The organism is Bradyrhizobium sp. Ai1a-2 (assembly GCF_000426245.1).
GTDB lineage: Bacteria > Pseudomonadota > Alphaproteobacteria > Rhizobiales > Xanthobacteraceae > Bradyrhizobium.
The window spans coordinates 1-57,671 of record NZ_AUEZ01000050.1; the positions used below are offsets into that span (position 1 = coordinate 1).

Annotated in this window: 52 protein-coding genes (1 of these 52 running past the window's edge); 31 read left to right on the forward strand and 21 right to left on the reverse strand. The window is 60.1% G+C overall.

Translation table 11 applies throughout. The features are described from left to right. Positions 1-301 (reverse strand): transposase (locus K288_RS46710; protein WP_160169007.1); only part of this gene is annotated, 301 nt, incomplete at its 3' end. 159 nt (positions 302-460) lie between these two features. Between K288_RS46710 and K288_RS50875 the strand changes: the two genes are divergently transcribed. Beyond that, positions 461-736 carry a hypothetical protein gene (locus tag K288_RS50875; RefSeq protein WP_244443272.1) on the forward strand — a complete coding sequence of 92 codons (276 nt, stop codon included), beginning with the start codon at positions 461-463 and terminating at the stop codon, positions 734-736. A gap of 48 nt (positions 737-784) precedes the next feature. Here K288_RS50875 and K288_RS0127340 read toward each other — a convergent pair whose 3' ends face one another. Next, positions 785-970, reverse strand: a complete 186-nt coding sequence (locus K288_RS0127340) for a hypothetical protein (RefSeq protein WP_027582429.1) — start codon at positions 968-970, stop codon at positions 785-787. Here K288_RS0127340 and K288_RS52665 point away from each other — a divergent pair. From K288_RS52665 to K288_RS0127425, 13 genes are all read left to right on the forward strand, one after another. Next, complete coding sequence (locus K288_RS52665) at positions 945-1,178, forward strand: hypothetical protein (RefSeq protein ID WP_152535696.1); 234 nt, start codon at positions 945-947, stop codon at positions 1,176-1,178. The two genes, K288_RS0127340 and K288_RS52665, sit on opposite strands and share 26 nt — an antisense overlap. 537 nt (positions 1,179-1,715) lie before the next feature. Further along, a complete protein-coding gene (locus K288_RS50880; RefSeq protein WP_084799748.1) occupies positions 1,716-1,973 on the forward strand; it encodes a hypothetical protein in 258 nt (85 codons plus the stop codon). After that, positions 1,936-3,219 (forward strand): phage terminase large subunit, encoded by a 1,284-nt coding sequence (locus K288_RS0127360; RefSeq protein WP_027582431.1) that lies wholly within the window; start codon positions 1,936-1,938, stop codon positions 3,217-3,219. Before K288_RS50880 ends, K288_RS0127360 begins: the two co-directional genes overlap by 38 nt. 839 nt (positions 3,220-4,058) lie before the next feature. Further along, positions 4,059-4,385: a hypothetical protein gene (locus K288_RS0127370; RefSeq protein ID WP_152535697.1), complete on the forward strand. Its 327-nt coding sequence runs from the start codon at positions 4,059-4,061 to the stop codon at positions 4,383-4,385. Positions 4,386-4,397: 12 nt separating this feature from the next. Then, positions 4,398-5,075 (forward strand): hypothetical protein, encoded by a 678-nt coding sequence (locus K288_RS0127375; protein ID WP_152535698.1) that lies wholly within the window; start codon positions 4,398-4,400, stop codon positions 5,073-5,075. Between the two features lie 632 nt (positions 5,076-5,707). After that, on the forward strand, positions 5,708-5,875 hold the full coding sequence (locus tag K288_RS53710) for a hypothetical protein (protein ID WP_160169008.1): 168 nt from the start codon (positions 5,708-5,710) through the stop codon (positions 5,873-5,875). Between the two features lie 709 nt (positions 5,876-6,584). Beyond that, a complete protein-coding gene (locus K288_RS55680) occupies positions 6,585-7,373 on the forward strand; it encodes a GNAT family N-acetyltransferase (protein ID WP_343208598.1) in 789 nt (262 codons plus the stop codon). A gap of 304 nt (positions 7,374-7,677) precedes the next feature. Beyond that, entirely contained in the window at positions 7,678-8,835 is a 1,158-nt protein-coding gene (locus K288_RS0127400) for an acyl-CoA dehydrogenase family protein (protein WP_201449733.1), read from the forward strand. A gap of 10 nt (positions 8,836-8,845) precedes the next feature. Further along, the gene (locus K288_RS0127405; protein WP_027582437.1) at positions 8,846-9,394 is read left to right on the forward strand and encodes a flavin reductase family protein; all 549 of its coding nucleotides are present in this window, start codon (positions 8,846-8,848) and stop codon (positions 9,392-9,394) included. Positions 9,395-9,722: 328 nt separating this feature from the next. Further along, entirely contained in the window at positions 9,723-10,457 is a 735-nt protein-coding gene (locus tag K288_RS0127410) for a Crp/Fnr family transcriptional regulator (protein ID WP_027582438.1), read from the forward strand. A 120-nt stretch (positions 10,458-10,577) separates the two neighbouring features. Then, entirely contained in the window at positions 10,578-10,847 is a 270-nt protein-coding gene (locus K288_RS52670) for a hypothetical protein (RefSeq protein WP_152535699.1), read from the forward strand. Between the two features lie 113 nt (positions 10,848-10,960). After that, entirely contained in the window at positions 10,961-13,057 is a 2,097-nt protein-coding gene (locus K288_RS0127420) for a molybdopterin oxidoreductase family protein (protein ID WP_027582439.1), read from the forward strand. A gap of 69 nt (positions 13,058-13,126) precedes the next feature. After that, positions 13,127-13,909, forward strand: a complete 783-nt coding sequence (locus K288_RS0127425) for an enoyl-CoA hydratase/isomerase family protein (RefSeq protein WP_027582440.1) — start codon at positions 13,127-13,129, stop codon at positions 13,907-13,909. A 44-nt stretch (positions 13,910-13,953) separates the two neighbouring features. On the opposite strand, the gene K288_RS0127430 is transcribed toward K288_RS0127425, so the two are convergent. The 3 genes from K288_RS0127430 to K288_RS46725 all read right to left on the reverse strand — a co-directional run bounded on the left by K288_RS0127430 (position 13,954) and on the right by K288_RS46725 (position 18,205). Next, positions 13,954-14,382 carry a heme-binding protein gene (locus tag K288_RS0127430; protein WP_027582441.1) on the reverse strand — a complete coding sequence of 143 codons (429 nt, stop codon included), beginning with the start codon at positions 14,380-14,382 and terminating at the stop codon, positions 13,954-13,956. Continuing rightward, positions 14,375-17,350: an FAD-binding and (Fe-S)-binding domain-containing protein gene (locus K288_RS0127435; RefSeq protein ID WP_027582442.1), complete on the reverse strand. Its 2,976-nt coding sequence runs from the start codon at positions 17,348-17,350 to the stop codon at positions 14,375-14,377. Before K288_RS0127435 ends, K288_RS0127430 begins: the two co-directional genes overlap by 8 nt. Before the next feature lie 105 nt (positions 17,351-17,455). Continuing rightward, positions 17,456-18,205: a GntR family transcriptional regulator gene (locus K288_RS46725; protein WP_084799749.1), complete on the reverse strand. Its 750-nt coding sequence runs from the start codon at positions 18,203-18,205 to the stop codon at positions 17,456-17,458. A gap of 121 nt (positions 18,206-18,326) precedes the next feature. Between K288_RS46725 and K288_RS0127445 the strand changes: the two genes are divergently transcribed. The 5 genes from K288_RS0127445 to K288_RS0127465 all read left to right on the forward strand — a co-directional run bounded on the left by K288_RS0127445 (position 18,327) and on the right by K288_RS0127465 (position 24,360). Then, positions 18,327-19,529 carry an alanine--glyoxylate aminotransferase family protein gene (locus K288_RS0127445; RefSeq protein ID WP_027582443.1) on the forward strand — a complete coding sequence of 401 codons (1,203 nt, stop codon included), beginning with the start codon at positions 18,327-18,329 and terminating at the stop codon, positions 19,527-19,529. 86 nt (positions 19,530-19,615) lie between these two features. Then, positions 19,616-20,899 carry an MFS transporter gene (locus K288_RS0127450; protein ID WP_027582444.1) on the forward strand — a complete coding sequence of 428 codons (1,284 nt, stop codon included), beginning with the start codon at positions 19,616-19,618 and terminating at the stop codon, positions 20,897-20,899. A 213-nt stretch (positions 20,900-21,112) separates the two neighbouring features. After that, positions 21,113-22,315, forward strand: a complete 1,203-nt coding sequence (locus K288_RS0127455; RefSeq protein ID WP_027582445.1) for an aminotransferase class V-fold PLP-dependent enzyme — start codon at positions 21,113-21,115, stop codon at positions 22,313-22,315. A gap of 29 nt (positions 22,316-22,344) precedes the next feature. After that, a complete protein-coding gene (locus K288_RS0127460; RefSeq protein WP_027582446.1) occupies positions 22,345-23,142 on the forward strand; it encodes an enoyl-CoA hydratase/isomerase family protein in 798 nt (265 codons plus the stop codon). Between the two features lie 276 nt (positions 23,143-23,418). Continuing rightward, the gene (locus tag K288_RS0127465; protein WP_051334756.1) at positions 23,419-24,360 is read left to right on the forward strand and encodes a tripartite tricarboxylate transporter substrate-binding protein; all 942 of its coding nucleotides are present in this window, start codon (positions 23,419-23,421) and stop codon (positions 24,358-24,360) included. Between the two features lie 30 nt (positions 24,361-24,390). On the opposite strand, the gene K288_RS0127470 is transcribed toward K288_RS0127465, so the two are convergent. Further along, positions 24,391-25,032 (reverse strand): class II aldolase/adducin family protein, encoded by a 642-nt coding sequence (locus K288_RS0127470; protein ID WP_027582448.1) that lies wholly within the window; start codon positions 25,030-25,032, stop codon positions 24,391-24,393. Between the two features lie 99 nt (positions 25,033-25,131). On the opposite strand from K288_RS0127470, the gene K288_RS0127475 reads away from it, so the two are divergent. The 4 genes from K288_RS0127475 to K288_RS0127490 all read left to right on the forward strand — a co-directional run bounded on the left by K288_RS0127475 (position 25,132) and on the right by K288_RS0127490 (position 29,250). Beyond that, positions 25,132-26,007: an S-methyl-5'-thioadenosine phosphorylase gene (locus tag K288_RS0127475; RefSeq protein WP_027582449.1), complete on the forward strand. Its 876-nt coding sequence runs from the start codon at positions 25,132-25,134 to the stop codon at positions 26,005-26,007. Continuing rightward, positions 26,004-27,104 carry an S-methyl-5-thioribose-1-phosphate isomerase gene (gene mtnA / locus K288_RS0127480; protein WP_027582450.1) on the forward strand — a complete coding sequence of 367 codons (1,101 nt, stop codon included), beginning with the start codon at positions 26,004-26,006 and terminating at the stop codon, positions 27,102-27,104. The genes K288_RS0127475 and mtnA overlap by 4 nt, the downstream gene beginning before the upstream one ends. A gap of 69 nt (positions 27,105-27,173) precedes the next feature. Beyond that, complete coding sequence (locus tag K288_RS0127485; protein ID WP_027582451.1) at positions 27,174-27,716, forward strand: tripartite tricarboxylate transporter TctB family protein; 543 nt, start codon at positions 27,174-27,176, stop codon at positions 27,714-27,716. 22 nt (positions 27,717-27,738) lie between these two features. Beyond that, on the forward strand, positions 27,739-29,250 hold the full coding sequence (locus K288_RS0127490) for a tripartite tricarboxylate transporter permease (protein ID WP_027582452.1): 1,512 nt from the start codon (positions 27,739-27,741) through the stop codon (positions 29,248-29,250). A 4-nt stretch (positions 29,251-29,254) separates the two neighbouring features. Here the strand turns inward: K288_RS0127490 and K288_RS0127495 are convergent, their stop codons facing one another. Then, the gene (locus tag K288_RS0127495; protein WP_027582453.1) at positions 29,255-30,448 is read right to left on the reverse strand and encodes a CoA transferase; all 1,194 of its coding nucleotides are present in this window, start codon (positions 30,446-30,448) and stop codon (positions 29,255-29,257) included. A gap of 409 nt (positions 30,449-30,857) precedes the next feature. Here K288_RS0127495 and K288_RS0127500 point away from each other — a divergent pair, with 409 nt between their 5' ends. Further along, positions 30,858-32,315: a hypothetical protein gene (locus K288_RS0127500; protein ID WP_027582454.1), complete on the forward strand. Its 1,458-nt coding sequence runs from the start codon at positions 30,858-30,860 to the stop codon at positions 32,313-32,315. Between the two features lie 15 nt (positions 32,316-32,330). Here K288_RS0127500 and K288_RS0127505 read toward each other — a convergent pair whose 3' ends face one another. From K288_RS0127505 to K288_RS0127525, 5 genes are read right to left on the reverse strand one after another with little or no spacing between them, the layout of a single operon-like run. Beyond that, a complete protein-coding gene (locus tag K288_RS0127505) occupies positions 32,331-33,548 on the reverse strand; it encodes a glycosyltransferase (RefSeq protein ID WP_027582455.1) in 1,218 nt (405 codons plus the stop codon). Continuing rightward, on the reverse strand, positions 33,545-34,318 hold the full coding sequence (locus tag K288_RS0127510) for a class I SAM-dependent methyltransferase (protein WP_027582456.1): 774 nt from the start codon (positions 34,316-34,318) through the stop codon (positions 33,545-33,547). The genes K288_RS0127505 and K288_RS0127510 overlap by 4 nt, the downstream gene beginning before the upstream one ends. Next, complete coding sequence (locus K288_RS0127515) at positions 34,315-35,436, reverse strand: DegT/DnrJ/EryC1/StrS family aminotransferase (RefSeq protein ID WP_027582457.1); 1,122 nt, start codon at positions 35,434-35,436, stop codon at positions 34,315-34,317. Before K288_RS0127515 ends, K288_RS0127510 begins: the two co-directional genes overlap by 4 nt. Next, a complete protein-coding gene (locus tag K288_RS0127520; protein ID WP_244443273.1) occupies positions 35,433-36,002 on the reverse strand; it encodes a hypothetical protein in 570 nt (189 codons plus the stop codon). The genes K288_RS0127515 and K288_RS0127520 overlap by 4 nt, the downstream gene beginning before the upstream one ends. Further along, positions 35,999-37,177 carry a glycosyltransferase gene (locus K288_RS0127525; protein ID WP_027582459.1) on the reverse strand — a complete coding sequence of 393 codons (1,179 nt, stop codon included), beginning with the start codon at positions 37,175-37,177 and terminating at the stop codon, positions 35,999-36,001. Before K288_RS0127525 ends, K288_RS0127520 begins: the two co-directional genes overlap by 4 nt. A gap of 427 nt (positions 37,178-37,604) precedes the next feature. Here K288_RS0127525 and K288_RS0127530 point away from each other — a divergent pair, with 427 nt between their 5' ends. After that, positions 37,605-37,961 carry a hypothetical protein gene (locus K288_RS0127530; protein WP_027582460.1) on the forward strand — a complete coding sequence of 119 codons (357 nt, stop codon included), beginning with the start codon at positions 37,605-37,607 and terminating at the stop codon, positions 37,959-37,961. Positions 37,962-38,464: 503 nt separating this feature from the next. Further along, positions 38,465-39,424, forward strand: coding sequence for an NAD-dependent epimerase/dehydratase family protein (locus K288_RS0127535; protein WP_043160843.1), 960 nt, complete (start codon positions 38,465-38,467; stop codon positions 39,422-39,424). A gap of 138 nt (positions 39,425-39,562) precedes the next feature. Here K288_RS0127535 and K288_RS0127540 read toward each other — a convergent pair whose 3' ends face one another. From K288_RS0127540 to K288_RS0127570, 7 genes are all read right to left on the reverse strand, one after another. Beyond that, on the reverse strand, positions 39,563-40,864 hold the full coding sequence (locus K288_RS0127540; RefSeq protein WP_051334757.1) for a hypothetical protein: 1,302 nt from the start codon (positions 40,862-40,864) through the stop codon (positions 39,563-39,565). Between the two features lie 115 nt (positions 40,865-40,979). Next, positions 40,980-42,122, reverse strand: coding sequence for a glycosyltransferase family 4 protein (locus K288_RS0127545; protein ID WP_027582463.1), 1,143 nt, complete (start codon positions 42,120-42,122; stop codon positions 40,980-40,982). A gap of 52 nt (positions 42,123-42,174) precedes the next feature. Continuing rightward, positions 42,175-42,966 (reverse strand): ABC transporter ATP-binding protein, encoded by a 792-nt coding sequence (locus K288_RS0127550; protein ID WP_084799750.1) that lies wholly within the window; start codon positions 42,964-42,966, stop codon positions 42,175-42,177. 14 nt (positions 42,967-42,980) lie between these two features. After that, positions 42,981-43,814, reverse strand: a complete 834-nt coding sequence (locus K288_RS0127555) for an ABC transporter permease (protein ID WP_051334758.1) — start codon at positions 43,812-43,814, stop codon at positions 42,981-42,983. Positions 43,815-44,054: 240 nt separating this feature from the next. Then, entirely contained in the window at positions 44,055-44,924 is an 870-nt protein-coding gene (gene rfbA / locus K288_RS0127560; protein ID WP_027582466.1) for a glucose-1-phosphate thymidylyltransferase RfbA, read from the reverse strand. Positions 44,925-45,163: 239 nt separating this feature from the next. Beyond that, complete coding sequence (rfbB, locus tag K288_RS0127565; protein ID WP_027582467.1) at positions 45,164-46,207, reverse strand: dTDP-glucose 4,6-dehydratase; 1,044 nt, start codon at positions 46,205-46,207, stop codon at positions 45,164-45,166. Between the two features lies 1 nt (position 46,208). Next, positions 46,209-46,649 carry a dTDP-4-dehydrorhamnose 3,5-epimerase family protein gene (locus tag K288_RS0127570; RefSeq protein ID WP_027582468.1) on the reverse strand — a complete coding sequence of 147 codons (441 nt, stop codon included), beginning with the start codon at positions 46,647-46,649 and terminating at the stop codon, positions 46,209-46,211. Between the two features lie 681 nt (positions 46,650-47,330). On the opposite strand from K288_RS0127570, the gene K288_RS46730 reads away from it, so the two are divergent. From K288_RS46730 to K288_RS0127595, 5 genes are read left to right on the forward strand one after another with little or no spacing between them, the layout of a single operon-like run. Continuing rightward, entirely contained in the window at positions 47,331-51,830 is a 4,500-nt protein-coding gene (locus tag K288_RS46730) for a glycosyltransferase (RefSeq protein ID WP_084799752.1), read from the forward strand. 12 nt (positions 51,831-51,842) lie between these two features. Further along, the gene (locus tag K288_RS0127580; protein ID WP_027582469.1) at positions 51,843-53,687 is read left to right on the forward strand and encodes a hypothetical protein; all 1,845 of its coding nucleotides are present in this window, start codon (positions 51,843-51,845) and stop codon (positions 53,685-53,687) included. Further along, on the forward strand, positions 53,684-54,631 hold the full coding sequence (locus K288_RS0127585; protein WP_027582470.1) for a glycosyltransferase family 2 protein: 948 nt from the start codon (positions 53,684-53,686) through the stop codon (positions 54,629-54,631). Before K288_RS0127580 ends, K288_RS0127585 begins: the two co-directional genes overlap by 4 nt. An 11-nt stretch (positions 54,632-54,642) precedes the next feature. Continuing rightward, positions 54,643-55,998, forward strand: a complete 1,356-nt coding sequence (locus K288_RS0127590) for an FAD-binding oxidoreductase (RefSeq protein WP_027582471.1) — start codon at positions 54,643-54,645, stop codon at positions 55,996-55,998. Between the two features lie 8 nt (positions 55,999-56,006). Then, positions 56,007-56,729, forward strand: coding sequence for an SDR family NAD(P)-dependent oxidoreductase (locus tag K288_RS0127595; RefSeq protein WP_244443274.1), 723 nt, complete (start codon positions 56,007-56,009; stop codon positions 56,727-56,729). Positions 56,730-56,732: 3 nt separating this feature from the next. Here K288_RS0127595 and K288_RS0127600 read toward each other — a convergent pair whose 3' ends face one another. Together K288_RS0127600 and K288_RS0127605 are read right to left on the reverse strand one after the other, a co-directional pair. Beyond that, positions 56,733-57,584 carry an NAD-dependent epimerase/dehydratase family protein gene (locus K288_RS0127600; RefSeq protein WP_027582473.1) on the reverse strand — a complete coding sequence of 284 codons (852 nt, stop codon included), beginning with the start codon at positions 57,582-57,584 and terminating at the stop codon, positions 56,733-56,735. Then, positions 57,581-57,671, reverse strand: partial view of a class I SAM-dependent methyltransferase gene (locus K288_RS0127605; protein ID WP_027582474.1) — the final stretch only. It continues 1,136 nt past the right edge of the window; 91 of the gene's 1,227 nt are visible here — the last part of the coding sequence; its start codon lies off the right edge, out of view; the stop codon is at positions 57,581-57,583. Before K288_RS0127605 ends, K288_RS0127600 begins: the two co-directional genes overlap by 4 nt.

A 57,671-nucleotide genomic window follows, 5' to 3' on the forward strand; every position in this document is an offset into this window, starting at 1 on the left:
GGGCTGCGATCATCATGAAGTCGGCGCGCTCGATGCACGCCTTGGCGATGCGCCGGGAGGAGTAGATGCCGCTCGCATAGCCGTTGAGCAGCAGCGCCACCATCAGGCGCGGATCGAACGGCGGCTGGCCGAGTGCACTCGTGTAGCTGCTGATAATCTCGGTGAGGTCGAGGCTCTCCCGCACCAGTTCCACGATGAACCGTGACAAGTGGTCCCTCGGTACGAAATCCTGCACGCTGGGCGGCAGAAGCTGCGGCTGATCAATCTTCCAGAGGCGAAAATACTTGCTCATCGCCGCCAATAAAATCAGACTCCCACCCAATTGAACAGGGACTACTCGGACAGGCTCCTAGTCGACCAAATGCATCAACGGGCAATTTGTTCCACTTGCGAGCGCGGAACCTCCGAGCCCGCGAGGATTTGTTCGTTGGGCCAAGTGAACTCGATGGAGAAGAGTCCTTTGATCGGAAATCGTTCGAACCGACACGGCGGGGTACCGCTTTTGGTCGCAGTGGCGGTAGCCGCAGCCGGCGTGCTCGGTATTTTGGTGGTCGATCATGGTCCATGGAGCAAGCCGCGGGTGCAGCCGGCCGCGACGGCCAATTACTCCACAACAGGGGAAGCTGCACGAGCGGCAGGCGCCACGGTGATGCCGACGGAGCCGAAGCCTCCGATCGAGCCTGCTGCGCCCGGCCCGAAGCCCGCGCACCCTGCCAACTCCACAGTGCCGCAATGAGCCTCGAGGCTGGTTTGGTCTTCCGCGGTCACGCGGGATCAGCACGGTTCAGCGGATGCTGACGAACTTGCCCCAAGCGGCTGCGATAATGGCGCCCACCAGCACATAGTGCGGACTGTCGCAGAACATTCCGCCATAGCGACAGACGTCGGAGCTGAATGGGCCGAGCTGATGGTTGCCAGCGGCATAGAACAGCCCCGATAGAATCGTGAGCACGACAGCAGCGAAATACATAGACGGTCTCCCTGCCATACGATCGAAGATCGGCGTACTGGCCAACGCCGGTTCGCTTGTGCCGATCGGCGAACTGCTCGCGCTTGCCGTGGCGCTTCGCCGCGTCGCCCCAACCGAGGAGCAATACCGTCGCAAGGATCGGTTTCATCTTGGCGAAGTTGTTTCTCCGCATTTTGCGTATTTTGTTTACGCACCAGAAAGCGTTTGACGCGTCGGGCAAATCAGGAGCATAAGGACATCGTCGCGGAATACGTGAATGCCCGCAGCGGAAATAACCGCTGCGGGCATTTTGCTGTCGCGGCCTCCGACCACCGATGATGCGCAGCCGGATCGCTGCTTGGCCACGTTTAACTCGGACGTTGACACGTCGGGCAAATCACGGGCATAAGGACATCATCGCAAACATTGTGAAGCCCGCGCGGAGAAATCCGCGGCGGGCTTTTTCTTTTCCGTTTTTCGAATCGGACGACGGCCGCGCGTCACGACGCCACATCTCCGTGCCCGACGCCGCGCGTCGCAAGCGCGCCGTCGTCCGAACCACTTCCACCATCGATCAGCCGGCGCGCGCGAACGCGCCGGCGTGCGGCCTGGCGTGGATGCGCCATGGCCGCAAGCGGCCCCCGACGCTCCAGGGGATAAGGTTCGCGCCGAAATGATCGCTGTCTCCGAGCGATCTGCCGCAAATTCAATACGCCGTCGCACGCAAGCGAAGCGATACGAACCACCCGATCTGCATGAGACTTAAGTGGCAAAAACCCTCACCGAGATACGCTCGCTGGCCCGCAGTCATACCAGGACGGCGTTGAACGTCCTGGTCGGCATCATGCGCAGCAAAGATGCAACCCCGGCCGCACGCGTGTCCGCCGCCAACGCCATTCTCGATCGCGGCTGGGGCAAGGCCCCGCAGGCAATCGAGAACAGCGGTGACGGCCAGCTAGAACTCGTCCACCGAATAGAGCGCGTCATTGTCCATCCTGAAAATTCCGACCGCGAAAGCATTTGAACCGCTGCTGCAACCCGGCCGATACAAGGCAGTATTCGGGGGCAGGGGCTCGGGAAAATCCCATTTCTTTGGAGAGCTTCTGGTCGAGACCTGCCAGGCCGAGCGCGGCACGCTCGCGGTCTGCATCCGCGAGGCGCAGCGGACGCTGGCGCAATCCTCGAAACGCCTGATCGAAGGCAAGATCGCCTCGCTCGGCATCGCCAGCGGCTTCAAGCTGTTTGCCGACAAGATCGAGACGCCGGGCGACGGTATCATCATCTTTCGCGGCATGCAGGATCACACGGCGGACTCGATCAAGTCGCTGGAGGGCTTTCGCATCGCCTGGGTCGACGAGGCGCAGTCACTGAGCGCACGCAGCCTTGCGCTGTTGCGTCCGACCATCCGTGCCGAAGGCTCAGAATTGTGGGCGAGCTGGAATCCACGGCGCAAGACCGACGCAATCGACGACTTCCTGCGCGCGCGAAAGCCGCCGGGCGCGATCGTCGTGCACGCGAACTGGCGCGACAATCCCTGGTTTCCGGCCGTGCTGGAAGAAGAGCGGCGGACCGACCTGTCGCTCTATCCCGATCGCTATGATCACATCTGGGAGGGAGATTACGTGCGAGCGTTCGAAGGCGCCTATTTCGCCGAGATGCTGACGCAGGCGCGGAAAGAGGGACGCATCGGAAAGGTCTCCGCCGATCCGCTCCTGCCCTTGCGCGCCTTCATCGATATCGGCGGCTCCGGCGCGACCGCCGACGCGTTCACGATCTGGGTCACGCAGTGGGCGGGAGCTGAAATTCGCATCCTCGACTATTACGAGAGCGTCGGTCAGGTGTTGGCCTTCCACGTCAATTGGCTGCGCTCGCGCGGCTATCAGAACGCGATCCTCTATTTGCCGCATGACGGCGTCGCCACCAACAACGTCACCGGCAAGCGCTACGAGGACCATTTGCGCGAGGCCGGCTTCACCGTCGAACCGCCGGTCAAGAACCAGGGCCGCGGCGCTGCGATGATGCGGATCGAGGCGCTGCGCCGGCTGGGCCCGCAGATATGGTGGAATGAAGCCACCACCGAAGCCGGCCGCGACGCCATCGGCTTCTACCACGAGCGCAGGGACGAGACGCGGAATGTCGGGCTAGGGCCGGAGCACGACTGGTCCAGCCACGCCGCTGACGGGCTTGGATTGATGGCGATTTGTTACGAACAGCCGGGAAGGGCGGCGTTCAACCGGCCGATCCGGTATACGGAGCAGGGGTGGGTGTAAGATGATCGCGGCGTGCTGAGATGTGGGTGTCCACTTATGGCATCCACGCAGCAGCTTGTCCGGCGCCGCAAACATAGGCGACGACACATGGCGATGCCAATGTTCGCAGGTTGATGTTGTTCCCTATATGTTCTATCGTCCTCAAAGATACTTCAATGGGCCCTGCCTGGAATGAATACCGCACGAAGAACCTGGTTCGCTGCTGTCCTCTCCCTCGGAGTTGTACCCACACTTCTCTATGCATCTCAGATGAAGGAGGCGCGGGGCGACCCGGCTTCGTGTCTCGCGAGAGTAGCATCCTATGTCACGGAGCTGGATCAACTGTTAGCCAAGGAAAGAAACTGGATTACCCCGTTCGTGGAACTTAACCGTCGATACATGCCGTTTGAAGGTTGCGAGGTTGGCTCTTTGTTGAAGGAAGTTGCGCCATCGCGTTTCCTTCAACCGATAGAGTACAGCCCTCGAACAAAAGAATACCTCATTCATTTTTCGAGTGACGATGTTCTGGTTGGTTTCGAATATCTTGTCTCCGAAGGAAGATCGAACGCCGGGACCACCTTGTTTGTTCGCAAGTAGCAATCCGACTGCGTACTCGCGACGTCGCAGAAGCAGGTCGAAAAGGAGATTCGTTTGGTAGCCCGATCGCATCGAGGCATCAGCCTGCCTGGTGCCGCAAACAGTGCGCCCGACACACGCGTGCGGTAATCGACCTTCCATACGTTCTATAGCGCAACGTCATCTTTGAGTGGGGCCTTCTTGGAATGAATACCGCACGAAAAATCTGGTTCAGTCTCATCCTCCCTCTCGCAGTTGTAACCACTCTTCTCTACGGACCTCAGATGAAGCAGGCGCGGGGCGACCCGGCTTCGTGCCTCGCGAGAGTAGCGTCCTATGTCACGGAGCTGGATCAACTGTTAGCCAAGGAAAGAAACGAGATCACTCCGTTCGACGAACTCAACAAGCGATACACGCCGTTTGAAGATTGCGAAGCAGATGCGCTGTTAGTCGAGGCTTTGCGATCACGTTTTGCTCTACCCATAACCTACAATCCGCGATCGAAGACATATCTCGTCGAGTTCTCTAGCAAGGATGTCAGGGTGGGCTTTGCCTATCTCGCTGCCCAAAGAAAATCCGAAACCCACTTTGCGCTATGGACAAATAAGTAATGGAAGTACGACGTGTCTGAAAAAATCTTTCTTACCTATACAAACGCAACGGCTGTTCCTTATCAAGGATCGGTTCTCGGACGCCATGTCGTTGTGAACTACATCGATTCTGACGGCAATCACCATACGCTCGAGGGAGTGCCACAGCATAAGTTTGATCACAACATCGGAAAGCTGGTGGCATTCCTTCGGGAGGAGATGCTGTCGGACGGCATCGACAATGGCGACTCGCCTTTCAAGCGATTGAAAGCACGAGAAGGCCGAGATCGCAATCTCGCGTCGACCCAGCCACATACGATGATTGCCGAAGGTGATGACCTGAGATCTCGGTGGGCTCAGATGCGTCGGTTTGCCGATGAGGTCAATTCGGTCGACTATGAATATCGCCCGTATTCGCAGAACAGCAATTCGTTTGCAGCGGGCGCATTAAGGCGTGCCGGATTTTTCGGACCGGGAACGCAATTTCCAGAGGTCTTCGATCGTCTCCACGTCGTCGATCCGGCTAGCGGCGAAACGCGTGCGGTTCGTATTCCAGGTTTTGATCGGCGCTTGGCAAATCCGATCGATGTGACGGCCGTGCGTTCAGACGGACAAGCAGCGGCGTTGCGAGATCGCGAAAGTTCTCTCGACGATCGCTTCGGAAATTGGCGTTCATCCTCTACGGGGAGCGTCCCACAAGATATGGATTGATCCGCGCGATTACCTGCGGTCGAGGGACCTCCGGGCACGATCAACGATCCGCCAGTCCGATATCTAAGGCGCGTCGCCAGCAGGTCGGATGCATCCGATTTTGATCGAGGTGCACCGGCTATCCAGTTCGCTCCGTCTGATCGCCTCCTCTCAACTGGTCGACCAACCACATTCAACAGCCGATTCGGTGACTGGACCGCGTCGCCTCAAGCCAGCGCTCCGCGCAGTCCGTATCAGCCGACGCCATCCCAAACCGGCAGACCGCTCGGGCTCGTGTCCGGCGAGCCGATGCCGGACTACCCGTTTCCACCGCCGATCTGGGACTTTCCAACTAACTCCGCACCTGGCACCGAAGATCGGGAGGAATGGCTCATGCGGTTGTTTTCGCGTCGTTGATGCTCAGGTCAGGACGGCTGAGAGCTACGAGGCAATTCGGACTGCCTTCGTGGTATATAGATTGCTTCGCTTCCACATTCGTCGAGCTCTCGGTGAAGAACCAGGCCGCGGCGCTGTGGTGATGCGGAAGGCGCAGCGCCGGCGGGGTTGAGCGTTGGGCGCTGGAGCGATTGGGCCTTCTCGTCGGCGCACGAAAATCCCGTCTGGACATGAGACCTGCGTACTCCGGAGAAACAATGGGCGTTTTTCAACTGATCGCCATGGTTGGCTTGCTCGCTGTCGTCGGCGGAGTATTCCTCGTCAACAGGAGCGTCGCGCCTCACGCGCCTTTGGCGGGATTGAGTATCGCGGCGTTTGGGATTGCCATGCTCGTGGTCGTCGCCGTTCGGCAGTTGTTCGTCTAGCCCTGCGGCCCGGCTCATAGATCACCCGGCAAGCGCGATCGGCGCGCTACCGCGATCTGTTGTCGACAGGGTGACGGGAGCGCCACCGCCCAGCGAACTGGCTCCCGCCAACCCCGCGTCGTTCGACGATCGTTTTGGCAACTGGATCTCGTCTCCGGATGTCGGCGCACCACGCGTGCCCTATCAGGGCGTACCGGTGTCGCCAGCCGGTCGGCCGCTCGGGATTGTTCCGGCGAGCCGATGCTCGACTACCCGTTTCCCCCAGTGATCTGGGGCTTTCCGGAAGAAACGGTGAAGCAAGGTGCCGGACGTTGGGCCGGCTGGAATCCAAAGTCCGCGACCTGGAAAAAGACGGCGCGCTAACTCAATTCAGCTTGGAGGTGCCGACCGGATTGGGTTGCGGCTGCTCCAGCATCTTCAGCGGTGTGTCGATGGCGTTGCGCGGCCACGCGCGTGCTCCCGGATCATGAGTTCGAGACAAGAGTCTGGCCGCGCGGCATCTCGCAAGAAGCGACCGGCGGTCGGCTGCTGAACGCGCCGGCGGCACACCCGATTGCGTCCGGCACGCGTTTCCTTTCATTTCAGACCAAGGCAAGTCTCAATGGCAAAAATGTCCACCTCCGATCTCAAGGCGATGCTCGCCTCCGAAAAGGCCGGCGCGCTGGCCGCGATCTCGGCCGCGCGCCTGGCCGAGGAGCGCGCCGACGCCATGGACTATTATCTCGGCGACATGCGCAAGGACATGCCGGCGCAGGATGGCCGCTCGCGCGCGGTCTCGACCGACGTCGCTGACACAATCGAGGGTCTGATGCCGTCCCTGATGGATATCTTCGCGGGCTCCGACGAGGTCGTCCGCTTCGAGCCGGTGGGGCCTGAGGATGAACCTGCCGCGCAGCAGGAGACGGACTACGTCAACCATGTCTTCATGCAGCAGAACCCCGGCTTCATGATCCTCTATTCCTTCATCAAGGATGCGCTGCTCTCGCCACCGGGTTGCTTGGGGCGATCTGGCTCGGCGTCAAGGCGACCCTTGCCAAGTGAACGCCAAGTGATTGGAGGGAATTCACAGATGTATCGAATTCGCGAGGTCGACGGCCAGGATGAAGACGTCGCGGACACGCTTGCCGAGCTGCATCAGCTGACGTTCTTCGACCGGGCGCGCGTTCCGGCGTTCGATCAGGGACACTGGTGGCTGGCCTTCGACGGAGCCGAGCCGGTGGCGTTTGCCGGACTCGTTTCTTCGACGCATGTCGACAACGCCGGTTACTTTTGCCGGGTTGGTGTATTGAGACAGCATTGCGGCCGGTGCCTCCAACTGCGCTTGATGCGCGCCCTGGAGACTCGTGCGCGCCGAAATGGATGGCATTCGATCGTTTCCGATACGACAGACAATATCGCCTCTGCCAACAACTTCATCCGTGCGGGGTATCGGCTGTACGAGCCGGAGGCTCCCTGGGCATGGCCGCACACCCTGTACTGGCGGAAAACCATGGGGTGATCCTCGACGCGATCTGCCACTATGGGCGTCCGCCAGGCCGCACAAGGCCGGCAGGTCCGCCGACAGGTTCCGAATAAGCCCGGTGGCCGTCTGGCCACCGGGCTTATTTTGATTCCAGGCGTCAGTTCGTTCACGTCGGTATGCTGCGAGATGTCTTGATCCGTGTTGTTCAAGCGATAAACTGCTGACGGTCTTGGCCACTTTGGGATCAGAAAGGCCGAGCAGGAAAACGCCAATGGCAACAGAAGGCCGCAGGCCCGGTGGAAGCTCGCCTATCGAGCGGCAAGCAGAAGATTATGTGGCCATGGTTGCCCGTGCCAGGGCCCTCATTCCGGCGCTTCGCGAGCGGGCGGCAAGGACCGAGGAGTTGCGGCGCCTGCCGGCGGAGACCGAGTACGACCTGCATAACGCCGGCCTTTTCCGGATCCTGCAGCCAAGGCGCGTCGGCGGCGCGGAGCTCGACTATGTCGCGCTGATCGATTGTGCCGATGCGCTGGGGCAGGGCGATGCTTCCGTAGCGTGGAATTTCGCCAATCTGGCGAGCCACCACTGGATGCTTGGGATGTTCGATCCGCAGGCGCAGGATGTGGTCTGGAGCAAGGAGCCGAATACTCTGATTGCGTCCTCCTTCATATTCCCTGCCGGCCGGGCGCGGAAAGTCGATGGTGGCCACGTGTTGACTGGAAGCTGGTCATTCTCGTCGGGTGTCGAATCCTGCGAATGGAACATGCTCGGCAGCGTGGTCTCCTCCGATGACGAGGCTGATGGAGTCGAATACCGGATCTTCCTGCTTAACCGGCGAGACTACAGGATCAAGGATATCTGGAATGCGACCGGCCTGCGTGGGACCGGATCGAACGGGGTCGAGGTCGAGGAAGCCTTTGTGGCAAATGCGATGTCGATCGCGGTGAGCGATCTTGCGGGCGGGCCGACGCCTGGCAGTTCGGTCAATCCGAACGCGCTCTACGCGCTGCCGGTGTTCGCGCTGTTTCCTTATGTCCTGTCAGGCGTTGGCCTCGGCAATGCACAGGCCTGTCTTGACGACTATATCGAGATCGCCCGCCACCGCGTTTCGACCTCCAATCGCACCAAGCTTGGCGATATGCAGAGCACACAGATCAAGATCGCGGAAGCTTCCGCCAAGATCGATGCGGCGCGCCTGATCATGCGATCGAACTGCATCGGCGCGATGGCGGACGCACGGAGCGGCCATATCCCCGACATCGCCGCCAAGACCGGGCTGCGGCGCGATGGCGCTTTCTCGGTCAATCTCTGCAGCGAGGCCGTGTCGCTGCTGTTTGCCGCAAGCGGGGCGCGCAGCCTTTTCACCTCGGGTACGCTGCAGCGGCAGTTCCGCGACGCCCATGCGGTCAATTCACACCTTGCCTTCAATTTCGATGCGGCAGGGACCAACTATGGACGTGTGGCGCTGGGCTTGCCGTCCGAAAATCTGACGCTCTGAGGTTCACCGGATGTCTGACGTACCCAAGCATCCGGCCGACCCGGCCAACGAATTTGCCAGCGGCAACTCACCGATCGACCCGCGGGATTTTCGGAATGCGTTGGGCACCTTCGCGACCGGCGTCACGATCGTCACGGCGATGGCCACGGACGGCAGGCCGTATGGCGTCACCTGCAACTCCTTTGCGTCGGTATCGCTAAATCCGCCGCTGGTGTTGTGGAGCCTCGGCCTGTTCTCACAGGGGCTGCCCATCTTCCAGAATGCGAGCCACTTCACGGTCAATGTGCTCGGTGCGTCCCAGCAGGCCTTGGCGTCGCAATTTGCAAAATCCTCAAATGATAAGTTCGTCGGGGTGAGCTGGACGCCTGGACTGGGGAATGCGCCCGTCATCACCGACAGCGTCGCCAACTTTCAATGTCGTGCCGTAAATCGCTATTATGGCGGCGATCACGTCATATTCCTGGGTGCGGTTGAGGCCTATTCCTATAATCGGCGGGAGCCCTTGCTGTTTGCGCGCGGGACGTTCGGTCACTTTCTCGCGGACGAGGGCGGCAAATAGACCCGGATGGCCTCGGGTGACGAGGCCTGATCTGCACGGCAGCGCTCCTCCAAATTGACGCGGTCACTTTGGAGGCTGAAGCTGAAATTAGTTAAGTTTGTCGTAGAGTTGTCGAACGTGTCGCACGTTCCGTCCAGGTGGCAGATGCAGACGAGAGCTACTTGGGCGAGACGGGAAAAGGCCTCCGGACGGCTGGCTTCCCACGTCGGGACCGGAGCGTTACACTCACATCCACGTAGAAAGCTGCTTTCCAGTTGAAAAGCCGGTTTCAGTTGACTACGGAATAACTACATCCCAGGCAGTTTTTGCTTTCGGAGTTGTAACGAGCGTGCCCCAGGATAAAACGGGCGAGACTCGCGGATTTTCGACCAGCAAATTGTCGGTTCTCCGCAAGCATCCGTACTTTGTCGATCTCGAACCCGAGGCGTTCGAGCAGCTGTGTCGTTACGCCAAGCACACGACGCTGAAACGCGGAGCTGCGATCTTCTCGAAGGGTGATCCAGGCACAAGCCTGTTTGCAGTGATATCGGGCACGGTGAAGATCAGCATCTCATCGCCTGATGGCCGCAACGCGATCCTGAACTTGATCGAGGCCGGAGAGATCTTCGGCGAGATCGCAGTGCTCGATTCAGGGTTGCGGACAGCCGACGCTACCGCGAACAGCAATTGCGAACTTTTCATCATTGATAAGCGCGAATTCATTCCCTTCGTCCGAAGCCAGCCGGCGCTAGCGATGAAGTTCATCGAGCTCCTGTGCATACGGCTGCGCTGGACCAGCGATCAAGTCGAACAGGTCATCCTCCAAGACCTTCCAGGCCGGGTCGCCAGCGCCTTGCTTCGCCTTACTGAGAAGCACAAGCCTGAGCCGCAAGGTCGTGTCATTGCCATCACCCAGCAAGAGATCAGTGAGATGGTCGGCATGACCCGCGAAAGCATCAACAAGCAGCTTCGGGTATGGGCCACGCGTGGCTGGGTGCGGCTCGAGCATGGCGCGATCGTGGTGCTGAAGCCCGAAGAACTACAGACACTGGTCGATTCTGGATCGGAAAACGGCAGCGAATAGCTCCGTGACATCTCTCACAAGGCGGTGAGCTCGTCGGACCTGTGACGCCATTCACAGGGCCTCGGCGTGCGTTGCGGTAACCCGGGCATTGCGGACCACATCCGCAATGCGGAGAGATTCATGCACGACTCATTTGGCGAGCCTCCTGATGACGACCAGGACAGTTGTCAAAGCCGGAGCATCAAGCTCATTGCTTTGCCTTTGCTCATCGTCACCGCCCTGACCGGCATCGTGGTTAGTCATCCGTCCGCTATGAAATGGGTTTCGGATACCGCGCAAGTCGCGCCTGCTGGCCCAGACTTCGTCGGCCCAGATATCATCCCGGACACTCCCCGGCCGACACGACTTGCTCAGCCGGCGAATCGAATCCGCACGCTTCCCGGCTATTGATGCTGCTGCTTGGCGGAACCTGACTTGGCCCTTGCACGGCGTATGCTCGTTGGCAGACAAATTCCCCACAAATCCCTCTCGGCGGGACCGGAATTTGGTGTTACCAATTTGAGATGAACGAGCACGCCAAGATCGACATTCGTCATTCGACCTGCCCGCACGATTGCCCATCGGCCTGTGCGCTCGACATCGAGGTGATCGAGGGCCGCTCGATTGGCCGGGTCCGCGGCTCAAAGTTGCAAACCTATACCGCGGGTGTCGTCTGCGCCAAGGTGGCGCGTTATGCCGAACGTATCCATCATCCCGAACGGCTCCTCTACCCGATGAGGCGAACCGGGCCGAAGGGCTCGGGCCAGTTTGCCCGGATTTCCTGGGACGAGGCGCTAGACGAGATTGTCGCGCGCTTCAATGCGGCCGAACACGAATTCGGAGCCGAGTCGATCTGGCCCTATTACTACGCCGGCACCATGGGGCTCGTGATGCGTGATGGCATCAACCGCCTGGCGCATGTCAAGAAATACTCCCGCTTCTATTCCACGATTTGCGCGAACATCGCGCGTGTCGGCTTTTCAGTCGGCACCGGCAAGATCGCCGGCGTTGATCCGCGTGAAATGGGTGTCTCCGACCTCGTCGTGATCTGGGGAACCAACCCGGTGAACACCCAGGTCAACGTCATGACGCACGCGATGCGCGCCCGGAGAGAGCGGGGTGCCAAGATCGCCGCGATCGATATCTACAACAATGACACGGTGAAGCAGGCTGACGTGAAGATCGTCCTGCGGCCCGGCACTGATGCTGCTTTCGCCTGCGGCGTCATGCATGTGCTGTTTCGCGAAGGGTACGCGGATCGGGCCTACATGGATTGCTATACGGACTGCCCGGACGAACTGGAAGCGCATCTCGCCAGCAGGACTCCCGAATGGGCTTCGTCGATATCAGGCGTGCCGGTGGAGGAGATCGAGGCTTTCGCTCGTCTGGTCGGCCGGACCAAACGCTCGTTCTTCCGCCTGGGCTACGGCTTCACGCGAAGCCGAAACGGTGCGGCGCAGATGCACGCGGCGCTCTGCATTCCGGCGGTGACCGGCGCCTGGCAATATGAAGGCGGAGGTGCGTTCTTCAACAATGCCGCGATCTGGAAATTCAACGAATCCATCATCGAGGGACATGACGCGATTGACCGCACCACGCGTTGGCTCGATCAGTCGAGGATTGGACGTATCCTGACCGGCGACGCCGAAGCCTTGAAGGGTGGACCGCCGGTCAAGGCGATGCTGATCCAGAACACCAATCCGGTGACGGTGGCGCCGGAGCAGACTTTGGTGCGCGAAGGGTTTGCCCGGGAGGACCTGTTCGTGGCAGTCCATGAGCAGTTCATGACCGAGACTGCCGCCATGGCCGATATCGTCCTGCCCGCGACGATGTTCATGGAGCATGATGATCTCTATTACGGCGGCGGTCACCAGCACATCTCAGTTGGACCCAAGCTGATCGAGCCTCCGGCCGAATGCCGCAGTAACCATCAAGTGATTCAGGCGCTGGGGCGCCGCCTCAATGCGGTCCATCCGGGCTTTGAGATGTCGCCGCGTGAATTGATCGATGTGACGCTGAAGAAGAGCGGCCATGGCGATATCGAGAAGCTGGAGGCGGATCTGTGGCGTGACATCCAGCCGGATTTCCGCACCTCGCACTACCTCGACGGCTTTGCGCACGCGGACAAGAAGTTCCATTTCAAGGCCGATTGGGCGCATCCGCCTTTCGGGACCGCTGGCCTGGGGCCATGGGACCAGATGCCGTCGCTACCCGACCATTGGACCATTATTGAGGAGGCCGACGCGGAGCATCCGTTCCGGTTGGCAACCTCGCCGTCACGGAGCTATCTGAACACCAGTTTCAATGAGACGCCGGGATCCAGAGCCCGCGAGGGTAAGCCGACGGTGATGATCCATCCGGACGACGCAGCGGCCCTTTCGATTGCCGACGGCGATGCGGTGACGCTCGGCAACACACGCGGCGAAACGACGCTGACGGCGAAACTGTTCGACGGCCTGCGTCGCGGCGTACTGATCGCCGAATCGATCCACCCGAACAAAGCCCATATCGGTGGCCGCGGCATCAATACGCTGACCGGTGCCGAAACGGTCGCTCCTGTCGGTGGTGCCGCGTTTCACGACAACAAGGTTTGGGTTCGGAAGGCCCGGGTCTCGGCCTAAATCGCCCTTGCAGTCGGCCGCGATCCTGCCGCAAATGGTTGCCCGAAACGGCAAGAACAGGCGGGCAAGATGACCGAGAGCAGCAGCGTGATCCTTGAAAAGCGCGGCCAGGCGTTCTGGATCACGATCAACCGGCCGGACAAGCGCAATGCCCTCAATGGTGACGTGATTGCGGGCATCGCAACAGGCTACCGCGCCGCTCATGATGACAGCGACGTCCGCGTCATCGTGTTGACGGGAGCAGGAGACAAGGCCTTCTGCGCCGGGGCTGACCTGCAGAACAGCGGCGCTGCCTTCGCGATGGATCACTCCAAGCCGAACGTCGACTACGCTGATCTGCTACGGCTCTCGCAAAATTCGACCAAGCCAGCGATCGCGCGCGTAGGTGCCGTGTGCATGGCCGGCGGCATGGGCTTGCTATGCATGACCGACATGGCCGTGGCTGCCGACCACGTGATCTTCGGCCTCCCTGAGGTGAAGGTCGGCGTCTTCCCGATGCAGGTGATGAGCCTTTTGCAGTCGATCGCGCCCCGGCGCCTTGTCAACGAATGGGCGCTCACCGGCGAGCCCTTTGACGCCGAGGCGGCGCAGGCCGCAGGACTGCTGAACTATGTGGTGCCGGCCGCAGAGCTTGACGCAAAGGTCGAGTGGTTGATCAACCGCATCGTCGACAAGTCGCCGACTGCAATCCGGCGCGGCAAATATGCCATGCGCGCAATCGCTTCGATGTCGTTCGACGAGAGCATCGCCTATACCGAAAGCCAGATCGCGCTATTGGCGATGACCGAGGATGCCAAGGAAGGCCTCAAAGCGTTCAGCGAGAAGCGCAAACCTTCCTGGCCCGGGCGATAGAGCAGATCCAGGAAGGGAGATGTGCCTCATTGCGCCTGTTGCGACTATCCCGGATTTGCCTTGAGTCCGGCAGCTTCAATGCCGGCAATCGCGCAGATCTCGTCATTATCCGAGGTGTCGCCGCTGACGCCAACGGCACCGAGCAGCGTGGTGCCATTCAGAACGAGTACGCCGCCGGGCACCGGTACCAGGCGGCCTTGGGCCAGCGCGTTCACGGCGCCGACGAAATAGGCCTGCTCCTGTGCGCGCTGAAACAATGCCCGTGACCCCATACCGAGCGCCAGCGCGCCATAAGCTTTGCCATGCGCGATCTCGGCGCGCATCAGGCTCGTCCCGTCCTGCGCTGCAGTCAGTTTGACTGCGCCGCGCGCATCGAGAATGGTGATGACAAGCGGCTTGAGATTCTTCTCGACGGCTTTCGCAAGCGCTGAGTCAAGAATCCTTCGGGCAACATCAAGCGTAAGCTCAGTCATGGAGGGTTTCCTTTTCGGGAGAAGAGAGACTTTCGGATTTCGTACTATCCAGACTCATGGCCAGCACGCGCGCGACGTGGAGCGGGGAACGCGCAGTGCCATCCTTGATCTGGTGTCGGCACGAGGTGCCGTCAGCAACGATCAGCGTTGCATCGTCGGCGCGACGAACGGCGGGAAGGAGAGAGAGTTCGGCCATGTCGATCGAGGCTTGGTAGGTGTCGGCGCCGTAGCCGAATGCGCCGGCCATGCCACAACAGCTGGATTCGATGCTTTCGACAGTCAGGTCCGGGACAAGGCGCAGCACTTTCTCGACAGGCTTGAACGCGCCGAATGACTTCTGGTGGCAATGGCCGTGGACCAGGGCTTTGCTGCCAATGGCGCCAAGCGGCAGTCGCAAGCGGCCGGCCTCCGCTTCGCGTACCAAGAATTCCTCGAAGAGCAGCGCATGGGCACTGACGCCTCTCGCAACCTCGTCGGAACGTAAGGAGAGCAATTCGTCCCGCAGCGTCAAGAGGCAGCTCGGTTCGAGACCGACGATCGGCACCCCGCGCGCCGCGAAAGGCGCGTATGTGGAGACCAGCCGATCCAATTCGACGCGAGCCTGATCGACCATGCCGGCCGAGAGAAAGGTGCGCCCACAGCAAAGCGGCCGGGCGCGATCGATGGGCTTCGGAAGATGGACGCGATAGCCGCCCTCCACGAGCACGCGTAGCGCGGCATCGAGGTTCTCGCGCTCATAGATGCGGTTGAAGGTATCGGCGAACAGAACCACTTCGTGGCCCTCTTCGGGACCAAAGACTTCCGCGTCCGTTTTGAAGACATCACGCCGGAATGCCGGCAGCGATCGCTTCGAACTGATGCCGGCGAACTTCTCGAATAGCGTTCGTAACGAGCCGCTGCTGTTGCGCCAATTGGCAAGCGGCGCGAAGCGCGAGGCAAAGTCCGCATAGCGCGGCAAATAGCCAACCAGCCGGTCGCGTAGCGAGAGCCCTCGCTTGGCCGCTCGCGCAGCCAGTACCTCGATCTTCATCTTGGCCATGTCGACCCCGGTCGGGCATTCGTGCCGACAGGCCTTGCAGGAGACGCAGAGTTTCAGCGTCTCCATCATCTCGTCCGACGAAAGCGCGTCGGGTCCCAACTGCCCGGAGATGGCCAGCCGCAACGTGTTGGCGCGTCCACGCGTGACGTCTTTTTCGTTGCGTGTCGCACGATAGGACGGGCACATCACGCCGCCCTCGAGCTTCCGGCAAGCGCCGTTATTGTTGCACATCTCGACTGCGCCCTGAAGACCCCCGCCGGCGCCGGGATAAGCCGACCAGTCGAGCACGGTCTTCAGCTCGTTGACCTTGTACTGTGGCGAGTAACGGAACAGCGAGCGGTCATCCATCCTTGGTGGATCGACGATCTTGCCGGGGTTCAGCACACCGTTCGGATCGAACCGATGTTTGATCTCCCGGAAGTCGGCGACAATACGCGAGCCGAACATTGTCTCGTGAAATTCCGACCGCACCAGGCCATCGCCATGCTCGCCGGAATGCGAGCCCTTGTATTCGCGCACCAGGGCAAACGCTTCTTCGGCGATGGCGCGCATCGCCTTGACATCCTTGTCGAGCTTGAGGTTGAGCACAGGGCGGACATGCAGACAGCCTTCGGAGGCGTGGGCGTACATCGTGCCACTGGTGCCGTGCTTGGCGAACACGGCATTGAGGCGGTCGGTGTAGTCAGCGAGATGCGGCAACGGCACCGCGCAATCCTCGACGAAGGAGACCGGCTTGCCTTCCTGCTTCATCGACATCATGACGTTGAGGCCGGCGGCGCGGAAGTCGGCGATAGCGCCCTGAAGGGCGGGTTCGACGATCTCGACCACGCCGCCCCACTTGCGCGGTGGCTTATCCCAGCCAAAGCCGAGATCGCCCATCAACTCGCTGAGTTGCTTCAGCCGCGCGAGATTTTCTGCCTGGTCCTCCTCGGCAAACTCCACGACCAGGATGGCATCGGGATCACCTCGCACGGCTGCGGCGATGACCGGTTTGAACATCGCGATATCGCGGCCGAGCGCGATCATGGTGCGGTCGACCAGTTCGACTGCGATCGGCCGCAGCCTGACGAGATGCTGGGCCGCATCCATCGCCTCGTAGAAGCTGCCAAAATGGCAGACGCCCAGCACCTTGTTGCGGATCGTCGGCCACAGCTTGAGCTCGACCTTGGTGGTGAAGGCGAGGGTGCCCTCGGAGCCCACCAACAAATGCGCCAAGTTGCTCGGCGCATTGCGCGGCACCAGCGCATCGAGATTGTAGCCGCCAACCCGGCGCTGCACCTTCGGGAATTTGTCGGCGATTTCGGCCGCTTCGCGCTCGCCGAGATCGAGCATGTCGCGAAACAGTACAAGCCCGCTGTCAGGTGAATTCACCCGCGCGAGATCCCGCGGCACTTCGCCGAAATGCAGGAGCGTGCCGTCGGCGAGCGCAGCATCCATCGAGAGCGTATTGTCGCGCATGGTGCCGTAGCGCAGCGAACGTCCCCCGCAGGAATTGTTGCCCGCCATGCCGCCGATGGTAGCGCGTGAGGCGGTGGAGACGTCGACCGGAAACCACAGCCCATGTTTCCTGAGCTGGCGGTTGAGATCGTCGAGCACGATACCCGGCTCGACCACGCAGGTCCGGTTCTCCGCGTCCAGGGAGAGGATCCTGTTCAGGTGCCGGGAGAAATCGATCACAACGCCGTGGTTAACGGTTTGGCCGCATTGCGAGGTGCCGCCCCCACGGGGAGTCACGATTCGGCCGGCGTCGCGCGCGATCGTCAGCGCCCGGAGCGCCTCCTCCATGGTTCGGGGAACCACCACGCCCTCGGGCACGATCTGGTAGAACGAGGCGTCGGTCGCATAGCGCCCCCGGCTGAAGGCGTCGAAAAGGACATCGCCGGTGATATTTGACCGCAGCTGGCGCTCGAGCGGTGACGCGTTCTTCATCCCAGATTCCGTGGTCGAGGAGGGTGGTTCCGCAAACCTCCAACCGATAGATGCAATTTATTTCCCGTTGGCGTCAATTATGAATTCATAATGTGGCAGGGCAAACTAATCGTCGACAGCCTCGCCGGCCAGACCTCCTGGTGCGCTACCGAGGTGCTCGACCGCCGCGGTCCGCTTGTTGCGCAGATGCCGAAACAGGGTGTCGCTCAGTTCGCTGCCGGCCCGGCGGCGCAGCGCGTCCAGGATCGCCTCGTGCTCGCGCATTGCCTCGGCCCAGCGCTGCCGTTTACGTGCGAAGTTGGCAGAGTAGCGTACGCGGCGGATTCGGCCGGCCAAGTTGGCATAGATGCTGCGCAAGGTCTCATTGCGGGAGGCCGCGACGATCCGTTCGTGGATACGTTGGTTCACCTGAAAATAGTTATGCATGTCACGGTGCAGGTAGTAGCCGTACATCTCGTAGTGTAGCCGCTCAATCTCGGCGATTTCCTCATCGGTGATGGTCTCGCACGCGAGTCGCCCGGCGAGGCTTTCCAGGCCGCCCATCACGTCGAACAGCTCTTCCAGATCGCGCTTGCCAAGCTCGCGCACGCGCGCCCCTCGGTTAGGCAGTAGCTCGATCAGCCCCTCAGCGGCCAGGACCTTGAGCGCCTCGCGAAGGGGGGTGCGGGAAACTCCGAATAGCTCGCAGAGCTGCCGTTCGGGTACCCGGCCGCCGTCCGGGATGTTGCCTTCGACCACATAGTCGCGAAGGCGCGACAGGGTCTCCCCGTGAAGCGAAAGTTCGGGACGGTCGGGGGTGCCGTCGTCGGTAATTTCGGCAATAGGAATCCCTAATTCGGGAATCGTCGATTTCATGGGGGTAACGATAGTTTGCAGGATCATTAGCGTCGATGGTCGGAATTGCATGTAGAATACCATTTACATGGAAAAAAATGAATGCAAAATATGCTCATATGACCGGAACGGGAGGTCCATTATGCGACAAGGACGGCATTTTCTGCAGATTCCGGGCCCCAGCCCCGTTCCGGATCGCATTCTCCGGGCAATGGACATGCCCGTCATCGATCACCGAAGCCCCGAATTCGGTCAACTCGGGCGCGCTGTCCTGGAGGGATCCCAGAAAATCTTCCAAACCGCCGGACCGGTGGTGATCTTCCCGTCATCAGGCACAGGCGCCTGGGAGGCCGCGATCGTCAACACGCTGTCGCCGGGGGATCAGGTGTTGATGGTCGAGACCGGCCATTTCGCTACCCTGTGGCGCCAGATGGCCGCGCGCTGGGGGATTGATGTCGACTTCATACCCGGCGACTGGCGCCGCGGCGCCGACCCGGCCGCTATCGAAGACAGGCTCGCGCGTGACACGTCCCATGCGCTGAAGGCCGTGATGGTCGTCCACAACGAAACCTCAACCGGCGCGACCAGCCGGATCGGAGAGATCCGTGCAGCGTTGGACCGCGTCGGTCATCCGGCCTTGCTGATGGTCGACACCATCTCCTCGCTGGGCTCGGTCGACTACCGGCACGACGAATGGAGAGTCGATGTCAGCGTCAGCTGCTCGCAAAAAGGCTTCATGTTGCCACCGGGCCTCGGATTCAACGCGATGTCGGACAAGGCCCGCGCCGCAGCCAAGAACAACAGAATGCCGCGGTCATACTGGGATTGGGAGGAAATGCTGAAGCCGAATGCAAACGGCTTCTTCCCGTATACGCCGGCGACCAACCTGCTCTACGGCTTGCGCGAGGCGATTGCCATGCTGATGGAGGAGGGGCTCGCCAACGTCTTCGCCCGCCATCAGCGGCTCGCGGCCGCGACACGAGCGGCTGTCAATCATTGGGGGCTGGAAGTACTGTGCCAGGAGCCAAAAGACTTTTCTCCGGTGCTCACCGCCGTGGTGATGCCACCAGGCTATGATGCAGATCAATTCCGCAAGGTGGTCCTCGACAACTACAACATGTCACTGGGGTCCGGATTGTCGAAGGTGGCGGGCAAGGTGTTTCGCATCGGGCATCTCGGCGAATGCAATGAGCTGACTTTGCTTGCGGCGCTGACCGGCGTGGAGATGGGCTTATCGGTCGCGGGTATTCCGCACCGGGCCGGCGGCGTCGACGTCGCGATGAAGCTTCTCGAACAGCGCACAGAGGGCAATTCCGCGACACATCTCAAAGTCGTCGGGACCTAGGGCTTTCTCCTTAAGCTAGCGTATCGCCGCGGGCGCGCGGCGATACGAACAAGCCGAACAAGCCATAAAGCTCAGGGAGGTCGAACTTGAAGTTCCGATTCAAGGCGACACATGTCGTGCTCGCGATGCTGTGCGCGATGTATTTTATCACCTATATCGACCGCGTGAACATCGGCACCGCGGCCAGTGAGATTCAGAAGGAGCTGAGGCTTACCAACACACAGTTAGGCCTCGTATTTTCAGCCTTCGCCTATCCCTACCTGCTGTTCCAGATCATCGGGGGCTGGGTCGGCGACCATTTCGGGCCACGCAAGACGCTGTTCTGGTGCGGCATGATCTGGGCTGCTGCAACGATCATGACCGGCTTCGTCACTGGCATCGTTTCGCTGTTCGTCGCGCGTGTTGCGTTGGGGTTCGGCGAAGGCGCGACCTTTCCGACAGCGACGCGCGCGATGCAGTATTGGACGCCATCGGATAAGCGTGGCTTCGCGCAAGGGCTGACGCACGCCTTCGCGCGATTGGGCAATGCGGCGACTCCGCCCTTGATCGCGTTGCTGATAACGTGGGTGACCTGGCGCGGATCCTTTATCGCCTTGGGGTTCGTAAGCCTGGTCTGGGGAATCGCCTGGGCCTGGTATTTCCGAAACGAGCCGCGGGAGCACGCCGGAATGACCGAGGCCGAGCTTGCGTCATTGCCACCCCGTCCGACCGGCCCCCGGCCTCAGGTGCCGTGGTCTCCGCTCCTGCGGCGGATGTGGCCGGTCACGCTGACCTACTTTTGCTACGGCTGGTCCTTGTGGCTTTATCTCAACTGGCTGCCGCTGTTCTTCAAGAACAACTTTGGCCTAAATATCAAGAGCTCGGCGCTGTTCGCTTCAGGCGTCTTCTTCGCCGGCGTCGTCGGTGACAGCATGGGCGGCATTCTGTCCGACCGCATTCTCAAGCGCACCGGCAGCATCCGCTTCGCCCGCCTCAGCGTGATCATCGCAGGGTTTGCCGGAGCGCTTGCCTCGTTGATTCCGATCTTGTTCATCCATGGGATCACGGTCGTGGCCCTGTGCCTGTCCTCTGGCTTTTTCTTCGCGGAGCTTGTGATTGGTCCGATCTGGTCGGTGCCGATGGACATTGCGCCGCAATATTCAGGCACGGCGTCCGGCATCATGAACACGGGCTCTGCCTTCGCCGCCATCGTCTCGCCGCTTGTCGCCGGCTTTGTCATTGATGCGACGGGCAACTGGTATCTGCCGTTCTTGATGTCGATGGGGCTCCTCAACCTCGGCGGTTTTTCGGCGTTCCTGATGCGTCCCGAGCAACCATTTGATGAGGTCGTGGTCGGAGAAGCGGTCGGAAAGGCGGTGGCCGCGGAATGATGATAGGGCTCGCAATGGGCGTTGCGGATCGTGCCAACGACGGGTCGGCGGTCCTTCGCAGATGCCAAAATCGTCTGTCAGCCGTGGGTGGGCGGGGGGCGCTGAGGCCCTGTGCCTTGATTATGCATTGACGGGTCCCGCCCGGTGAGGGACAAGCCTGCCCGAAGAATGCTATTCGAGCGAAGCGCCGAGACTAGACCGGGAAGGACGGCTATGACCCTGCATACTGGACGGCATTTTCTGCAGATTCCGGGACCGACGAATGTGCCGGACCGCGTGCTGCGCGCTATGGACATGCCGGCCTGGGACCATCGCGGCCCTGAATTCGCCGAGCTCGGTTTTGCGGTCCTGTCCGGCATGCAGCGCCTGTTCCGCACCAAGCAGCCGGTGATCATCTTTCCCTCGTCTGGCACTGGCGCCTGGGAAGCCGCGATCGTCAACACCCTATCGCCGGGCGACAAGGTCCTGATGGCCGAGACCGGGCAGTTCGCGGTGCTCTGGCATGGCATCGCCAGCAAGTTCAAGCTCGACGTCGATTTCATTCCGGGCGATTGGCGTCATGGCGCGGACATCGGGGAGATCGAGGCGCGGCTTGCGGCCGATCGTGCGCACAAGATCAAGGCGGTCATGGTTGTGCATAACGAGACCTCGACCGGTTGCGTCACGCCGCCACTCGAGGTTCGCAGGGCAATCGACCGGGTCAAGCATCCCGCGCTCCTGATGGTCGACACCATCTCCGGCCTCGCTTCCATGGAATATGAGCATGACGTTTGGGGTATCGACGTTTCCGTCGCGGGCTCGCAGAAGGGCATGATGCTGCCGCCGGGCCTCGGCTTCAACGCCGTGTCGGAAAAGGCGCTCGCGGTGGCAAAGGCCAATTCATCGTCGATGCGCTCCTACTGGGACTGGCAGGAGGTGATTGCCATCAACAAGGTCGGCACTTGGCCTTATACGCCGGCGATCAACCTCCTGTTCGGGCTCCGGGAAGCCGTCAAGATGCTCGAGGAAGAAGGCCTCGAAAACGTCTTCGCCCGCCACAAGCGCCACAGCGCTGCGACCCGCGCGGCGATGAAGGTGTGGGGGCTGGAGACCCAGTGCCAGGATCCCCAGGCGCATTCACCGGCCCTGACCGGCGTGGTGATGCCGGAAGGTCATGACGCCGACAATTTCCGCAAGATGGTGCTGGAAAACTTCGACATGTCGCTCGGTACCGGCCTGAACAAGATCAAGGGCAAGGTTTTCCGGATCGGCCATATTGGGCATTTCAACGACCTGATGCTGATGGGGACGCTGTCGGGCGTCGAGATGGGGCTGGATCTGGCCGAGGTGCCACATCGGAGCGGCGGCGTTTTGGCGGCGATGGAGGTGCTCAAGGGGCGCGATGTCTTGCCGATGCCGAAGGCCGCCGTCGCCTGAGCTGGTTCAATAACAACGAAGAGGTCGCCATGAACGCCCCGGTCACTCCCAGCGAAGACCTGATCTATTCCGTCGAGGACGGGATCGCCAAGATCACGTTCAACCGGCCGCAGGCGCGTAACGCCCTGACCTTCGCGATGTACGAGCAGATGGCCTCGATCTGCGAGAGCATCAATGCGGACCGCTCGATCAAGGCGCTGATCCTGACCGGCGCCGGTGATAAGGCCTTTGCCTCCGGTACCGACATCTCGCAATTCCGCGCCTTCAAGACCGCGCAGGACGCGCTTGACTATGAAGCGCAGATCGATCGTGTGCTCGGCGCTCTCGAGCAGTGCCGGGTGCCCGTCATCGCGGCGATCGCCGGTGCCTGCACGGGCGGCGGCGCCGGGATTGCCGCCTGCTGCGACATCCGGATCGGTACCGAAGCGACGCGGATCGGATTTCCTATCGCGCGTACGCTCGGCAATTGCCTGTCGATGTCGAATATCTCGCGCATCGTCGCGCTGATCGGTCCGGCGCGCACCAAGGATATGATTTTCAAGGCCCGCCTGGTCGAGGCACCGGAAGCGCTGGCGCTCGGCTTGCTCAATGAAGTCGTGCCCGACGTCGCGACCTTGCAGCGCCGCGCTGACGAGACCGCGAAGCTCATTGCGAGCCACGCGCCGATCACGCTTGAGGTAACCAAGGAGGCCGTGCGCCGTATCCGCCGCACGCTGTCGCGCGATGAGGGCGAGGATCTGATCTTGCGCGCCTATATGAGCGAGGATTTTCGGGAGGGCATGGACGCGTTCCTGAACAAGCGTACGCCCAACTGGAAGGGCAAGTAGGTAACATCGTCGTTTCTGCGGTCGACGCTGGGCGGCCGCTGCAGCGAGCCGGCGCAGTGCTCGGCGGGCGCGTGGACAGGACCGATTCCGCACGCCGGCTCTTACAATCTCATCCCAAAGTCAGTAGCAATAGGGGCGTTCGCGGCTTGAACTTCGCGTTCCCAGTCCGCAGAATGGCAATGCAGGCACGCCCCTGATGTGCCAATCCAAATAAAGACATAGGGAAGAGACGTGAGACATTTTGCAGGAGCCGCGACCGCATTGGCGGCCGTTCTTATGACTGCGCCGGCACTTGCTGCCTGGGAGCCGACCAAACCGGTCGAGATTGTTGTCGCTGCCGGAGCCGGCGGCGCCTCCGACCAGATGGCGCGCATGATGCAGGCAGCGATCCAGAAGAACAATCTGATGAAGCAGCCGATGGTGGTTTCGCTCAAGGGCGGCGCATCGGGTGCCGAAGCGCTGATGTACATGAAATCGAGCGAGGGTGATCCAAACAAGGTGCTGATCGCCTATTCCCTGATCTACATGCTGCCGCTGTCGGCGAAAATTCCGTTCAACTGGCGTGATCTCACTCCGGTATCGGTGGTCGCAATGGATCAGTTCGTATTGTGGGATAACGCATCGGGTCCAAAGACGGTGAAGGAGTTCATTGCGGCGGCGAAGGCCGCATCTTCACCGTTCAAGATGGGCGGCACCGGTTCCAAGCGTGAGGACCATGTACTCACCGTGTTCATGGAGCAGAAGACCGGCGCGAAATTCTCCTATCTGCCCTACAAGTCCGGCGGAGAGGCGGCGACGCAATTGGTCGGGAATCACACCGAGGCCAACGTCAACAATCCTTCTGAGAATCTGGAAGTCTGGCGCGCTGGTCAGGTGCGCGCGCTTTGCGTGTTCGATAAGGAGCGCATCTCCTACAAGACCAAGGTCACCGAAACGCAATCCTGGAACGACATCCCGACCTGCAAGGAAGAGGGGCTCGACGTCCAATACCTGATGCTGCGGGCGATGTTCCTGCCCGGCAAGGTCACGGCCGAGCAGCAGGCGTTCTATGTCGACCTGTTCCAAAAAGTGACGCAAACGCCGGAATATAAGGACTATATGGAAAAGCAGGCGCTGAAGCCGATCTTCCTCACCGGTAAGGACATGGTGCAGTTCCTCGAGGAAGACGACAAGCTCAACGCTTCGCTGATGAACGAAGCGGGTTTCGTCGCGAAGTAGCGCGTTCCGGCACCGACCGGATTGCCCGCCTCATTTATCCGCATGGCCGTAGCCGGCCATGCGGATACGGACATTTTCGATCTCTTCGGCGGGCAGCAGACGCGGCTTTCCGATCTGCAGGCAGCCATGGTACTGCCGGGCCAGCGTTTCGACCTCGACCGCGAGCCACATGGCCTTCGCAAGCGAGGGCCCGACGGCGATCATGCCGTGATGTTCAAGGAGGCAGGCCAGCCTTCCATCGAGGGCCTTGACGGCATGCGCCGAAAGTTCCTGCGTGCCGAACGTCGCGTATGGCGCGCAGCGGATCGTGTCGCCGCCGGCGCAGGCGACCATGTAATGGATCGGCGGGATCTCCAGACCCATGATGGCGAGGATCGTGCAATAGGCCGGGTGGGCGTGAACAACGGCGTTCACGTCCGGTCGCGCGCGAAGGATGTCCCGGTGGAAGCGCCACTCGCTGGATGGCCGCTGCGCCGGGTCGAATGAACCGTCGAAGCCCATATAGACGATGTGCTCGGGTTGCATTGTCTCATAGGGGACGCTGGTCGGCGTGATCAGGAGGCCGGCCTCATGTCGCAGGCTGATGTTGCCCGATGTGCCCTGGTTGATGCCGAGCGCATTCATGCGCAAGCAGGCATCAATGATGGATTGGCGTTTTTCCCTGTCGTTCATGGTTAACCTATCAAACGCCGTTTACAGTCTCGGAGAATGCTTGATTATTGCGTCGCAGTATAGTCGAACATTGCTTCGAAAGTCTGATCGGGAGAGGCCATGACCGGCGCTGTGCTAGGCATTATCGGCGGATCCGGCATCTACGACTTGCCGGGTCTTGAAAACGTCCGCGAGGAGACGATCAGGAGTCCCTGGGGCGAGCCCTCCGCGCCGCTTCGCCTTGGCACCATGGCGGGCCTGCCGATCGTGTTCCTGCCGCGGCACGACAAGGGGCACCGTCTGTCCCCGTCCGACATCAACTACCGGGCCAATATCGATGTCCTGAAGCGGGCAGGGGTCACCGACCTCGTATCGCTGTCGGCCTGCGGCTCCTTCAAGGAGGAACTGCCGCCCGGCACTTTCGTGATCATCGATCAATTCGTGGACCGCACCTATAAGCGCGAAAGCTCGTTCTTCGGCAAGGGTTGCGTCGCTCATGTCTCGATGGCGCATCCGGTGTCGCCGCGCTTGCGCATTCATCTGGCAGCCGCCGCAGAGGCCGAAGGCATTCCGTTCGCGCGCGGCGGCACCTATCTGTGCATGGAAGGGCCACAATTCTCCAGCCTTGCCGAAAGTCTGACGTATAAGGAACTCGGCTACTCGGTGATCGGCATGACCAACATGCCTGAGGCGAAACTCGCTCGCGAAGCGGAGATTTGCTACGCCAGCGTCGCGATGGTGACCGACTTCGATTGCTGGCATCCGGATCACGACGCGGTGACCGTGCAAGACATCATTCGTGTGCTCAATTCGAATGCCGAGAAGGCCAAGGCGCTGGTGGCGCGCCTGGCAAAGGATTTTCCGCGCGAGCACGAGCCGTGCCCGATCGGCTCCGACCGTGCGCTTGACACCGCGCTGATCACGGCCCCCGAGGCGCGCGATCCGGAACTGCTCAAGAAGCTCGATGCGGTGGCGGGACGGGTCCTACGCTCATGAAAGTCGACGGCCGACATTTTCGCACCATCTGGCTTGAGCCTGACGGCTGGTCTGTCGGTGCCATCGATCAGCGACGACTGCCTCACGAGTTTATCATCGCGCGCTTGGTCAGCGCCGAGGAGGCTGCGGATGCGATCCGAACCATGCTGGTCCGTGGTGCGCCCCTTATCGGTGCTACCGCCGCTTACGGCATGGCGCTGGCCATGCACGCTGATCCGTCTGACGTAGCGCTCGATCGCGCATACGAGCTGCTGTTCGCGACGCGGCCAACGGCCATCAACTTGAAATGGGCGCTCGACGAGATGACGGCTGTGCTTCGTCCGCTGGCGCCTTCCGTGCGCGGCGAGGCAGCGTACAAGCGCGCCAGGGAAATCGCCGATGATGACGTCGGGATCAACCAGGCGATCGGCGGCCACGGCCTTGAAGTGATCGAAGCGATCGCGGCCGGCAAGAAAGCCGGCGACACCATCAACATTTTGACGCACTGCAACGCGGGCTGGCTGGCCACCGTCGATTGGGGAACGGCTACGGCGCCAATCTACCGTGCCCACGATCGCGGGCTTGCGGTTCATGTCTGGGTCGACGAGACGCGTCCGCGCAATCAGGGCGCCTCGCTCACCGCCTGGGAACTGGGCCACCATGGCGTCCCACACACTGTAATCCCTGACAATACCGGCGGCCATCTGATGCAGCACGGCATGGTCGATCTGGCGATCGTTGGAACCGACCGGGTCGCAGCCAATGGCGATGTCTGCAACAAGATTGGGACCTACCTGAAGGCGCTCGCGGCGCGCGATAACGGCGTGCCATTCTATGTTGCACTGCCGTCACCGACCATCGACTTTAGTATCAATGATGGGCGGGAAATTCCGATCGAGCAGCGTGCAGCAAGCGAAGTGACGCATATGAGCGGGCGCACGGCTGATGGGCGAATTGAGAACGTGCGTGTGGTGCCGGAAGGCTCACCGATCGCCAATTACGGCTTTGACGTCACGCCGGCACGGCTGGTGACTGGCTTGATTACCGAACGCGGCGTGCTCCGGCCTGATCATGCTGCACTTGCGAGCGCGTTCCCGAGGCGGACTGGCACGCGTTGAACGCTGCATTGACGCCCGTTGCTTCAGCACGTATCCACGCTGGAGCGCCTGCCCGAACCGTCCGCCTCCATGTCCAATACAGATATCGAAATCGTCGTCGACGATCCGACTGCACCCGAAGCCAATTCGCCTGCGGTCACCAGCAATCGCGTCGTGGACACCGTCGTGTCGCTGGCGTTGCTCGCGCTTGCCATCACGCTTGGATGGGATAATTGGCGCACCGGCGCGGCCTGGGATGCGACCGGCCCTGAGCCGGGCTACTTCCCGTTCTATCTCTCGATCATTCTTGGCGGCGCCAGCCTCTACGGTCTGTTTGCGGCGATCTTCTCGCGCAAGGAAGCTTCCGAGACCTTCGTGACGCAAGCACAGCTTCGCCGGGTCATGGCGGTGTTCGTGCCTACGGTTTTGTTCTGTCTCGCTACGCAATTCCTTGGACTCTATGTTGCGAGCTTCCTCTTGATCTCCGGCTTCATGCGCTTTGTCGGCAAGATCGCGGCGTGGAAATCTCTGCTTACAGCTTTCATCTTCACCGCCGCGATGTTCGTGACGTTTGACATCGCCTTCGACGTCATCATGCCGAAGGGGCCGCTCGAAGCGGCTCTTGGCTACTAATCGATCGGCGGGACCTTCAGTCATGGAAGCTTTTGGCCTGCTCCTTCACGGCTTTGCCGTTCTCCTCACTTGGAAAACGCTGCTGTTGATGATGGTCGGGCTCGTGCTCGGCATTTTCGTCGGCGTATTGCCGGGGCTTGGCGGCCCGAATGGCGTGGCGATCCTCTTGCCGCTGACGTTCACGATGGACCCGACATCCGCCATCGTGATGCTATCCTGCATCTACTGGGGCGCACTGTTCGGCGGCGCCATTACCTCGATCTTGTTCAACATTCCGGGCGAAGCCTGGTCTGTGGCGACCACGTTCGATGGCTATCCGATGGCGCAGCAGGGCAGGGCGGCGGAAGCGCTGACGGCGGCCTTCACCTCGTCCTTCATAGGCTCGCTGGTCGCGGTGCTCCTGATCACATTCCTGGCGCCGATGATCTCGTCATTCGCGCTGAAGTTCGGGCCGCCGGAATTTTTTGCAGTCTACCTGCTGACCTTCTGCTCCTTCGTCGGCCTTGGCCGTGAGGCGAAGCACAAAACCGTCATCTCGATGTCGCTTGGTCTTCTGCTCGCCGGCGTCGGTATGGATACCGTGTCCGGCCAGCTCCGCATGACCTTCGGCTCTACCGAGTTGCTGCGCGGCATCAACTTCTTGGTTGCGGTCATCGGCCTCTTCGGCATCAGCGAAATCCTGCTGACGATGGAAGAGCGGCTGGCGCTGCGTGGTCACGCCGCCGGCATCAGCCTGCGCGTGGTGCTGTCGGTCTGGAGAGACCTGCCGAAATACTGGGTGACGCTGGTGCGTTCCTCCTTCATCGGCTGCTGGCTCGGAATCACGCCGGGCGGTGCGATTGCCGCATCATTCATGGGCTACAACCTCGCCAAACGCTTCGCCAAGGACCAGGACAGCTTTGGCAAAGGGCGCATCGAGGGCGTATTCGCGCCCGAGACTGCGGCGCATGCGTCCGGCACCTCGGCGTTGCTGCCGATGCTCGCACTCGGAATTCCCGGTTCGGGAACTGCCGCGATCCTGCTCGGCGGCTTGATGGTGTGGGGCCTCAATCCGGGACCGCTCTTGTTCGTCGAGCACAAGGATTTCGTCTGGGGCCTGATTGCCTCGATGTATCTCGGCAACGTCGTCGGCCTGGTCCTGGTGCTGACGACGGTACCGATCTTCGCCTCGATCCTGCGCGTGCCGTTTGCGGCAGTTGCGCCGATGATCGTCGTGTCCTGTGCGATCGGCGCTTACGCGATCCAGAATGCGATGTTCGATATCTGGCTGATGCTGGGCTTTGGCGTGGTCGGTTACGTGTTCAAGAAGATCGGCATTCCCCTGGCGCCGTTCACGCTCGCGCTCGTGCTCGGCAACCGTGCGGAGGATGCGTTCCGGCTATCGATGATAGGCTCCGGCGGCGACATGAAGGTGTTCTGGTCGAACGGGCTCGTCGGCTCGATCACGACGCTCGCAATCATCCTGTTGTTCTGGCCCTTGATCGACAAGGCGCTTAGTGGCGCCACCCGCCGGCTGCGGCCGGCGAAGGCTTAAGGCCTTATACAACTTTGCGCTGCCTGAGCTCGGTGATCTCATCCTTGCTGAAGCCGAATTCGGTCAGCACTTCGTCGGTCTGCTCGCCGAATTCCGGCGGGCGCGCCGCCATGGTGCTTGGCGTCCGTGACAGGGTCACTGGCTGGCCCACCAGTCGAATGTGGCGGTTCTCTGCGTTCGGCACGTCCTGGGCCATGCCGAGATGTTTCACTTGCGCATCCTCGAACATCTGGTCGATGGAATAGATCGGGCCACAGGGCACGCCGGCCGCGTTCATCTCGTTCACCCAGGTCTCGGTGGATTTCTTCTGCGTCAGCTCGTTGATCTTCGCATTGAGTGCGTCGCGGTTCTTGGAACGTGCCGGAGCCGTGGCATAGTCGGGATCGCTGATGAGTTCGGGCGCCCCGATTGCCTGCGCGCAGCGCTCCCAGATGCGCCCGCCTGTGGTGGCGATGTTGATATAGCCATCTGACGTCTTGAACACGCCGGTGGGGATCGATGTCGGGTGATTGTTCCCCGCCTGCTGCGCCACTTCCTTTTCCATCAGCCAGCGCGCGGCCTGGAAATCCAGCATGAAGATCTGGGCCTGCAAGAGCGAGGTCTGCACCCATTGGCCCTCACCCGATACGTCCCGTTCCAAGAGCGCGGTGAGGATACCCATCGCGCAGAGCAGGCCGGCGGTAAGGTCAGCAACGGGAATGCCGACGCGCATTGGGCCGCCGCCGGGCGCGCCGGTCACCGACATGAGTCCGCCCATGCCTTGCGCGATCTGATCGAAACCGGGACGTTTATGGTACGGCCCGTCCTGGCCGAAGCCGGAGATGCTGCCATAGACAACGCGCGGATTGATCCGGCGGAGACTCGCGTAGTCGATGCCGAGCTTGGCTTTGACATCAGGACGGAAATTCTCGACCACCACGTCAGCCTGTTCGGCCAGCCGCTTGAATACTTCAAGACCTTTCGGATCCTTGAGGTTGAGCGTCATCGCGCGCTTGTTGCGGTGCAGGTTCTGGAAGTCCGAACCATGCCGTGGGCCGCCCGGTTGCTCGCCGCCGGCATCCTCCGTCAGCGCATCGATCTTGACGACATTGGCGCCCCAGTCCGCGAGCTGGCGCACACAGGTGGGGCCGGAGCGGACGCGGGTGAGGTCGAGAACGGTGAATCGGGACAAGGCTTGCGATGCATGCGGGACGGGCATTATGGGAGCTCCGGATCGAACGGCGCCGTTACAATAGCGCCAGACAACCTCCCGACAAGGTCTGCGCCCTGTCGGCAATGGCATGGCGGACTTGATGTTTTGAGTGGCTTGGAGGGGATCATGCAGGAAGGCCGCCGGGATCCGTTTCAGGGACATCCGCAAGAGTGGCCGCTCTTTCCACATTCGGGTCCCAGGAACCCCATCAGGGCAGCTTGCGGCATGTTTCTGGCACGAGGGCCAAGTATCGACATCCTACTGGGTTGCTGCTAGCCCCCTCTGTACGCCAAAGGGGTCCCTGGACTTGATCGAAGAGCCAAGCGCGCGCGGCAGTGAGAATGTCCCCGCGGGTATTTCGCCCCCGACCCGGGCACGAAGGTTGCTTGCGGGTTGGTCCGCCAGCATTTTCCAGATGGTGCTCGGGATCATCCAGCAGGTCGCGCTGGTTCCCGTCTTCCTGCATTTTTGGGGCGGCGAAGAGTTGGCCGCCTGGTTCGTGATCTATGCGATTGGCAGCCTTGTGCTGGTCGCCGATGGCGGCCTGCAGCTTCGTGCCATCAACCGCTTCTTCTCATTCAAATCCAGCGTAGATTGCGACGGTCGCACCGCGGCATTTTATGCCGCGATACTGCGACTCTACCTCTGGCTCAGCATTGTGCTCGTCGGTTTGGTGGTCGCAGCGGCGCTGGCTGTTTCGCCGTCCACGGTCTTTCGGTTCGAGGCGATCGAAAATTTCGATGCCGCCTTTGTGGCGATGACGGCGGGGATGCTGCTTACGCTTCCGGCGGGTCTCGTGTCGGCGCTCTACCGGGCGCGGGGGCTGTACGGCCGCGCTGTCTGGCTGCAGAGCTTCGGAATGCTGATCGGACAGGTCGCGCAACTGGTTGCGATCGTTGCGACAGCGAGCTTGTTTGCCGTCACGTTCGCCTATGTCGCGATGCAGATATTGATCACAGTCTATCTGATTGCCATCGATGCGCCGCGCTTGCATCCATTTCTGCGCAAGGTGCGGGGCAGGCGTCCCATGCGCTGGATGGTCGGACAGCTGCGTAAGGCGGCGCCGTTCGGAATCGCTGGCGCGACTGAACTGGCACTGATGAACCTCCCGGTTCTGCTGGTCAGCGCGCTGGTGGCCGATCGCGTCGCTGTCGCACAATGGGGATTGATCCGCGTCGCGGCCGGGCTATTGCGGGCGCTCTGCCTGCAGGCCACTCTTCCGCTCGCTGCAGAACTTGGCCACGACTATGCTGTTGGTGCGACCGAACGGTTGCGCGCGCTCTATGCCCGCGGTTCTGTGCTTGTCGCGGTGCTCGCCAGTGCGGTTGTGTCGGGACTGTTGCCGTTCTGGCCTGACTTCTTTGCGCTCTGGACCCATGGCGCCATTCCCTATGATCCGTTGTTGGCGAAGACGATGCTGATCGGCACCTGCGTGGCCGCGCCTGCGATCCTCGCGTTAAGCTATGCCAATTACAGCAATCGTGCCGATCTTCTCGTGCGCAGCAAGGGACTGCAGTTCATTGTCTTTCTCATACTGTCATTGTTGCTGATCCCGCAGCTGGGCCCGCTCGGGGCGGCGGCCGCGATCGTGGCGAGCGATCTCCTGGTCCAGTTCGGCCTGCTGACGCTCGTCATCATGCGTGAGACACTCAAGCACCCGTTCCGTCACCTGGTGTTTCTGGCGGGGGCAATGGCGACGACGATAGTGGCGGGATGGGGGTTGGGAATTATGATCCGCTCCACCATACCCTGGACCGGTACGCAGCGCTTTGTCGCGGAATGTGCGATCTGGCTGGCGGTTGCAGGCGTGGCAGCGATCCCGCTGCTGATCGGAAATACCCGCGCAAAGATAGTCGCTATTATTCCCCGATAGGATCGCGTGCGGTCCTCAATAGATCCGAGGATGGCGGCGGTACCTCAGTCTCAGAAGGTGCTGCGCGAATGCGCGATGTCCGTCGTCAATCTGGTGCGAAAAAAATTCGAGCCGCTGCTTGCCTGCGGTAGCCAGCCGTGCACGTTCCTCGGGTAGACTGGCCTTGACAATGGCTTCCGCCAGCGAGGCCGGACTGTCGTAATCGAACAGAATGGCGGCATCGCCAGCTTGCGTCTTGAAGGCTTCGGGATAGATCACGGGCGTGCCGACCGACCAGGCTTCGAGCGGTGGCAGATTGGTTGGGCCGAAGTAGCTTGCCATCACCAGCGCCGCTGCGTTGCGATAGAGCGGGCCGAGTTCGGTAGAGGGAACAAAACCCAGGATGCGCACGCGGTCGCCGAGGTCGAGTTGTGCGGCCAACGTCTCGATTGCGCTACGCGAACCACGATCCGATCCGCATAGCGCCAGAGTCGTCTGTATCCCCTGATTCCGCAGCAAACTCATTGCCAGCAGGATGGTTGCGTGATTCTTGTGAGACCAGAACTGGGCGGGGTAGAAAAGATAACCGGGCTCGAGCCCGTACTTTCGCAGGATCGCGGTGTCCGCGTCCGCCTGTCCGCCAGCCTCAATCGATCGTGTCACGTAGGGAGATGGTGAAAACGGGATACAAACCGCGCGGTCCTGTTCCATTGCATAGCGACGACATAGCGCATCAATCACTTCCTGCGCGTTGGCGACGACCAATGCTGCCTTGGTGCTGGCACTGCGAAAAACGATTTCGCGGCGTTCGAACTCGGCGAATTCACGCGCCTCGTCGAATTCCGGCGAATCGCGGTGGCAACCGTCGAATATCGTGATGATGAAGGGCAGCTTGTAGAGCACGAGTTGCCAGTTCGATGTCGTCAGGAAATAGACGATGTCGACATGCTCTCGGATCAGCCGCTTCTCAAAGGGCGGGCACAGATGCAGCGCGTACTGCAGGAGATCGAACCACCCGCAATATTTCAGGAACAGGAACAACCGGTCGAACCAGCCGATCCGCAACAGCTTGGCCTCGATGCCGAGTTCGGCCAGGATGGCGATGTTGTCGGGCTGGGTGGTGAACACGGTCACGTCTATACCGACTGTTTTCGCCCAGCCGCGCAGCCATGTGATGTCGCTAAGCCCTTGCTGGAAGCCGCCGCCGACCTCGAGCGGCAACTCCAGCACGACGCCAACGTGAAACTGCTTCACGGTTGAACCGTCTTTTTTCTGGCGATGGAATAGGCCGCCCAGTCCCGCGAGTTCGGCGGGCTGGTCGTCGACAACCACGCATAGTGACCGACCGGCTCGAAGCCGGTCGCGGCGAGCAGCGCCTCGATCTCGAACGGAAACCAGTAACGGAGGTGGTGTGCTTCGTCGATCCGATGGATCGTCGATTGCGCAACGTCCTCGCAGAACAGCGTATAGTTCACCTGAACGGTCGCGCTGGCCTCATTGTGGTTGGATTGCGCGATCCGGGTGACGCGCAGTGGCGGGCGCTCTACGATCTTGACACGGGTTTCAACGCCTTGCGCGAGCACGGCGCCCCCATACCAATAGTCGAACAGGAGAATGCCGCCCGGCTTGAGCGCAATAGCTGCACTCGCCAGCATATTCTGAAGTCTTGCCCGACTGGTCTGGTAGCTCGCCACATGGAACAGGGCGACCGCGGCGTCGAAATCCCGCTCCGGGCCGGATTCGCAAACGTCGCCCTGCCGGAATCGCACGCGGGCCGAGCCGCCGCTCATGCGCGCCTCGGCCCGGCGGATCATGTCTGCGCTGATGTCGACACCGGTGACGGCCCATCCGCTGCGCGCGAACTCATGGGCGTGTACGCCCGTGCCACAACCTAGATCGAGCAACGTGCCGGGCGTCGCGCCATGGTGACGGAGCTGCGCGTCCACAAAGGATGCTTCCGCGGTATAATCCTTGTCCTGGTAAAGGAGGTCGTACCACGGCGCGTAGCGTTCGAAGGCGCTCAAGCAAGGATCTCCTTGAGCGCCTGTGCGGATCGCACGATCTGGTCGTCCGTCAATGCAAGTCCGCTTGGAAGATAGAAGCCGCGGCGCGCGATCCGCTCCGCGTGAGGATGCGAGGCGCTCGCGAACAGGCCGGCCCTGCGCAGGACGGGCTGTTCATGCATGCACCAAAAGAAGGGACGGGTGCCGATACCTTTGCCGGCAAGTCGCCGCATCGCTTCCTTGGCGTCGAACTCGACCTCGTCTTTCAGGACGACGCCATACACCCAATAGACGTTATCAGCGTAATTGGTCCGCGGGACAGGGCGCTGAATCGGATCGACTCCCTCCAGGAGTTCGTCATAGCGCCGGCCGGTCCTGCGCTTGATGTCGATCATCTCGCCGAGCCGCTCGGTCTGGGCGACGCCGAGCGCGGCCTGCAGGTTGGTCATGCGCGCGTTCCATCCAAGCTCATCATGGACAAAGCGCTGCTCGGGCTTGAAACAGAGATTGCGGAGGCTGCGCAGCCGGTCGGCGAGCTGCGCATCATCGGTCAGGATCATGCCGCCTTCGCCCGTCGTGACGTGCTTGTTCGGATAGAAGCTGAACGTGCTCACGTCTCCAAAACTGCCGCAGGACCGGCCGCGATAGGTCTGGCCGTGCATCTCGGCAGCGTCCTCGATCACGCGAAGGTCATGCTTGCGCGCCAGCTCCAGGATCGGATCGAGATCAACCGGCAGGCCGTAGATATGCACCACCATGATCGCGCGGGTCTTTGGCGTGATCGCTGCTTCCACTGCGTCCGCGGTCATATTCCATGTGTTCGGATCACAGTCGACTACGACGGGAACTAGCCCGGCGCGGATCACTGCGGATGCGCAGCTGATGATTGTAAACGTCGGGATGATGACTTCGCTACCCGGCTCGAGCGAAAGCGCGTGAACGGCAATATCGAGCGCAACGGATCCGTTGGTGACGGCAACCCCGTGACGGCGTCCCGCGATCTCGGCCATGGCCGACTCAAAGCGCGGAATGAACGGACCTTCGGAGGATATCCATCCGGTGCGAACGCACTCGGCCAGATATTCAGCTTCGTTTCCGTTGAGGAGCGGCGTGTTGACTGGAACGAAATCCTGCGTCACGCAACCGGACCCTTGATCCGCTTCACCGCAGCCGGAGCCTCGGGGAAGCGTGTCTTGTCGCCATCACCCGCGTATGGGCCCTGCTTGATTTCAATCATCTCGAGCGGTTCCAGCACCTCGAATCCATGGGCGCCGCTGCAAAGAAGAATGACGTCTCCGGCCGAGAGCACGCGGCTCTCCAGATATTCTTCGGCCTCGGTGTAGAAATCGACCTGCAGCTTGCCTTTCTGGATCACCAGCACTTCCTGGGTGTAGTGAACCTCGCGCGTCACCTTGTTATGCCGATGCGGCGCGATGCTCTTGCCCTTGGGGTGGCTCATATAGGCGAGCTGTTGCGACAATTCGGGCGTGGAGAAAAACGTGATCCCCGGTTCCCGAAAGGACGCGCGCACGATGATCGCGTAGAGCTGATCGTTAAAGCGACAGTGTTCGACGCTATCCATCGGTCGGCCGAAAAAGGTGAGTAAATTCAACCGCAAAGCGGCTATTTTGCCGGCAATGTGGCTATTTTGCCCCCCGGCGTCAAGGAAATATTCCGTCCATCCCGTCGCGCCGGGAGGGGTCACGAATTTTCGACGGCCGCCAGGATTCCGCGGGTCCGTTCGCGGTAATTGTGCGTGGCCAGCGTGCGGCGTTGACCGGCGACCGCAATCTCGTTTCGTGCGGCATCGTCGGCGAGATATCGCTTGATCTTTTCAATGCAGTCGTCGATCGAGCGCCATGCCACGACTTCGCGGTCAGGGTCGAACAGCGTGTGCAGATTGTCCTTGAAGTCGGTGAGCAGGAACGCGCCGACGCCGGTCGCTTCGAACAGCCGCACATTTCCGGCCTCGCGGCCGACCATGTCGATGTGGGAGTTCAGCGTGATGCGGGAGCGCCGCAGGGCCTGATACATCTCAGCACCCCAGGCTTCGCCCTGAAAGCAGCGATGCAGGGGGGAGGAGGCGGGGAGGCCCGGCGCGATATTGCCGAACAGCTTGAGGTCGTAGCGTTCGGCAACGGCCTCCAATAGCGCAATCCGTTGCTGGTGATCGGCCGAGACGGTACCGACGAATGAGATGTCGATGTCCATGGCTGGTGCGGGAGGTAACGCCTCGCTCACGTAAGGTTCGAAGGCGAGGTGGCTGACCTCCGCGCGGACGCCGTGGCCTCGAAAAAAAGCGACCGTGGCTGCCAGCTGGGAGATCAGCAGGTCATAGACCCGCCAGTCCTCGCCGCGGGTCGGCGAAATCCCGATCTGGCCGACCAGCACGGGCTTGCCGATTCCCTTGATGCGGCGCACTAGCGCAGTGTCGATGTGAAACGTGTCCTGGTTCAACACCAGATCGGGCCTGAAATCCTCGATCTGGGCGAGCAGGACTTTTTCCGCCTGCGCATCGAGCTTTGGGCTAAGCCCAACCTTCCGGGCGAACGGCCTCAACATCGGCTTGAACGGTGCGACCGCCTGTAGCAGCCACGCAGGAAGTCTGTTACTGGCGCCGATGGCCGGCTCGGTGACGGCCACGACCATGCCATGCTCGCGCGCCCAGGCCCCCTGCAGCCAGGGGTTGTTGACGTGGATTTCTGCAGCGGAATGGCCCCAGGCCTCAAAATTCTTCGAATAGAAGTCTGCGACCCCGAACAGGCTCCTGTTTCGCGCCGTCATCTGCGACGCGTAAGGCGCATTCTCAAGCCCTGGTTGGCCGCGATACAGCCAAGTAAGAAAGCGTGGGTAGTCCGCGTTGAGAACGAGTATCCGCATGGTTTCTCAGCTTCGCGATCTCTAGCTGCAGCTCTGCCAAACTAGATTTCTAAGCGCATGGGCCACTATACGCCAACCCCAAGTGATAACTCTCGATTGGGCCGCGTTCTTGCCTGCTTATAGCAATGACTGCGCCTACGAGCTAATAGCCAACCACGTTTGGCACTTCATTCAGCGCCCGGCAAGACAAGCTGAGAGCTCTGTCCGCATCAGCTCTGCGCGGCACATACCGCTGCGAACTGCCGCCAGCTTTCATTTTCGCGGCCGAGCCTTCGACGGGGCCGCTTCTATAGTTAGAGAATTGACGGCTCAGCGAAACGGCTCACGTTCGGCAGATTCGCGAGAAAGTTGGAGCCGAGTCGGTTGAACAACCTAGCGGCCGCAGGTACCGTGCGCGAAAAAACACTAGGGCGACACTGGGGCGACGATGGACTGGTATTATCTAGCTGTTGGCTTCATTACCGTTCTTGCGGTTGTGATGTTCTGGGAAATTGTGGCACTCATGGCGCTTAGTGTCATGAGCCTTCAGGCGACGAACTGGCTGGACACTGGTAAATGGACTTCGTGGAGCTTGGCTTCCGAACTCGGCATCCCTTTTGACTTCCATTCTGCCCATCAGATGATGCTCCACCGGGCGATCCACTTTGTTCTCTTCGACACCGAGGCCGCGCTAGTGTTATTTATCGCCGCATTGGCAGTCGCTCCGCTCAAACGATGGTTAGAGGGCCCGTCAGAGGTGTCTCCGAAGGTGCCAGGCTCCTCCAGGCCTATCAGCGGGGACTAGCTAGCTGCTGGCCCCACCAGCGGCGTTCATACGCACTCAGGCTACGGCTGCGCCCCACCATTGGTGCGCACCGCCAACCACCAGCTCCCTGTAGGCCCAGCAGTGCCTCAGCCTTTCGTGGCTGCAGGGACGAATTTATGTTCGCCTCCCATCCATCTGGCGCCAAGTCTGGATAGGAAGCGGCGGGCCGGAGCAGCCGCGTGATTCTGTGTTGCACGATCTTGCAATCTACGCGGGACAGGAATTATCGAAGGTTGTTGTGCTTGCGGCAGCTTCGGGATAGTGATCGATAACTAACTCAGGTTGTAGGCCAACTGCTTTGTCTGGTATTTTTGAAATTTCATCAATTTTGCGAATTCTGTCGCTCGCCGGGCAACGCACATTGTTCCGACTAGAGAACGGAACTCAAATGAGGAATAGACGGCGGTTTTCCGAGGTCGTGTTCGAGAAAGTTTGCAGAGTCGGCAAGTAGCGTTCTGCAACCAACTTGATGGTTATGCTTGATGAGAAATCCACACCAGAAAACTGGATCTCGGCCAGTTGTACTGGTAACGGGCGCAAATGGTTTTGTCGGCCGTCACTTAACCCCTGTACTGTTACAAGCAGGCTGGCGAGTTCGGCGCGCTGTTCGAAGTTCCAGGTTATCCAATAATGATGAGGTCGTGGTTGGATCGATCGGGCCTTCGACAGACTGGTCGGAGGCGCTGACCGGGGCGCAGGCCGTGGTTCATCTGGCGGCGCGAGTACACCAGGTCAACGAAGAGAGCGCGATAGACGTTTACCGAACAATCAACGTTGAAGGTACGTTGCAGCTCGCTCGATCTGCTGCAAAGGCAGGCGTCAAGCGGTTTATCTTTGTGAGTACCATGCTGGTCAATGGTAGTTGTACCGACGACCGCGCTCCTTTTCGAGAAACTGATGAACTTGCGCCGCGGGGCGTGTATGGGGTTTCGAAGGCAGAGGCAGAGCTTGGATTGAAGCAATTGTCTTCGGATTTGCCGATGAGCCTCACCGTTATCCGACCGCCGCTAGTCTACGGACCAGGGGCGGTGGGCAATTTCCATCTCTTGGTCAAAGCGGTCCGCTCGGGAACTCCACTGCCGTTCCGTGCGGTTCATAATCGACGCGCTTTCGTGGGCGTGCAGAACTTGGCCTCCTTCATCGCAAACAGGCTTACGCACAACGAAAAGCCTTTCGATGTATTTTTGGTAGCCGACAAAGAGCAAGTCTCAACTCCGGAATTCATTGGTAGGCTGGCGCGAGCGATGGACAGAAAGGCGCGGCTCTTTCCAGTGCCCGTGAAGGCGCTAGAGCTGCTTCTGCACGCGAGTGGTAGGCCTCGAATTCGCGACAGCTTGGTTGGCCGTCTGGAAGTCGATCTAACAAAGCTGTCGTCGACTGGCTGGCAGCAGGAATTCAGCTTGGAAGAGGGCCTTTCGATCGCGATTCGATCGCCAAGTTGACGTTTCCCGCGCAAATCGTCCTTGGCGCTCAGACCGTGTGGGCCATCGACCTGCACGTCTACAGCCGCAGTTGATATCCATTGCGTTGTTGGTGACCCACTCCAAGGTTCTAAGGACGTAAGCCGCGGATGAACGCAGTTACCGGAGGAGCGGTGCCTGCTGGATAAACATCGAGCGCGGTGTCAGATACCATAGCAGGAAAAGAAAAGCGGCGCCGTGCGAAAGCATGGTTGTCGTCAGTGGCACATTCAAGAGAATCTGAGGGAGGATCGAGCCCGAGATCAGGACGAAACGGGGAGGAAGGCCCGCAGAAAGGCGATTGGCAAAGGCGATCACAAGTCCGCAGACCAATACCGGGACCGGTGCCAACAGAGGTCCGACTGAGGCGATCCCTTCAGTCGAGAACAGCGAGGCGTTGAAGTTACCCAGACCATAGGCCTTTTGCATTACTTGGCCCAACTGTTCCTGATAGGGACATGAGACGAAGGGTTTGAGAAAACCGATCTGGCAAAAGTAAGTGTAGGGATGGCTGAAGAAAAAATCGTTGTACACGTCCATCGCATTTGAAGGCGTTGCGATCATCCGCAAATTGACGATTTCAAGATAGCGCGTGTCGTGCACATCGAAAACGGCGTACAAAACGATCCCGGCAAGCAACGGCAGGAAGAGCGAGATCACGACCACAATCCGGCAATCGAACAGGCGGGTTAGCACAGCCACGACCAAAAGCCATGCCGGTGTGAAGAAAGCGATCTTGTTCAGAGCAATCGGGTAAAACAGCAGCAGGAGAGCAAGCGTAAGGCCGGCTCGCCAGTAGTTTCCTCGGACGGCGAAGCAAGCAAACGCGAAAGGCAGCAGCGCGTTCGAAACGATTCCAACCCAATAGATGAGCGCGGTCGGCATATTGGACTTGCCGCGGAAGTCGTACATGTGTTTCAGCGAGACCATCTTGAAGCTATAGCTTGCGCAGATGACAATCGTGACCACGCCAAGTACGAGGATCAGAGTGAGCACGCGATCAAAGGTGGATTCCGAAATCGTGAACCTTTGTTTGATCGGGGATGTGACGAACAACGCCGGGATCAAGAATGCGACCATTGATAGAACGGCAGAGGCCCCACTGAGCCAGTGATTGTACTCGAAGCGGGAAAAGCAGTTCAGCCAGAGATATCCAAGCACCATGGTATAGAAATTGAAGCCGAGAAGGTAACCGAAGCTGAACGGAGCTTTCAGGAAAAGACATGAGAGGGTAGCGAACGCGGCAATCGTCACGATCGCACCGTTAAGCAGTGCCGGATCATAGTAGATGCGATAGAAGCCATAGTTGCGGCTGAGGTAGGCGAGCGAAATGCAGCAGGCGATGATGTGCAAGCCGATGAGCAAACCCAGGCTAACGCGCGTCGAAGTCTTGTCCACTGACACGTTGATATTCGTATGCATTGGGCAATCCTACTGCAGGTTTAAGATCGCGTAGCTGGGCGCGGCTCAGGCAGCTCAAAGATCTGATAGTCGAACAAGCTTTCGGAGGGCGGCATTTGTGCCTGCAAAGTGGTCGTCATGGAGACGCCAAGTCGTTGTAAAGCTCGGCAATCGCGCTTCCGATGATCCTTGCTGAGAACTGCTCGACGACGACTTGTCTTGCTGCTTCGCCATACCGTGCACGCAAATGCGGAGATTCAGCGAGCAGTGCAATCGCTCGCGCTAGTGCCGCTGCATCTTCGATCGGCACGAGTAGACCTGTTTGGTTGTTGCGTACAATCTCTCGGCATCCTGGCGCATCGGTTGCGATCAGGGGACGGCCACAAGCGGCCGCCTCCAGTAAGGCTCCTGGCAGGCCTTCGCGATGCGACGGCAGCACGGCGATATGGCAGGAGCGCCACAGCGAGACGATATTGTCGATGTGCCCAAGCCACGTGATACCCGGACGTCTGGTCCATGCTTCGACCTCCTCACGCGACACAGAAGCCGGATTGGCTGGATCGGGGTTGCCCGCGATAATGAGATTGAATTCGCGGCCTTGGTTGCGCAACAGGTCGTGTGCGGACACCAGTGCGCGGATGCCCTTGTCAACCAGAAGGCGTCCAGCGAAGCCGATGGTGATCGGACCGTCAGGCTCGGGTAGCGGCTTTAGAGCTTCGTCATCGACGCCGGAGCCCGGGATCAGCGTCATCCGGTCCGGCTTGATGCCAAGCGCAAGCAGCGCTTCGCGATCGTCGGGATTTTGCACTAAGATGTTGCTGCGCTTGCGGTTCATAAGCCAAGGCAGCAGCCACATCATGCTCTGCTTCAGAAGGCGCGACCGCCGACTCCCCGAGGTAAAGATGTAGCCAAGCCCAGTGATGGCGTTGACCATCGGAAAATTTTGGCCGAGCGCAGCCAGCGAGCCGAAAACGCAGCACTGCAGGCCGGAGTGGTGCACGATGCTTGGCCTTATCTCTCTTTCGACCTGCCGGACCGCCTTGATCGTTGGGATCGCCGCGAGCGGCGAGAGCCCGCCGCGCCGGAACGGAATCCTATGCAGGACGAAGCCTTCCGCTTCGATGGCGGACGCACCATTATTCACTTTGGTGGCGACATGGACCTCAAAACCAGCATCGCGCGCTGCACGTGCCATCGGCAGCCGGTTGAGAAGGAAAGCGAAATCCTCGTTTACTACGTAGAGGATGCGCCGCGGTCGAGTGGTTTCGCCAAGAATCATCATCTCAAGACAGCGATGCGGGAGGACGGCGCGCCCGGGATCCTCATGGCTGTCACCCGCCCGCTTGGTTGCTCCAGGCCTGATATTCTCGCCATACGTCCGCGGGCAGCCCATCAGCACGAATCGCGCCGTGCTCGAGCCAGATCGCGCGGTTACAGTTATTTTTGACGATGTCTTCCTGATGAGAAGCGATAAACAGGATGCCGGTGCGGCCTAGCAGGCTTTGCAGCCGCGCCTGGGCTTTTTTCACAAAAGATGCATCGCCCGCGCCGATCCATTCATCCATCAACAGGATGTCTGGTGTGATTGAGGTGGAGATCGCGAATGCGAGTCGGAGCACCATGCCACTCGAATAGGTGCGCACCGGCATCGCGAGAAAATCTCCGAGCTCCGTCATGTCGGCGATGTCGTCAAGGTGGGCGTCGATTTCATTGGGTTCCAAGCCAAGCAGCAGGCAACGAATGCGGATATTCTCAAACCCGCTGGCTTCCATATCCATGCCAAGCGTCAGATCGATCAGCGAGGCAACGCGCCCGCATACGGAAATCGTGCCGAGAACAGGCTCATAGACGCCCGCAACGGCGCGCAGCAGTGTGGACTTCCCCGCACCATTATGGCCGATGAGGCCGATATGCTCCCCATGTTCGGCGCCGAACGAAACGTCGTTCAGCGCGGACACCACGACCCTCTGGTTGGAACTGAGCCCGATCTGTCCTCCCGTCGTATACTGCAGGACCGATCGCTTGAAGGAACGTCCGTGAGCCGAATAGATCGGGAATTCGATCCCGACATGATCGAATTTGACCCTAGCGTTCATTCTGCCATTTGCCGTTACTGACGCCATCACGCCTCAATGTTCTACAACCAGTAGGCAATCCGAGCGCGCGTTCGTACAAACAGCCAGAACGCGAGAAGTGATCCGGCAGCCGCAGTAAGAACCACAACTGCGTACATATATCCGGGAGGGGCGGCCCCTAACATGGGGCTCCGTACCACTTCGATCAGATAGTAGAATGGGTTCAGCCTCACGATGAAGCTGAGATTGGCGGGAAGCGCGTCCGGCCGGTACATGATGGGAGTAACGAAAAATAGGATCTGCAGGACGTTGCCGATGATCGGCGGCAAATCCCTAAACCGGGTACAGAGCACGCCGATGATGAGCGAAATCCAGACGAAGTTCACCAGCATCAGCGCAAGGCCGGGAACGAGCAACAGCAGATTCAAATTCAAGAGCGACGGTTGCCAGATATATAGAAGCAGCATCACCACGATGTTATGCGCGTTAATGACGAAGTTGCGGAAAATGGTGCGGAAAATGTGGAGCGAGAGCGGTATCCCGCCTTGCTTGATCAGGCCTTCGGCCACGGTGAAAGCCGTCGCGCTCTCATTTATTGTTGCCGTGCAGAAATTCCAGACGATGAAGCCGCCCGCGAGATAGGGCAGGAATGAGTGAACATCCTGTTTGAAAAGACCAGCATACACGGTGCCCAAGGTCAGCACCAAGAGTGACATGCTGATGGTGATCCAGAAAGGGCCAAGCACCGCCCGGCGATAGCGCTGCTTGACATCGAGCCAGCCGAGCGAAATCCAGAGCCGCCAACGGCGGGAACCCTCAACCAGGTCTCGGATCGTCGCTTCCTTTTTTGAACTCCCCACGCCGAAGTGGACGACCTCGGGGAGGGCGCCATTCATCCTCGGTTTCTCCCGCAACGCGCCGAAATGTTGGTCCAAACCTGCTGCCACCGGTTGCGCGCCCATCCTGAATTTGAATCGGCTCTATAGGCCATCTCACTAGGCTGGGCAACCATCGGAACAGTTAATGCGAATCCTTGCACCGGGGCGCCGTCGGCCCGAAACGCTAGGGTCCGCGCGAAAGTAGTTTGCGGCGGCTTAGGTTGCTCGTCCATCCCATCGTCTTGACCTGTACAGCCTTTAGCTGTCGACGGCGACGCTCATAAGGTATCGAGCGTAGTCGCTCTTTCCTAAAGAATCCGCCAGCTTAGTTAGCTGATTTCGGTCGATGAAGCCCTGCCCAAAAGCAACCTCTTCCGGGCAGGCTATTCGCATTCCTTGCCGCCTTTCGAGAGTAGCTACAAATTCTGCAGCGTCCAACAGGCTGTCCGGTGTTCCGGCGTCCAGCCATGTGAAGCCTCGACCCATACGTTCGACTGCTAGTTGCCCGAGCTCCAGGTACGACTTGTTCAAATCAGTGATTTCCAATTCTCCCCGCGCCGACGGACGGATGTTGGATGCCAAGTGAACGGCTTGAGTATCGTAGAAGTAAAGGCCGGTAATGGCGAAATTTGACTTGGGGTGTTTTGGCTTTTCTTCTATCGAATCAGCATGGCCCTTTCCGTCGAAGCCGACCACTCCATAGCGCTCGGGATCGGCGACCCGGTAGGCAAAAATGGTTGCGCCTGATGCACGTGACGTGGCCTTCGCGAGCAGTTGCGGCAGGCCATGGCCGAAGAAAATGTTGTCACCAAGGATGAGCGCGGAAGGGTGACCTTCCACGAACTTGGCTCCTATGATGAAGGCCTGTGCGAGGCCTTCGGGTTTTGGCTGGGCTGCGTAGGAAAGTGAGATTCCCCATTTCCCTCCGTCGCCCAACAGGGATTGAAACAGCGGCAAGTCGTGGGGCGTTGAGATGATCAGGATGTCGCGGATGCCGGCCAACATAAGCGTCGACAGCGGATAGTAGATCATCGGCTTGTCGTAAACCGGAAGCAATTGTTTCGAGGTGACCAAAGTCATCGGGTACAGCCGCGTCCCGCTGCCGCCCGCTAAGATGATGCCTTTCATGGTTGATCCCTTAACCTTCAAGAAGACGATTTAAATAGTCAGCCAATAGGTGAAAGGCCGACATCGAACAGAGGTTGCAGCTTTTCGTTGGCAACTGCCGCCAGAACTGAACCCGGACGTGCCGAGTCGACGTCCAGGCGCGAGCCGAAGCCCATCACAACATTCGCATGAGCAGCCCGATTTGGCCAACGACCGCGTGACCTGTCCTCAGCGCCTGCAACATAGAGCCGCATCGCGCTTCACGCTTTCAGCAATCCGAGACGCTCGCCATTATAGACCTTCTCTCTCAGAGGGTGCCACCAATCGGCGTTTGCCAGGTACCAGCGGACGGTCTTTTCTATGCCGCTTTCAAAGGTTTCCTGGGCGCGCCAACTCAGATCATTTTCAAGTTTGGATGCATCGATTGCGTAGCGCTGATCGTGTCCGGGCCGATCGGGCACGAACGAAATGAGATCATGATGTGAGCCGGCAACTGGCCGCAATTTGTCCATCCAGCTGCAAACCTGGCGCACCACCTCAATGTTCTTGCGCTCGTTGCGACCGCCTATGTTGTAAGTCTCGCCGGGTTTGCCGTGCGCAAGAACTGCGCCAAGCGCACGCGCATGATCTTCCACATAGAGCCAGTCCCGAACATTGGATCCGTTTCCGTAAACGGGAAGCGGCTCTTGAGCCAACGCATTCAGGATCGTGAGAGGGATGAGCTTTTCGGGGAAATGATAAGGGCCGTAATTGTTTGAGCAATTCGTTACGATGACCGGAAGGCCATAGGTCCGGTACCAGGATTTGGCGAGATGGTCTGAAGCCGCCTTGGTGGCGGAATAGGGCGAGCTCGGGTCGTAGGGTGTCTTTTCCGTGAAAAGCCCTTCATATCCCAATGAGCCGTAGACCTCGTCCGTGGAGATATGGATGAAGCGAAAGCGCGGATTGTCGGCCGTCGAAAAGTAGCGTCGCGCCGCTTCGAGAAGCGTGAACGTCCCGAGCACATTTGTCTTCACAAACACATCGGACCCGGTGATGGACCTATCGACGTGGCTCTCCGCGGCGAGGTGCACGATGGCATCCGGCCGATACTTCTGAAAAATCGAACTGATCGCCTTCTCGTCGCAAATGTCGTGCCTCTCGAACGCATATTTTGGATGAGAGGCCACGGGCGCAAGCGAAGCTAGGTTGCCCGCATAGGTCAGCTTGTCGATGATGACGACCTCATAGTCGAGGTCCAGGATGAAATGGCGGCAAACGGCCGACCCAATGAAGCCGGCTCCCCCCGTGACCAGCACCCGCATCTCAACATCCTTCTACAAAGCGAAACGGTATCGGTATCTCCGCTAGGAGCGACTGCTTGCTATCTTTTTGAGACAGAATGATCTCGCTGTGAGGAAGCGACCAGTCTATTCCAAGGGCCGAGTCATTCGAACATCGGACGCCTCCTACGTGCGCTCCGTAGGTCGGAGAGCCAACCCTGATATCGACGGCGACATCGAAGATCGCCCCGCGGATGCCCCTTACGAGTTTACCTTGGGCTCTGGGGGCCAATGGGAGTTGAAGCCCTCTGAGCACCCCTTTCGAGGCGGAACGGGCATGATTGTCCTGAACGAAGGCCGCGTTCACCGCCTGTGCTGCAAACGTGTCGGCGCGATAGGTTTCCGAATGGAAACCGCGCTGATCGCCGTGCCGGGTGAGGAGGACCACCCCCACATCGAGGATTTGCAACCGTTCGAATTCCACTTGCCAACTCCGCTTGGATTCTATTCTAAAGAGCGTAACCGATCACTGGCGTCAATGGGCGATGGATAGGACTGAAATGCATGGACTCGCAATGAGTTACCTGGGCGCAGCCCTGAACTCGTTGTACGAAGTTCCCTTTCCGGCCCGATCAGAACAAAACGGTGCATGTTCTGACTTGTTGCCCTAGTGCCAGTCATGAGCCGTCTCGTCCACATAAGCCTCGGACCCGTTGCGAAGTAGAAGCTTGCATAGCCTGTTTTTTATTCTATGAGGCCTTTGTGGATATCTTTGGCTGTTGCAGTGAGACCCTTACGCGATTTAGGCCGGATTCCCCTAAAACCGGACGTTGTATCAGGCCGTCGAGCTACGGTCATGTTGTTGACGGTTTTTTAGACGATGGCTTGGGGAAGTGCGCATGGCCTGCGAACAGAATATCAGTGACCGGTTACCAGGAGGAGGGGCCTTCCAGTGCGTTGGGGACGGTCTTTCGAACTTGAGCATGTGGTCAGGACCGTTTAGGTCCTCCCGCGCCTCCTACGCGGGAACTCGCGCGCCGCGAGCAAATATTTGCCGCGGTCTTATCCAGTTCGCTTGCTTCTTCCGGCCCGGTGGTGGGTCGGGCGTCCAATCGGTTGGTGGGACATCATCAAAATTCAGCCGTTTGGCCGGGATTCGCTGCCAATGAAAAGCCGGACAATATCACGCGAATTCCTGGTACGTGAGGGAGTCTCGTTCTATCGCCGTCACCTGAAAGGAACCCGACTAGGGCAGCTGCTTGGCCGGCAGGTTTTGCGGTACGGCTTGGTCAAGGCCGACGAGCTTCGAAATCTCGCGATCTGGGATATGCCCTTGGATGTCGTTTCGTCGGACGACTTAGGGCGGGTCGAGACCGAGTTTTCGCCGCCCGGGTTTCATCTGAGCGCTCCTTTGAATTTCTCCATCTCGGACAAGCTCACGACGCGTCCTGCGATAAACGTGATACTGCCGAGTCTGAACCGTGCGCACATGTCGGGCGGACCAAACACGGCTTTGATTCTGGCGGGGCTGTTGGCCGAGCGAGGTGAGCGCATCCGCCTGATCGCCTGCGATTCCGCGTTCGAAGGCGACGGCGCCGCGCTATTCGGCCATATGGACCAGCTGTTGCGACGTCCGGTTCGACGCGACCTGATCGAGTTTATCGATGGTTTCGATCGAAAGAAACCAGTCGTGATCGGGCCAGAGGATATCTTTCTCGCCACGGCCTGGTGGACCGCGCAAATCGCAAAGTACGCGGTCGCGCGCACGATCCATCGCACGCTTATCTATCTCATCCAGGATTTCGAACCCATCCTGCATGAAGGGTCGACTTTTCATGCGCGCGCCTTGGAGACGTATGACTTTGACCATATTCCGATCGTCAACACGCGCTTGCTGCTTGACTACCTCATAGATCAGCGAGCGGGGCGCTTTGCCGATGATGCGTTTGCGAGGGATGCCCTGTGGTTTGAGCCGGCTTTGGATCGCAAGTTCTACTACCCAGAGCGGACGTCGGAAAATGGCGGAAGCAAAAAGAAAGTTCTCCTGTTTTATGCGCGCCCTTCCGTAGCGCGCAGGAATTTGTTCGAACTCGGTGTCGTCGCGCTGCAGCGGGCGGTGGCGGCCGGACACATCAACGCGAACAACTGGGAGCTCTGGGCGATGGGCGAAAAGCTCCCGCCTGTGAATCTTGGAAACGGAGTTGTCCTGAATCCGCTGCCCTGGATGAGCTTCAGTGATTATGCCAGGCAAATGCGGACGGCCGATCTGTTGCTGTCGCTCATGTTGTCGCCGCATCCAAGTTATCCGCCGCTTGAAATGGCCGCAGCCGGCAAACTCGTTGTGACAAACAGCTTTTCGGTTAAGTCGCCGGAGCGGATGCGATCACTTTCACGGAATATTCTTGTCGCGGAGCCGAACGTCGACAGCATAGCCTCGGTTCTAGGGGCCGCGATCGGGCGCATCAATGTTGGGCTTCCGAGCCCGGATCCAAGCGGAAACATCGCTCTTCCGCTCGATTGGGATCAAAGTCTCAATGGCGTGCTTGAAGAGCTGCTCGTCCGCATCAGCGGGTTGCGGAAGCTCTCGGTTCAGGGAAGCAGACCGCTTGTTGCGGGTCTTCCTGCATGCCCGGTCACCGACTACGAGCGCCATCGCTCAACGGCATTGAATCGCCGTCGTCGAGAGGGTGAATATCTGCAGCAGCCCGGGCTGCTATCGTTCGTCACCACCGTCTACGATACACCTGCAGTCTACCTCGATGAGCTTGCCAGCAGCGTCTTCTTGCAGGACGGCGGCATGCAGTTCGAGTGGTTCATTCTCGACAACGGATCGACACAGAGCGAGACGAAGCAAAAGCTCGCGGAACTCAGCCGTCATCCGGGAGTTCGGCTCGAGCGCGTCGAGACGAATTTGGGAATCGTCGGCGGAATGAGGCTCTGCCTGGAGCGCGCAAGCGGTCAATACATCATGCCGCTGGATTCCGATGACCTGCTCGATCGCGATTGTGTAAATGTCGTTACACGTTTCCTGAAAGAGGCGAACTATCCGGCGGCCGTCTATACCGATGAGGACAAATTCGACGGTGCGAATTTTGGCCAAGTATACTTCAAGCCCGACTGGGACCCCGTACTATTTCTACATTCGTGCTACATTGCTCATCTCTGCGTCATCAATCGCAAATTGGCACTCGAGCTCGGATTCTACACTGACAAGAACGCTGAGGGCTGCCACGACTGGGATAGTTTCATTCGGCTGATGAATGCCGATCATGTGCCGCACCATCTTCCGGAAGCGCTTTATACGTGGCGCATGCATCAGCAGTCGACATCCGCCAATATCGGGTCCAAATCATACATTTCAGAGTCGCATGCGGCGACGCTGCAGCGAGCGCTCGCTGCGCGATCTGCGCCGCATTTGCAGCTCGTCTCAAGCCCGTTGTTCCACTACAATGTCGACTGGTGGTATCGCCGGGACCGCAACGCGCCTGTCTCCTGCGCGACCGTCCGGGTCGTTGAAGCTTCGTCCGCGGCGGCAGATCCGCAGACGGAACTGCAGGTGGTGGCCGACAGAGGGGATGCCCTGCAGCAGTTGAGCAGGCACGTCGCGGCGCTGTCGAGCGATCTCGTTCACGTCATCTGGAATGGTGTGATCCCAAACGACGATGAATGGCGCTGGGATTCGGCGGGACTGCTGGAGATGTTCCCTGATGCTGTGATGGTGGGCGGTACGCTGCATAACGGGGAACGTATCATCGACGGTCCTCGCATCTTTGGCTTCGGTAACGGTTGCGATTGTCCTGACAGTGGTCGTCCGCTCACCGATCCAGGGTATTCGGCGATTGCCTGGAAGGCGCATTCGGTCTCGGCGGTGGCGAGCGCCCATTTCGTCGTGAAACGGGAGTTTCTGCTCAAGGCGATGCCGGCGCTGCTGGCGGAGGAGATGCCGCTGGGCATGATCGGTTCGTGGCTCGGCGGACTGGCGGCCGAGAGCGGTGCTCGCGTGATTTTCTCGCCCTTTATGGCCGCCAAGGTGGATGTCGTGCCGGAGAGCAGGGCTCCGGCCGCCGCCCGATCCCGCTTCCTCTCGCGGTTCTGGTCGCTGATGCCAGACACCAGATATTACTCGCGACATCTCGGGCTGACGCGGGAAACCGCCTATACGCCTGTCGCTCCGGAGGCGCGCGATCGCCATCTGCAACAGTTGCAACTTCAGACGCAGCCCTATGCGCGCTGGCTTGAGAGCGAGACTCGGCTCCGAGGCCTACGCTATCCCATGCCCACAAACCCAGCGACGATCGCGATCGTCACGCCAGTCTACAGGGGCAGCAACCTCGAGCTACTAGACGAGCTTGCGCGCTCGATCGCTCGGCAGACCCTGCCGGTTGCGCAGTGGCTGCTGATCGTGAATGGGACGATGCCCGAGGACATGCTGCAGCACATCCGCGCCAAAGCTGATGGGGAGTGGAAAGCGGCGTTGATCGTCGCGCCGAAGATTGCTGGCATCGTGGCGGCGTTGCGTGTAGGCGTTGAATCTGCGCAGGCAGATTATGTCGTTCCTGTTGATGGCGACGATCTCATCACCGACGACGCGGTCCAGATCCTGGCGCATGAGATCGATCGCAACGGTCGCCCCGATTTCCTGTTCTCCGATGAGGATATTCTCGTCGACGGGAAACCGAGATTTCCGTTCCTGCGTGCCGCCTACGATCCCGTGCTGTCGCTCGAAAATTCGGCAATTTGGCATCTGTGCGCGATGAAGCGCGAGGTCGCACTGAAGGCTGACGTCTACAGCGACGCCACGGCCAATTGGACCCAGGACTGGGACGTGGTCTCTCGCATGGCTGCGGCGAAAGCCAGGATGCAGCATGTCCCCGAAGTTCTGTATCATTGGCGGCAACACGCCGGCTCGACCACGAACAATGCTGAGGGGGATGCACGGTCGCTGGATTCCGTGCGGCATGTACTTGAGCGCCATATCGCGCAGAGTCCACGGCCGGAACTCTTCGAAGTGGCGGACTGGCCTGAGTTCCGCGGTGCACCTGAGCTCTACATCGCGCGACGCCGTCACGATCTCCCCGAGTTCGTCTGGATCGGCGATCTGGCTATCGACGGCCGCCAGGTTTGCAGGGATGATTCTATCCTGCTGTGCGCCGGAAACGGCGTGATGATCGAGAACCAGGACGACGTGCTGCTCGAGGCAACGAGGCTGTTCGACCTGCATCCAGGCGTTGGCGCCGTGGGCGGCAATGTCGTCAACCGCGACAAGCTTATTGTTGACGGCTGCTACATGAGGAATCCGGCAGGAAAGCTCGAATCGCCATGGCTCGGCCGTGCGGCGAGCGATGGAGGGCCCTTTGCATTGGCCGCGAAACCGCAGAGTGTCGCCTTGCCCGGAGGGGCGCTTGCATTCTTCCGCATCGCCGCGCTGAAGCAAGTCGGGCTCTTGCCGCTGAACAAGGATTGGAGCAGGGAGAGCATAGTCTGGCGCTTGTGCGATGGCCTGGCGGCTCACGGCTGGACGGTTGCGTTCTCGCCTCTCATTCGTGCCAAGGTCGAGATCCAAGGTTGGCGCGGCCCTGTCCCCCGGGCGTCGTGGCCCATGTGGTCAGCGACCAGCGCGGGTCTTGTCCGCTACGGTACCTCCCGCAATTTCATTTTCGAATGAAGATGGTTTGACGTGTGGCGGCTTGGCTCGTTTGTAGCAAACTTGAGGCCGGTGATCGCGCCGCTGCTTTTCGTGCTCGCTGCGATTCCGCCGCTCTATATCCTAATCATGATTCAGTACTCGGCGATCACGGTCCCGTTCTGGGACCATACCGAGTTGATCCGCTGGATCGCAGCCTGGCACGACGGCACGTTCCACTTCTCATCGCTTTGGGCGCCCCATAATCACACCCGTCCATTCGTCTATCGGCTGGTTATGCTGTTCAATGCCGTTCTTACGGACTGGGATATTCGCTCTGAATATATCTACATGTATGTGGCGATCTACGGGGCGTTCGCATGCCATGCGGCCGTCATCACGCGTCTCTACGCGTCCGGCACCCGTCAGGCGATGTATCCGATCATTCTGCTGCTGACATCGCTCGTCATGTTTTCTCCGGTCGGCCACAACAATCATTGGTGGTCGATGATGTTTCAGCTCAACGCCACCAATTTCTTCATCGCGCTGGGGTTCATGCTGGTGTTTCTGTGGCCAACGAACCGGGCCGCGCACATCCTCGCTGCAGCAAGCTGTTGGCTCGCGGCCTATACGTTGACGAACGGACTATTTGCGATGGCGGCCATTATGGTCGCTTTTCAGCTGTCCGGATCCCAATTGCTGCGACCCGACCGGTTTGGGTTGTTTTGGGCCGCCAATTTGGCACTGGTGTCTGCCTGCTATCTTCCCGGGATCACCATGGAGCAGAGGGCGACGCATCCGAGCATCGGGGAGCTTGTGCACTTTTCGCTGGCCTATCTCGGCGCGCCGTTTTCCGGGTTGCTCTGGTTTCCCTATCGCAACATGTTCGATATTCCGATTTCGACGGTAGCGAACGTGGTCGGCGGTTGCGGTCTGCTCGCGACATTCGCGTGCCTTGGCCTTCACGGCTGGCCGCGGCTGCGCACGCGAGATCCCGCGGCGATGGTGTTGTTCGGATTTGCAGGGTTTGCCATCTTGTCGGCAGTCGCGACCGGATGGGCGAGGGCAGCGGTTGACGAGTACGGCGTCTCCAACGGCAACGCCAGCCGCTACACTATCTTTGCCGCCTATCTCCTGCTTGGGCAATTCTACTATCTCGGCGCCGGCTTTGCGCAAGGCTGGTGGGACAATTTGCCGGGGAAGCTGCGCCCGAACCAGATCATGATGATTGCCGCGACGTTGTTCGTGGTGCTGTCCTTCGTCAGTTATGCTAGGGCCTTACCAGTTTATGCGGATGCCCACCGGTTCAACGAGAGCCTTTCCATGGCCTATCTCTGGGGCTTGGAGCCCATGCCTGAGGACAAGCTCATTCATCCGGAGCCTGAATCCGTTGCCTTTCTGAAGAAAGAGCTTCAACTGCTCCAAATCGGCCCCTATGCCAATCGCCCGGCCATTGAGGTGCCGGCTGCCGTCGGCAAGTTCAGCCAGCCAGCCTGCCTGTCGTCGACGCGAACGGTAACGCAAAACTTCATGGCTTCCGACAATGGCTTGCGGAGTCTGGTTCTCAAATTCGTCACACCGAACGGAGCGGGCACGGACGGGCACGTGAACTGGCGGCTCGAAGAGATCGGCGGCGCCGATTCAATCGCCAGCGGCTCGCTTCAAGGCGATCAGATCAAAGATTGGCGACCCGTTCGTCTCAAGCTGCCTTATCTCGGGAGCAGTAAGGGAAAGAGCTATGAGCTTGTTTTCACCGGATCGGGGAGCGATGTCCATGCGGCCTGTTTGCCGTTGTATGAGCCGGTTGTAGGCAGCCAGCAGCCGGTCATCATATCGGATGCTGACGAGGCGCGGCGGGGAACGCTGACGATGGAGTTTACCATGGAGTATGCGCAGTGACCGAGGCGAAGTCGCGACCTCGTCTGACGATTATCTGCCCCGTCTATAACGAGGAGAAAACCGTTCCACTGTTCTTCGCGCGCGCCCTGCCGGTGATACAGCAACTGTCCGCGAATTATCATGTTGAATTGCTGTTTCTCAATAACGCCTCGAAGGACGGGACCTACAGCGAGATCTGCAAGCTGCGCGCGCAATACGACTTCGTCTATGTGATCACACTCAGCGTGAATGTTGGGTATCAGCGCTCGCTGGAATGCGGACTGCGGAACGCTCAAGGCGACATCATCATGTTCATTGACGTGGATTGCGAAGATCCGCCGGAGATGCTTCTCGATTTCGTGAGCTACTACGAGAAGGGTTTCGATATCGTCTATGGCGCGCGCGTTGATCGCGCGGAGGCGAGGCCGATTAAGATGATGCGCAAGGCGTTCTATCACATCGTCCGTCTGCTCGCGGACGACGATATCATCCTTTACATGGCTGAGTTTTCCCTGATGACGTCCGAGGTCCGCGACGCCATCGTCAATGAACAGAACTCCTTTCCCTTCATTCGTGCCTCGATCTCGCGGGTCGGCTTCAATCGCATCGGTCTGCCCTACAAGCGGGAGCGCCGCATCGCGGGCGAGACCAACTACAATCTGTTGGGGATGACGATCTTTGCGATCGCCGGGATCCTTTCGTCGACGACGCTGCCGCTGCGCCTGCCGATCTATGTATTTCCAGTATGGCTCTTGCTGACGGCGTTGCTCGGCGTCATGCAGATTCAGAGCGGAAATCCATGGCTGATGCTGCTCAATGTGCTGAGCGGCTGCACTTTCCTGGGGCTGACCGCCTCGTTCACTGCGCTTTACGTGGCACGATCGTACAAGAACGGATTAGGACGGCCGAATTACGTCATGAATCGGCGCTATACGCATGAGCAGCCGCCCCTCGTGACGCCTTGAACGAAGCAGCCATGCAATCGCGCGACGGCGTGCCACGGGCGGCCCATAGTTTCGTCAGCTTCGACGGCGGCGTGCGGGCGCGCGGCTACTTGCAGCAGCCAGACCGCTATCGCTTCTGGCGCGGCAGGCTCGACGAGACCCCTCGCATTTCGCGTGGGGCAGGTCTTTCCTATGCGGGCGCGAGCTTTCTCGCCGACGGCCTCTCGGTTTCGCATCGCGCGTTTGATCGTGTGCTTGATTTCGACTCAGGCCGCAATGTGGTCGAAGTGGAGACCGGCATCACGCTGTCCGCCCTGCATCGCTTTCTGTCCCCGCGTGGTCTCTACCTGCCGGTCCAGCCGGGTCATGGGCGCATTTCCGTTGGGGGCTGCATCGCGGCTGACGTTCACGGTAAGAACCAGACCCGAGACGGGACCTTTATCAACCAGGTCGAAGAAGTCACGCTCGTCCATCCGGCGCATGGGACGCTGCAATTGTCGCCGCAGCGTGACGCCGAATTGTTCAGGCTGACCTGCGGCGGTTACGGCCTGACCGGCCATATCGTTTGCGCCCGGCTGCGGGCCTCTGCCGCGCCAATCCCATGGGTGGAGATCCGCGCCGCGCCCTTCGCGAGTGCGGAGGAAGGGTTCAATCACTTGCGTGGGGCGGCCCGAGATGCAGATTTTTCGTACACTTGGCACGACATGAGTACGGCCGGCGACGGCTTTGGCGTCGGCTTCCTGATTCAAGGATCCTTCGTGCCGCAGGAGCGAGCACCAGGCACAACGCCCGGCATAGCGGAAGCGCCGGTCCTGTCGGCGGATGGTCGGGCCAGGTTACCGGTGCCTCTTCTGAACCGGCTCTCGACGCGGATGCTGAACTCTCTCTATCGCTGGCAGCAGCGATCAGCGCACAAGGGGAAAGTCGTGGCGCTGGCAGACGCGCTGTTTCCGACCCACAAGGCGCAGGCCTATTTCCAGCTCTTCGGTGCCGCCGGCTTCCGGGAATATCAGGCGATACTGCCCTACGCTGCCACAGCGAGCTATGTGGATGCAATCCGCAGCTATCTTCGGCAGAAGCCGCTGCCGATCACGCTGTCTTCCGCCAAGACTTTTGCTGGCTCGCGCGAGTTGCTGCGCTATACGGGTGACGGCATTTCGCTGGCGCTGAACATGCCCGCCGGCGCCGACGCGGACATGTTCATGGAGTTCTTGGACCAACGGATCATCGAATTTGGCGGAATCCCGAACATCATCAAAGATTCGCGGCTGCCGCGCGCGGTCGTCGACGCGTGTTATCCTGATGCCGGCCGGTTTCGTGAGACCTTGCGCGCATTCGATCCGAAGCGGCTGTTCCGCTCGGATCTGTCGGAACGGTTGAAGCTGTGACGGCTCTCGTGGTCGGAGCTTCAGCCGGCGTTGGCCGAGCGCTGTCGGAAGCACTGGCGGCCAACCGCAAGCCGCTTCTGCTTGCAGCAAGCGACCCGGAAGATCTCAATGCCTTGGCCGCGCATCTGCGCCTGGTCTATGGCGCAACTGTCGTCACCGTCGCCGCGGACGCCCGCGATCCCGAAGCTTTTGCCGAGCGGCTCTCCGCGGTGGCGGCCGAGATCGATGACATCGACGAGCTTTACTTTCCGATCGGGTTCTCGCGGCGCGATGACAAGGCGCAATTGGATGCAGACGCTTCCCTTGCCATTCTCAACAGCAACCTGACCGTCGTAGCCGCGGTCACTGCGCGATTCTTGCCGAGCCTGCTGCGCCAACCCAAAGCGCGCATCGTCGGCTTTGGATCGATCGCCGCCCTGCGCGGCCGCAAGGCCAATGTGATCTATTCGGCGGCGAAGCGTGGACTGGAGAGCTATTTCGAGAGTTTGCGTCATTTCGCTGCAGGTACCGGCGTCGTCGTGCAGTTGTATCGGCTCGGATATATCGAGACGCAGCAGTCGTTTGGCCAGCGCCTGCTATTCCCCGTGGTGACACCGGAGCAGGTCGCACGCCATGTCCTTGCGACCGAAGGGCGCGATTTCGGCGTGCGCTTCTTTCCGCGGTTCTGGCAGCTGATCGCGCTTGCGGTTGTCTGGCTTCCGTGGCGGATCTACAAGAAGCTCAATTTTTGAGCCTCACGTCGCCTGGCGCAGGGGAGCGAGCTTGGCGGGGACGCCCCAGAACGCCATCGGTTCGTAGTCGGGGTAGGGATAGTGTCCACGATTGAGCTGGATCGAACTGGCGCGGGCCTCGCATCGCTGCCGCACCAGATCGAATACCGAAATCGGGCGCCCACTGCAGCAGTTGATCACCCCGCTGCAGCGTTCCGAGTTGGTCGCTGCCCGGACAAAGTCGGCGGCGACTTCCTCGACCGGCAGGTAATCCCGTAGCTGATCGCCGGTGGACATGTTGAAGACAACATCGCCGCGCTCGATCGCGCGATCAAGCTGGGCGAGGAGACTGTTCGGATTCTGGCCTTCGCCATACATGTAGAACAGCCGTAGCCATTGCAGCGTGAACGGCTGCTGCTTCCGCAACAGCTCCAGGCTCTTGCGCAGCGCATCCTTGGCGAAGCCGTAGGGCGTATGGGGTCTGGTCTCCATCTCCTCGGTCAAGGGACCATACTGCATGCCATATTCGAGGCAGGTGCCGGCCACCATCAGCTGACGCGTTCCGGCTGCGACGGCGGCTTCCAGGAAAGCGACATCGGCCAGCAGATTGCGGCCGATGTGAAAGAAATCGCGATAATTCGGCAGGCCGGGCCATGCCAGATGGATCAGCGCATCGGCCTCTCGAGAATGCTCAATCACGAGCCCGAAATCCGCAGCAAGGTCGCAGGCGACGAATTCCGCCTGCCCGTGCCATGGCATCGTCGCGCCGCGCTGGGCATCGCGTGCCACGGCAACAACGGAATGCCCTTCGCGCACGAAACAGGCAACGACATGCCGGCCGACGAAGCCGGTCGCGCCGGTCACCACGACCTTCATGACAGAACTTTCAGCTCCGGAACCGCCACCACGAACCTGCCGTCCCATGACTTGATCTGCTCATGCTGCTGCAGGACTTCGGCGGCG

Coding starts and splice junctions, on each gene's coding strand:
- mtnA (WP_027582450.1), top strand. CDS start 26,004: ATGAAAGTCGACGGCCGACATTTTCGCACCATCTGGCTTGAGCCTGAC.
- K288_RS0127600 (WP_027582473.1), bottom strand. CDS start 57,584: ATGAAGGTCGTGGTGACCGGCGCGACCGGCTTCGTCGGCCGGCATGTC.
- K288_RS46725 (WP_084799749.1), bottom strand. CDS start 18,205: ATGAAATCGACGATTCCCGAATTAGGGATTCCTATTGCCGAAATTACC.
- K288_RS0127370 (WP_152535697.1), top strand. CDS start 4,059: ATGAAGCAGGCGCGGGGCGACCCGGCTTCGTGCCTCGCGAGAGTAGCG.
- K288_RS0127460 (WP_027582446.1), top strand. CDS start 22,345: ATGAACGCCCCGGTCACTCCCAGCGAAGACCTGATCTATTCCGTCGAG.
- K288_RS0127445 (WP_027582443.1), top strand. CDS start 18,327: ATGCGACAAGGACGGCATTTTCTGCAGATTCCGGGCCCCAGCCCCGTT.
- K288_RS0127470 (WP_027582448.1), bottom strand. CDS start 25,032: ATGAACGACAGGGAAAAACGCCAATCCATCATTGATGCCTGCTTGCGC.
- K288_RS0127490 (WP_027582452.1), top strand. CDS start 27,739: ATGGAAGCTTTTGGCCTGCTCCTTCACGGCTTTGCCGTTCTCCTCACT.
- K288_RS0127425 (WP_027582440.1), top strand. CDS start 13,127: ATGACCGAGAGCAGCAGCGTGATCCTTGAAAAGCGCGGCCAGGCGTTC.
- K288_RS0127420 (WP_027582439.1), top strand. CDS start 10,961: ATGAACGAGCACGCCAAGATCGACATTCGTCATTCGACCTGCCCGCAC.
- K288_RS0127475 (WP_027582449.1), top strand. CDS start 25,132: ATGACCGGCGCTGTGCTAGGCATTATCGGCGGATCCGGCATCTACGAC.
- K288_RS55680 (WP_343208598.1), top strand. CDS start 6,585: ATGGACTATTATCTCGGCGACATGCGCAAGGACATGCCGGCGCAGGAT.
- K288_RS0127545 (WP_027582463.1), bottom strand. CDS start 42,122: ATGATTCTTGGCGAAACCACTCGACCGCGGCGCATCCTCTACGTAGTA.
- rfbB (WP_027582467.1), bottom strand. CDS start 46,207: ATGCGGGTGCTGGTCACGGGGGGAGCCGGCTTCATTGGGTCGGCCGTT.
- K288_RS52670 (WP_152535699.1), top strand. CDS start 10,578: ATGCACGACTCATTTGGCGAGCCTCCTGATGACGACCAGGACAGTTGT.
- K288_RS0127500 (WP_027582454.1), top strand. CDS start 30,858: ATGGTGCTCGGGATCATCCAGCAGGTCGCGCTGGTTCCCGTCTTCCTG.
- K288_RS0127455 (WP_027582445.1), top strand. CDS start 21,113: ATGACCCTGCATACTGGACGGCATTTTCTGCAGATTCCGGGACCGACG.
- K288_RS0127535 (WP_043160843.1), top strand. CDS start 38,465: ATGAGAAATCCACACCAGAAAACTGGATCTCGGCCAGTTGTACTGGTA.
- K288_RS0127430 (WP_027582441.1), bottom strand. CDS start 14,382: ATGACTGAGCTTACGCTTGATGTTGCCCGAAGGATTCTTGACTCAGCG.
- K288_RS0127435 (WP_027582442.1), bottom strand. CDS start 17,350: ATGAAGAACGCGTCACCGCTCGAGCGCCAGCTGCGGTCAAATATCACC.
- K288_RS0127400 (WP_201449733.1), top strand. CDS start 7,678: ATGGTTGCCCGTGCCAGGGCCCTCATTCCGGCGCTTCGCGAGCGGGCG.
- K288_RS0127485 (WP_027582451.1), top strand. CDS start 27,174: ATGTCCAATACAGATATCGAAATCGTCGTCGACGATCCGACTGCACCC.
- K288_RS0127525 (WP_027582459.1), bottom strand. CDS start 37,177: ATGCGGATACTCGTTCTCAACGCGGACTACCCACGCTTTCTTACTTGG.
- K288_RS53710 (WP_160169008.1), top strand. CDS start 5,708: ATGGGCGTTTTTCAACTGATCGCCATGGTTGGCTTGCTCGCTGTCGTC.
- K288_RS0127405 (WP_027582437.1), top strand. CDS start 8,846: ATGTCTGACGTACCCAAGCATCCGGCCGACCCGGCCAACGAATTTGCC.
- K288_RS0127465 (WP_051334756.1), top strand. CDS start 23,419: ATGACTGCGCCGGCACTTGCTGCCTGGGAGCCGACCAAACCGGTCGAG.
- K288_RS0127540 (WP_051334757.1), bottom strand. CDS start 40,864: ATGCATACGAATATCAACGTGTCAGTGGACAAGACTTCGACGCGCGTT.
- K288_RS0127590 (WP_027582471.1), top strand. CDS start 54,643: ATGCAATCGCGCGACGGCGTGCCACGGGCGGCCCATAGTTTCGTCAGC.
- K288_RS0127555 (WP_051334758.1), bottom strand. CDS start 43,814: ATGAATGGCGCCCTCCCCGAGGTCGTCCACTTCGGCGTGGGGAGTTCA.
- K288_RS0127495 (WP_027582453.1), bottom strand. CDS start 30,448: ATGCCCGTCCCGCATGCATCGCAAGCCTTGTCCCGATTCACCGTTCTC.
- K288_RS0127530 (WP_027582460.1), top strand. CDS start 37,605: ATGGACTGGTATTATCTAGCTGTTGGCTTCATTACCGTTCTTGCGGTT.
- K288_RS0127550 (WP_084799750.1), bottom strand. CDS start 42,966: ATGGCGTCAGTAACGGCAAATGGCAGAATGAACGCTAGGGTCAAATTC.
- rfbA (WP_027582466.1), bottom strand. CDS start 44,924: ATGAAAGGCATCATCTTAGCGGGCGGCAGCGGGACGCGGCTGTACCCG.
- K288_RS46730 (WP_084799752.1), top strand. CDS start 47,331: ATGAAAAGCCGGACAATATCACGCGAATTCCTGGTACGTGAGGGAGTC.
- K288_RS0127340 (WP_027582429.1), bottom strand. CDS start 970: ATGTATTTCGCTGCTGTCGTGCTCACGATTCTATCGGGGCTGTTCTAT.